Below are 57671 nucleotides of genomic sequence, written 5' to 3' on the forward strand. Positions count from 1 at the left end.
GTAAATCCCATCTTGTATGAACTATTACCGGTGGGAATAAACGAAACATCTTCAGCTAGTCTATTGTCCCATAAAAAATCAACAAAATAAGTGTTTTCTCCGTTTGATGCGTTAGGAACAAATAATGAATTAAATGTGGTCATTTGTATTGCTGATCCTTGTATTACTTCATCTGTAGTCCAAACTCCATTCATATCAACAATATTGTCAGTGCTTTGGCCTTGACAATCTAATCCATTGTACTCCCCATCGCCATTAATATCTTCTTCAGGATCAGCAGCGCCGTTACCATTCAAATCCCAACAGCTAACACCGTCTTGTCCATCATAGATTTTCAAGACCTCAATAACTTCATCGGGAACATCCAATACCCCATTTCTGTTGTAATCTATTCCAATTAGAATTACAGTTTCATTTTCATAGCCTACAATAGTATTCCTGTAAGAATCAAATACAATACTGTAACCATCTTGACCATTTGACACTTCAAATGATTCAACTACTTCTCCTTCATCAAGTTCACCATTTCCATTAGTATCATGTCCAATGAAGATAATAGTACCCGTTGCGGTTACCTCGGTAGTAAATAGAACATTCAAGCCATCCTGACCGTCTTCGCCATCTACACCGTTACAAGTAACGATTTCTTCAAATTGAATACCATCTGCAAACAATGTAACGATAGAACCACCGTTAGGGCATTCTTCACTACCTACTTCTAGGTTAATAACCGTAGCTGTTATGCTTGCACCATCCTTACCATCTATGCCATCTTTACCATCAGCACCTGCTGTGCCTTCGATAATAGTTTCTTTTGTACAGGCTATAAAAATTAAAAATGTCAGGATATAAAGAGAAAAGCGCTTCATTTTAGATAAGTAGGTAAGGTTATAACTAGTCTAACGAGCAGAGTTGTTAAATATTGCTGGGGTTCCCTATTGATAGGTGAAACAGGTAAGCTATTCCCTTCTTCCTAATAAGACTCAAATTCATTTTTCAGTCCTTAAATAAGTATGCTTGAAATGGGGATAAATGTTAGGTACTTTTATTAAGTAATATCTTACTTTCGTTCCTTAACTATCTAACAACTGATAAATATGAAAGCAACAGTAATATTATCCATTCTGATTCTCCTTATTAGTTGTGGAGAAGTAGTTAAGAAGTCACCAGAAATGTCTCAAGCCAGAATAGACAGCTTAGAGACTATGATAACTGACCTAGATAGGGAGATAGGGATAATAAGTGATAATGCTGCTGACAGCCATCATCCTATCATCATCAAACTGACTGCTCTTAGGGATAGCCTTGAGGCACTCCTTCCATAATATTCTATTTGACATAGATATAAATATTATTAAATCAAACTTAATGCATTATAGGATCGGAAAAGGTCTATCCGCCATGTTTAATAATTCCTTACCTTAGGAAGAACAACCAATTGCTTCTTTTCTATGATTAAGTTCTTTAGAAAAATACGATACAACCTTATGGAAACAGGCAAAACAGCTAAATACCTTAAATACGCTATTGGCGAGATTGTATTAGTAGTCATTGGTATTTTAATAGCGCTGAGCGTAAATAATTGGGACCTAAATAGAATTGAACAGGTTAAAATTCGGGTGTATGCCAGGTTACTGATCCATGATTTGGAAGAAGATATAGCGATGTCAAAATTCTCCATGTATCAGGCAAATGAAGTATTAAATAGAATAGACAGTCTCGCCAGATATGTCCAAAATAAAAACATAGAAAACATCTCTAATCTAGATGTTCTGTGTTTATCATCCAATTTAAGTTACCGCCCTTTTTCATGGAATAGGGCTACCCTGGAAGAATTAAAAAGTTCCGGAAGTTTACAATCTATAAAAAATGATTCGCTAAAAATGAAGATTGCACAATATGATGCCTTTACCCATCATCTTGATCGGGATTATATCAACGACCTGGAGGCAAGAAATAATTGTGATCTATTAATTTCACAAGTAATTGATAAAAATTATTACAATATTAAAGAGCTATATAAAATGATGGCTCTTTTTGAAACGAAACCTCCTGATTTTGATTCGAAATATTACGAGCATAGTAAGTTATCGGGGTTCGATTTATTTGCAACCCCACAGTATGATAAGGCAAAAGCGGAGGGATTGCGCTTAATCACAAATGATATAAATAAAGTTCATATCGCTATAAACAGTATAATTTCATTACAAAGAGATTTTGAAATTAGAACCGTATATGAATTGCCAAAATTACATCATGATGCAGAAGAGCTAATTACTTTATTAAAAGAAGCATATTTGAATTAAAAATTGATTGCTGCATCACCTTCTAAGGCTCTCCTAAATATCCAAATCTTAATTGGAAATAATAATAATTCTTTATATCAAAGCAGAACAACTAAAGTCTTTTTTAAAATAGCATAGAATAGGCGCTTTAAAGGTTAATGACCTAATGGTTGAACCAATGAAAAGGTCGAAGCGACAACAGTATTTATAATATCAAAGAAGAAACTTGTCTGACCGTGAGTTGCAATTAAATTTACTTTATTCTCAAAAACTTCTAATTGAAACTATGGATAAAGTCAGAGGCAATACCAATACGTTAATTTGGTGGCTTATAGCAATTCCTATTATAATTGGTGCTATCATTTTTATGACAACCACAAACATTTAAATGATACTATACCAATACAAAATGCTTTCCGAAGATGAGCAGTACGACACTGCATTCTCTAAAGACAGGTTCTTGGAAATAGTAATCGGTTTGAAACTTTAATATATTATTTACTACCTTGGATAGGTAACCACCGACCACTACTACACATGATCAACTTCTTCCGTAAAATCCGTAAAAAAATGCTCACTGAAAACAAATTTAGTAAATATCTGCTTTATGCTATTGGAGAGATTATTTTGGTGGTTATTGGAATTTTAATAGCTCTATCTATTAATAATTGGAATGAGAATAAGAAAACTCAAAATCAGTTATCATTAATATTATATAACTTAATTGAGGATTTAAATGATGATTTGGAGTATTTGTATGATGAAGTTGAGCTTCATGAATTTAGGATTAGCTGTTTTCAATATCTTCTTGAAAAGTCAGACATTAAAAAATTTGAGTTTAATCGTTTACCCAAACAGAGCGATACCTGGTGGCAAGGCGCATATCCAGATACAATTAATCTTAAATATGCCGAGAAATGTGTTATGGCTTCCGTATATGATTATAACGTTAATATTCAGACTAGTTCCATCGATGAAATGAAAAATCTGGGGATTTTCTCAAACATAAAAAACAATGCGCTCAAAAAAGCCATTAATAAATATTATGGTTTTATGCCCCAAATTAGGCAGGATTGGAATCGAGATTTAATTACTGATTGGAGAAAATTCTTGCTGGAAAATTATGACATTATCCCATCGGAAGAGATTCTTTCTATGGTAAATCCTATTGAATTTGTTAAAGATAACAAGTCAGTATCAACAAGAATCAGAGCATTAGAAGGTCCTGCTCAATATAGATTTTATAATGTAAATATTGCGATCAATTTAGCGGAAGAAGTCATCCAGCTCATTAAGGAAGAAGTAAGTGCATCTGATACAGAATAATAAATAAAACGAAAGGCTGACAACATATATAAGCAATTAAAATGGCTCAGTTGGCCATTCGCTATATCGGATCGTTAGCGATAATCTGAAACCTATTCTATAAAGAAATGAAATGTTTTCCGAAAGCACACCTGTGGCTGATCCTACCCTTTGTAATTGCCGTTGGAGGTTTTTCATTTTCATATTGGTTTAAATTTTTAGATGTTCCCTTCAGGTATCATGTACACGGACTAACTGCAACTCTTTGGTATATAGTATTAATAATTCAACCTTATATCTATAACAAAAAGAACATCCAATTGCATAAAACCATTGGCAAGTTTAGTTTGATTATAGCAGGGGCAGTATTTGCATCATCGTTACTAATGTTACCCCATTTATTCTCATTGGGCCTCCCGCTTAGCCGTGTACGAACTATAATATTTCAAGACAGTTGGACAATTATTGGGTTTATAGTTTCTGTCTCTTTTGCAGTTAAACATTCCAAAAATAAAGCAGTTCATGGCCGATGGATGATTGTATCTGCATTTTGGCCACTCGGGCAAGCTCTTTTCAGACTCTTATATAACATTTTATCTAAATGGGAAATTGATATAAATTATCCTCTATTGAGTCAAGCCATGATTGTAGTAGCAGTGATTGTTCTGATGATTGATGACTATAAAAAAGAGAGTAAAATCTATTCTAGTTACAGTTTTGCCTTAATTTCTTTCATTTTGATATTTTCGCTATCTGGATATATGGCAGAAGCAGCTTGGTGGAGATATATTATTGAAGCTCTCTTCAAAAATGAAATTACCTAACAATCACTAACAAGCGTTAGTCTTCATAATGACTCTCTACGAATACAAAATGCTTTCCGAAGATGAGCAGTACGATACTGTATTCTCTAAAGGCAAGTTCCTTGATATTGTTATAGAAGGCAATACTAAGTATGTCCTTTATGCTATAGATAATAATTCCTTACCTTAGGAAGAACAACCAACTACTTCCTTCCTATGATAAAATTCTTTCGGAAAATTAGACAAAATTTGATTTCGGAAGGAAAGAATGGAAAGTACTTTAAATACGCCATTGGAGAAATTGTCCTCGTCGTTATTGGGATTCTAATCGCATTAAGCATAAACAATTGGAATGAGGAACGTAAAGCAACAAAAAGAGAAAAGTTATTCCTAAAAGAATTCAAAACATCAATAAATAGAGATCTTTTTAATTTCGATAAACAATATGGCCCTCGTCTTGAAAGGAAAAAAAAGGGACTGGACAGTCTTTTTCATTATATACAATACGGCAATGATATTCATAATTCTCTTTTTATAAAATTTTATAATAATATGCGTCAAAGCATCAGGTTAGGACATGATAGTGGACCTTATGAAGCACTAAAATCTTCGGGATTGGATTATATAAGAAACGATTCATTAAGAACAGCCATCAATAGAACTTATACCTTGCTACCCTTCTTTCAATATTTTTCACATCAAATAGATGCTGAAAATAATCCTAGGATATCTGAATTAGAGTATAAAATCTTAAATCTCAAGACCTTTGAACCACAAGATGATAGAAAGTATCTTGAACTTGTTGTCAAAGTAGATAAAATTATCGCCAATCAAGATTTTCTTTGGATTTATAATTTGGAACAACAAAAATATAACAGTTATATATTTCGCTTGGGGACGATGAAAGCTGCCTTGAATGAGTTAAAAACTCAGATTGAAAAAGAGTTAAAAAAATAACGAAAGCACAACAATGGCTATAAGTAATTGCTTGGTAAAGTGCTATCCCTTACAACTAATCATAACCGATACCATTAACTAAGTTTCCTAGAAATCCTCTCCATCACCTCACTAATCCGCTTCTGAACTACCTTCCCATAATATTCTTGGGTTATCTTCATACTAGAATGCCCTAATAATTCACTTACTATTTCCATACTGCACTAGCTCATTCATTTCACCCAATATCTTTACGGTTCATAGAGTCTTTTAAAAAAGTAAAAATCGATGAGAAGTACATATTTACGGTATCTGTTCGATGAAGTTCACCTTGTCGAAAGATTATTAAAGTTGATCTGATATCTTTTGAGAAAACGTCAAACAGTTGGAATTTAGTCCTAGTATAACCCACAAATCTAATGTTATGAAAACAATTTTACTTATTAAAAATATTTACAGGGAAGCCTTTATAAATTTGGGGCATTTCCTCACGAAGAACTTCTTCGAGGCATTTGCATGGTTCACTTTTGGTATGTTCGCTGTGGTAGTCTATGCCTTTGTGTTCAGGCTCATCACAGGTTTTCCGTTTGATTAAATCATACTAAATAAAAGTTATCAAGAACTTAAAGTTTGTTGATCTTCTAAAAACGATTGGAGGCGTAATGATATTCTATATAGTTTTATTGTTTTCAGTTTTGATTTTTGGGATTTAAACGGAGCTATTTGTTTGCCATAATTTTCATTCCGTTCCGTAAGGATGCTCGCAGGTTCATCCGATATTTTTATCCTCTTATTTTAAGCCAATAAGACCCCTTATCTGATTATAAGGATAGGGGCTTTTATTTATCATTTCACCTTTTTTGATATCCTTTCCATCTCCTCACTCACCCTTTTCTGGATTTCTTTACCCTAATACTCCTGGGTTATCTTCATGCTGAAATGCCCTAACAACTTACTCACTATTTCCATTGGAACGTCATTGTAAAGCAGTAGGGTGGATGCAAAGATCTTTCTAGCCATGTGTAATTATTCATTACCTTAGGAAGAACAACCAACTACTTACTTTCCCATGATTAATTTCTTTAGAAAAATTAGACTAAACTTACTCGTGGAAAACAATACTGGAAAATATTTCAAATATGCTATTGGAGAAATAGCCTTGGTTGTAATCGGGATTTTAATTGCTTTAGGTATTAATAATTGGAACTCAAATCGGATACAAAGACAAAGAGAGAGTCTTCTTTTAAGTGAACTTAACAAAGAGTTTAAATCTAATAAAATTCAATTAGATTCTGTATTGACAAAACATAAATATTCGATGAAATCTGTAGAGTATCTAATGTCAAGGCTTCCTATAAAAAATTTAAAAATAGAAAATTTAGATTCACTCTCTTATCACATTTATCATTTGGGTACATTCTATACGTTTAACCCTTCAGGAGGTGTAATTAATTCCTTAATGAACAGTTCCACAATCAACATAATTACTAATAATGAATTACGGAAATTTATTATAGGTTGGAACGATGTGCTTTTAGATTATCAAGAAGAAGAAATATTGGCTCGTGACAATTATATTAATCATCTAAAACATTTTGAAAAAAAACATTTTAATTACAATAGTAATTATTATAAATACTTAAATGACCCTAGAATAGATTTAAGTATTCTGCAAACTTTGGAATTTGACAATTATGTACAAGACAGGCGATTTGATTTGGATAATATTTTAAATAATTCTTACGGTGAATTAGATGCTATAATAAATACCATAGATAAGATCATTGAACTATCAGAAGCTAAAAAATAATGATTAAGTTCATTAGAAGTAATAACCAGAGCACAACACCAGCTATAAGTAATTGCTTGTTCTTGCATACTTTGCAAATTCCTGCGGAATTTCCAACTTTGTGTGTACTTGCAAGGTTAAGTGATATCCCGATAGCTATCGGGACACGCAACTACTCATAGCCGAGAACGTTGGTATCCATTGTCGCATATTTAATAAAACTTAATTCATGCATAAAATTATATTTATAATCATTCTACTTTTTTGTTGGTCAACATCTTATTCCCAAAGTACTACAAAACCTCAAGTGCTTATTATCACTACTGGGGGCACAATAGCTAGCAAAACTAATGCTCCATCAATTGAAGGTCATGATCTTATACAAGCAGTACCTGAACTAAGCAATTATGCAACTATTGAAGTTGATGAGTTTGTAAATATTGGATCTTCAAAGATGACCCCGTTACTTTGGCTACAACTCGTTAAGCATATTAGGGATGCCCTAAATTCTAACCCAGAAATTAAGTCCATAGTTATTACCCATGGTACTGACACAATGGAGGAAACAGCATTCTTTCTGAATTTAACCCATCAAAGCAAAGTGCCAATTGTTTTAGTCGGCTCAATGAGATCATCTAATGAAGTCTCTGCTGATGGACCCGCTAATTTAATCAATGCGGTCAGAGTGGGCATATCTCCCGAAGCAATTGGTAAAGGAGTTATGGTAGTAATGAATGACAACATCAGCGCGGGGAGAGATTTGTTGAAGATGAATAATAGAAGAGTAGATGCATTTCCTTCTACTGACCTAGGATTTATTGGGTTTTGTGATCCAGAAAAAGTGACTTTTTATCGTTCCCCTATTAAACCTCACACTTCTGAAAGTGAATTTAATATTTATAACTTAGATAGTTTGCCTAAAGTGGACATAGTTCAGGATTTTGCTGGATTTGATTCAAAGATTCTAACTTATTTCACCAATCGATATAATCAAGGATTGGTAATAAGCTCGTTTGCTGGAGGTCGACTTAGCAATGGGTTTAGTGAGATATACAATTTGCCTGCAACTCATAAACCAATTGTAATTTCTTCTAGCATCAAAGGGGGCAGAATAATGGGGTCTAATCCTGAAGGTACACCAATTATTATCGCGAATGATTTACCGTCAAATAAGGCAAGGATACTACTGATGTTATCTCTCACCATTACGAGTAAGATTAATGAAATTCAGGACTACTTTAATAAATATTAAATTATTGCGAATAAACGAGAGTAAAAAAGACCACCAACAATGGCTATAATTCATAGCTGCCCTCCCCTAAATTGAAAATACTTACTTTTATAAGGCTTGATTTCTAGATCGAAAAATCCTAACGGATTTCCCGCTACGAAATCATAGCCGAACCGTTGGCGGTAATCCGAATAAAATCAAATTATGAATAAGACTTCCCTGTTAATCATTATAATATCTCTGGGTGCCGGAGTAATTATTGAAAATCAGTTTGATATATTTCCTAATTTCCTCAGCGAAGAAGACCAAAATGTTGAAATCAGAGAAGCTCCAAAATGGAGCGATGAATTTAAAATTGTGGAAATTAAATCCCCCATAGATGAAACGCTGCAATCCGCCTATTTTTACAAAACTAAATCGCCTGACCCACAACCCCTAGTAGTCAGTCTCCACACATGGAGCAATGATTACACTCAGTACGATTCAATTAATGAATTCTCACTTGAAAAAGATTATAACTATATCCACCCAAATTTTAGAGGTGTAAACAATACTAAAGATGCCTGTTGCAGTGAACTGGTAATATCAGACATTGATGCTTCAATAGATTTTGCTCTTGAAAATGCAAACGTAGATACAACAAGAATATATGTAATTGGGATGAGCGGAGGCGGGTATGCAACTTTAGCAATGTTTATGAAATCGAAACATAAAATTAAAAAATTCTCGTCCTGGGTTCCTCTGGTGGATTTGATTCAGTGGTATGATGAAACCAAAATCCTCAAGCTTAAATATGCTCCTGAAATTCTTGTTTGTACCCAATCTAAAGACGACGTATTAAATGAGGAAATTGCAAGGCAGAAATCACCAATATTCTGGAAAACACCTGTTGATAAGTTGACTTATTCAACATTAGAAATATCAACAGGTATCTATGATGGCATGATTGGGAATGGTGTTATTCCAATTACACATTCTATTAACTTCTATAATAAATTACTTACAGATCTCGGCCTGACTGATAGTACTAAGTATGTTTCAGATACCGAAAAATTAGCACTTCTTGAATTCAGAAAACCATTGGGTGATTTTGGACAGATTTCAGGAAGAGAAGTAATGCTTCTTAAGGAAACGAATAATATAAAACTAACATTATTTGAAGGAGGCCATGAAATACTCACAAAATACGCTTTTGAAGAATTAATAAAATAGCTACTGCCAACAAAAGATAAAATGCATTAAAACCCACTACTAATAAATGATAAAATTCTTTAGAAAAATTAGACAAAATATGATTAAAGAAAATAAAGCCAGCAAGTATATGCTTTATGCCATTGGTGAGATTGTACTAGTAGTTATTGGGATATTAATAGCATTGAGTATTAATAATTGGAATGAATCAAGAATAGATAGAAAACTGGAAACCGCAATTTTGAAGCAACTCCGCTCTGAATTTAAAAGCAATCTTAAGCAATTGGATGAAAAAATTGGCATCAGAGATTATATGATGAACTCGGCCATTCAATTATTAGCAAATATTGATAATCCCTATATCAGAAATGTAGATAGTATAGAAATGCATTTGGCAAAAACAGTCCCATATACAACTTTTGATCCTATAATTAACGACTTAGCTACCTCAGGAAATTTAAGGTTGATTAGAAATGATAGCTTGAAACGGCTGCTCTCTAGATGGACCAGTGAAATTGTACAGGTTACTGAAGGTGAACAAACTTGGGCTAAATACAGAAATGAAATCTATATTCCATTTTTGATTAAGAATTATCAGGTAAGAACACTACGCAACAAGGCAATGAAAACAGGTATTCTATATACATTTTTGATTGACCAAGAAAATAGGGTTTCAGAAATAAAAGATATAGGAAACTCAAAACACTTTTCTGATTTTAATATACTTTTAGATAATCCTGATTACGAAGATCATTTAGTAAGATGTATTGCAACTAATAGAAATACACAACAACAGTCTTTTATATTAAGAGACCGCATTGTTGGAATATTGGAATTATTAAATAATGAAATAAACTAGAAGGAAGTACAAACAATAAATATGTTATTTATAAAAATGCCAAAATAACCAAAGGCTAACAACTTGTATAATTCATTGCTTAGTCATTTAAGAGTCTCTCGAGGATTTTTGCCGAAATCTCAAACACTCCCCCCTTTTGTTAACTTAGTACGCAATCACAACGAAATCATACACGAACAAGTTATCTAAGTTTTCTAGAAATCCTTTCCATCTCCACACTAACCCTTTTCTGCACAACTCTACCATAATACTCTTGAGTAATCTGAATACTAGAATGCCCTTATAATTCCTTACCTTGGGAGGAACAACCAACCACCAACTAAATGATAAAATTCTTCAGAAAAATTCGCTACGACCTTATGGAGAAAAACAAAACTGGAAAGTATTTGAAATATGCCATTGGGGAGATAATTTTGGTAGTGATCGGAATTCTTATTGCCCTTCAAATTAATAACTGGAATCAGCAACGTATTCAGAATAAAAATGAGCAACTGGCTTTAAAAAATTTGAAGCAAGATTTTGAGTATAATTATAGGACTTTGGATAGTATTTTAACCGAAACCAAAAATAATATAGAAACGCAATTTCTTATTCTAAATCATACAGGTAATAAGCCAAATACCATGACAAGGGCTGACTTTAATGCCTCACTCAATGATTTAAATGATATAAATGAATTTTATCAAAGAAATGGTTACTTGGATGATCTAGTTAACTCTGGAAACTTGGGAATTATTCAAAATCAAAATTTAAGAAATAAGTTGTCTTCTTGGAATCCGGTATTTGATTTCATCAAATCTCGCGAAAAAGAACTCGAGACTGCAAGAGATAGATTAACTCTTATGATAATAGAAAAAGGCAGTTGGTTAAATGCCGATGCTGTTTCGACAGCTCAAACTGTTAAAGATAATACATTCCCAAATTCTGGTTTTGATATTGATAATAGAAATCTATTAGATGAACTTGCCTTTGAAAACAATACAGAGAACATTATTTATCAAAATGACAAGCTAACACGAAGCCATGAAAAGGGTTTATCATTAATTGCTCAAATTCTAGAATTATTCGATAAGGAAATTATAAAGGAATAACGAAAGCACAACAATGGCTATAAGTAATTGCTTGGTAAAGTGCTATCCCTTACTACTAATCATAACCGACCATTAACTAAGTTTCCTAGAAATCCTCTCCATCACCTCACTAACCCTCTTGTGAACTACCTTGCCATAATACTCCTGGGTAATCTAGATGCCAGAACACTCTAACATTTACCTTCAAATCAATTATTTTAATAAATTAGTAGAAACAACCACTACCGCACATGATCAACTTCTTTAGACGGATACGCAAAAAACTCGCAGACGACAACAAGCCTTTAAAATACATGAGGTATGCTATTGGGGAGATTGTATTGGTGGTAATTGGGATACTGATTGCCTTGCAGATAAATAATTGGAATGAAAACCGCCAGATTCAAAATCAGGTTAATCTGCAATTAAAAAATTTGAAAACTGCAATTCAATCTGATATTGAATCACATGACAGGGTTCTTGGGATGGAAGGGTTTAGATTTCATGCCATTAAGTATATATTAGAAATGGCTGGTGAAACAGTTAGATTATATGATTACCACTATGATGAATTTCCTAACCAACCGCGGATTTTGTGGAAAAAACCTATTCCTAAGGGTTGGGATAAAGCATATTTTGATGCATGTTTTTCAGCGATCGATTTGGGCACAGTAGGGTCGTTTATAAATGATAAAGCCATTATAGAATTTGGTAATTCGGGTCTGTATTCTGCTTTGAATAACCCACAATTAAAATCGATAATTAACGAATACTATCTTAATGCAGAAATGTGGTTTTCTGGCATATTGTGGGATAATAATCTAGAAATAACAATGAAAACTAAAGATTTATTAGAGAATCAGTATCTGATTGATCTTAGAAGGATGAGTGATATAGAAGATCCTATTAGACTTATTAGAGAAAACAAACTTATTATAATCAGGTTAAATACCTTATTAGATAAGGTTTCTTTGACTTGTGAAACACTTGTTAATAGCCGGAAAAGGGCTGAACAGGTCATGTTGGCAATAGATCAGGAATTAAAAGAATAACGATTGTGCAACAATGGCTATAATTCATTGTGGCATTATTCAAAAAACAAAAATAGAAACCACCAAACGGCCTGATTTCATAAGTGGAAAAGTCTACTACGTTTCCCACAACGAAATCATAGCCTGGGCGTTATGCACAATTAGATGTAACAAATCAACCTACAAACAGTCATACTATAAAGTGATGTTATGAAAAGAATATTATCTACTTTATTATTGTTGCCAATTTTCGTTGCCAATTATACTACGGCACAAAATACAAACACATCAAACGGTTCTGACCCTTATAAAATATATTATGACCCTAACGATTCCATAGACGCCAAAAGAATAAACCGGTGGTTGGAAGAAGGACGACAAGAGGTAATTAGTTTTTTTGGTAAAGATTATCCAAGATATTTTGAGGTACACCTTTTTAGCGACAGAGACAGTCTTGACAAGCAATGGCAAAAAGATTGGAATATGCCTGAATTTAAATCCCAGTGCTGGATGGTCGCTAGTGGCATAGGTCATAGGTTGGATATTTTATCCCCCAGAACATGGGGACATCAAGCATGTGAACATGATATTTTGGATACTTTAGCTACCAAGAAAATAATAATTCATGAAATGATTCATGTTTTTCATGGGCAACAGAATCCATCACCAACTTTTGAAAATATTGATAATATAGACTGGTTTGTGGAAGGTATTGCCGTTTATGCTTCAGGACAACTTGATGAAAAAAGATACAAAGACGCTCGAGATTTTATCATTAAAAATGGAGGTCCCGATATGCTCTCCGATATTTGGAAAGGAGAAAATAGGTATGGTCTTGCTGGATCCATCGCCCAATATATAGATGATAATTATGGAAGATTTATTTTGGTTTATTTGCTTGGATTAACAACAGCTGATGAAATACTAAATTACCTTAAAATATCTGAAGAACAGCTTATTCTAGATTGGAAAAATAGTGTTATACTAAACGAATCCGTGCAAAACAAAAAATAAACGGCATTAAAACGACCGTTTATTCAAAACGTTAGTTGGAAATCTTCTTCATCTCCTCACTTATCCTCTTCTGAACTATCTTCCCATAATACTCCTGAGTAATTATTATGCTTGAATGCCATAACATTTCCCATCAAATCAATTATTTAAGTAAATTAGTAGGAACAACCACTAACTTATGTTCCGCTTCTTCCGACAAATACGTCAAAGACTCCTGACTGAAAAACCGCCTGCCGGACGGGCAGGTAAATTCAGCAAGTACCTGCTGTATGCGGTTGGGGAGATTTTGCTGGTGGTCATTGGGATTTTAATTGCCCTGCAGGTAAATAATTGGAATGAGTCAAGAAGAAAAGATTATTTATTCAGGGATTCAATGGAGCAAATTCTTCTTGGCCTTAAATCTGATGTTAATGAACTTGTGAGCATATCCAAAGGACTCACTAATCAAATAAAACTAATAGATATTGTCCTGATTCAACCAGATACATTTAGCCTAATCCAACGTCCCTTTGCCTTGCATTATATCATGTGGGATTATCATGGAGTTAAGTTAAATACGGAAACCGAATATTTTATACAAAACCTGACTTATAACCCTGAAAATAAACAGCAAAAAACTTTGGCAAAGGGTTTAACAGATTACGTAATACGCATTAAAGGGTTCGAATCGGATATCGATATTGATTTCAATGATATTTTGTATCAGCATGGTCTTCCTAGGGCACTAATAACCCCTTATAATGGTCAGGAGCTGGTAGTTACCGATTCTACGTTTTACACGAAAGATCATATGAAAACAGCAACAGAGCTGATTCATTCAATTGAAATCAAAAACACCCTGAAAACTATAAAAACAAAGTCTCAATACGACTTGGCAACTATAGTTGGCCTGATCCAGAACTCTGAATCCTTAATAGCTGGAATAAAAGCTTTATATCCCGAAATAGGGGCAATGTATAACTAACATGAATACACGATAAAAAGAATTAAAGTGCTTCTGGTAGCGATTGAGAGGTCATAGACAAATTTTTATTCCCGCTCACTTATCCTCTAATCCCGTTGTGGAACTTTAGTTTCTAAGAAATCCTTTCCCTCTCCTCACCCACTCTTTTCTGAACAACCTTACCATAATATTCCTGGGTGATTTTAATACTTGAATGTCCTAAAAACTGAACTAAATCTCCTTTGGCACATTGCTATACTTATCCAGGCAATGTCCTTCTTTAAACTGTCCTTAGCCTATGATCTCATCCTGTTCTATATCCCAAATAACCTCAACAAAAAACTTATCCAAGGCATATAGGACAAACTTAGATTTACCTTCTATAACAATATCAAGGAACCTACCTTTGGCAAATACAGTGTCATACTGCTCATCCTCTGTTAGTATTTTGTATTCATAGAGAGTCATCGTCCTAAATTAGAAATGTAGAGTGCAACTATAATGCAAAATAGGAATGATTTAAAACAAATTAATTATTAATTTCATATCCCAAAGAATATTACTAAAAAAGATGTACGGATTTACTGTTTTATGTAAAATCGGGGGTCTAAAGATGTGTGTTACATCTATATAAATAAGTTGTAAGTCAATAAAAGAGCAGTATAATGAATTATGAAATAATTATTAATTCTATAGCAAGTATAGGAGTTATCTTATCTGTCATCTTTCTTGCATATCAAATAAAGAAAAACACACAAGCTTCGAGGGCTAATTATTATGATTCTCTGAATAAAACCAATATGGAGTTTCTTAGACAGCTAGTAGAAAATAGAGAACTTGGAGAATTGCTTGAAAAAGCGACATCCAATTGGGATAATTTAAATGAAGACGATAAGCGAACTTCTAATTATTTATTTATTCAGCTTTTTAGACATTGGGAAAATATGTTCTATCAACATAAACTGTCTGTATTGGATAAACAACTTTGGACAAACCACTTGAATACTATGATTGGATATTTTCATCACGACGGAACGCAAGAATGGTGGCTTAAGCGTAAAATGGCATTTGCAAAAGATTTTAGAGATTTTCTTGAAAAAACTGAAAAGCCAAAGCAAATTTATCCTACAATTAAGGATTTAACAATCAAAAACAAATAACGACTTACAACAAAGTATATAAAAAATTGCTGCTTTTAACTTAACCAAAGTTTGTTGCTTTGTTTACTAGCTTCTGATTTTCCTTCGGAAAATCCTCGCACACAAACACGCAACTTTCCATATACATAAACGTTGTATGCAATTTCTTAAAAATCTATTTGTTCTAGAATTTCAAAATAGATTAGAATTATATCAAGGGTATGCTACAATCCTTTAGGCTCGACTAATTATTTTTTGTTAAATTAGAGTCATTATAAGGGATTAAAAATATGTTTGATTCGTACAAACACTTTTTGGAAACTCCTGATTATAACAAAATAATTGGAGAGGATTATTTAATAGTAGAGTTTAAATGTCCTATTAAGGAAGAACTTTTTACTGCATGGTCGGAATGTCATAGTGTTGTATATGTATTAAGTGGTCAAAAAAAATGGATAACCCCAGAAGCTGAATATCTGGTAAAAGAAAATCAATCAATTTTTGTAAGAAAAGGCGCTTTTAAAAACCAACAGTATTTTGAAGATGGTTTTTGTGTGCTGATGTTTTTTATGAAAGACGACTTTATTAAAAGGTGTATTAAAGAAGATATTAATAGGGAAACTACAGGTTTAAAAAAAATAAATCATCCAGATTTTGTTTATAGAATTAATGTTTCTGAAAGTTTAAATACTTTATACCTCTCTTTTTTTTCATATTTAAAGAAAGGTGAAAAAATTCCTGAGAAAATCATGGAATTAAAGTTCAGAGAAATGCTTTTAAACATCTGTACTAACCATAACAATTCAGATATTAAAAACGTACTTTATACACTGTCTCAAAATGTAAATGGTGGGATTGAACAAATAATGGAAGAGCAATATATATATAATTTAAAAGTTGATGAATTTGCAAGATTATGTGGCAAAAGTATATCTTCATTTAAAAGAGAATTTAAAAAGATATACCTAACAACTCCTGGGAAATGGTTACTCACTAAGCGCTTACATTTAGCTCGTAACCTCATCTTAAATACAGACTTTACAATTCAACAAATATGTTATGATTGTGGGTTCGAAAGTGATTCTCACTTTATTAGATCTTTTAAAAATCAATTTGGCATGACTCCCAACCAATGGAGAAGTTCAAAAAAATCTTCAATTCTGTTAAATTAAAGAGGGTTGTAAATTAACCCTCTTTAATAATTCCTTTTTTAACTTTTCGTTGCCTGTCCTTTTTTTGAGATATATCCCAATTTTCTCCTTTTAAGTATACAAATATAGTATGGATAATCATTGTAGTTCCACTAAATAAAGATCCAGAAAATAAATAGGTAAAAAATACATTCAAAAAAGAAGGAAACATTTCATTTTCAACATTTACTGGACCTCCAATAATAAATGAAACTAACACTCCTACCCAAAAAGGAAGACATTGCATGCAACTTGTTAAGTATTTCCAAAAATTTGGACTTATTTTCTCAGCTATATCTCTTAATGGTTCAAATATTTTGCTTATAGTAACTATAGCTGATATTCCATAAACTATTAATATAATAATTAAAAATTCCATGATTTTGTCTTTATATTTAGTCTTAAAAATTATAAGCTGTTAGACATCTAGCTAAGTCATTTGCAACTTCATCCAAGCTGAATGACCTCCTTCTAAATTGCACACATTTTTGACACCTTTTTCTTGGGCTTTAATAGCTGCCATATATGACATTACTCCTCCAGTACAACAAAATAAAAATGGTCCATCACAGTTAAAAATATCATTATCTTCTTCAATACTTTTGTCAATTGAATCAAAAGGAATATTAATTGCTCCAGGAATACTACCTTGTGTTTCAATGCCTTTTGAATTCCTTACATCAATAATTGTATAACTATTTTCAGCAATAATAGTATCTAAGCCATCAACAGTTATTTGCTCAATGATTTCTTTATACGTTTTATCTTTTTGAATGATCATAATTGAATATTTAAATTAAAGTGATATTACCTCTGCTCCTTCTAATATCAATTGATGTAAGGCCCCAGAGCCAATCATTTCCACTTCATCAATTAAGTTGTCAACGGAATAGCCTCTAACTGCTGCACAAGGAGGACAAACCATTATTCTACATTTGTTATTTACAACTGCATCAATCATCTCTTTCATTGTTGGGTCTTTCGGGTTTAAATGGACATTATCTGCCGCTCCTTTTCTAACCCAATCAACTCCTGAACTAACTAAAAAAATACTTACATCTAATCCAGAATTAATGCCTCCATTTGCGATGCTCCAAGCTACAGATGCTCTTTCATCATCTAAACCGTAACTTATTAATACTACTACTTTCTTTTTTGTACTCATGATTAATTTATTTAAATGATTAATAATTATTTTGATATGGCAAATGTATGAGCGATTCTAAGGACCAAATTGATTCAAAAGTTCAAAAAATAGACCTCAAGGTTCAAATGGAGAGAAAGACTAAAAAAACATTATAATATTAGAATTAGAAGCAAAATTATTCGAAGAATAAAGACGGCTTCTTTCAGTCAATGATGAAATATTAAAATGACTTTAAACAGCATACAACAACTTGTATAATTAATTGCGTCTGAAATTCCGAAAGTAATTTCCTCGCTGCTGAATAATGGGTTTTTGTTTATTTGCTATCTTAGACTAATTGCAACGAAACCATACAAGAACACGTTAGCCTTCATTACTACTTCGCTAAAAAAGCTATGTAGCAGAAACTATGACCAACCAATAACCAATGATCAAATTCTTTAGAAAAATTCGCTACGACCTTATGGAAAAAAACAAAACTGGAAAGTATTTTAAATATGCGATTGGTGAAATTGTACTTGTTGTTATTGGAATATTAATCGCACTGAGTATAAATAATTGGAATGAAGAGAGAAAGAATATCCTAAATGAGTCTCAATTAGTAAAAAATATTGTTGAAGATCTAAGGTTAGATTCAGAGCATATCAATCAGTCTTTAAACGAATTAACAAATCAATTATATATTATAGACCATTTGATTGCCAAGGTTCTTAACAGTGAAAATGAATTAAATTATGACTCAACAGAACTTGTCCGATATTCATCGGATTTCAGGCCAATAACTCAACAAAACCATGCTGAATCTGTAAGCAACTTGAAAAATGAATCCAATAGGGAGCTACTTCAAAACTATTTTTTAATGGAAGATCGGGTAAGTGACATTTTCTTGGAATACGAAGACATTATTCATAACCAAATTAGACCATATTTACGTGATGTTGGTATGCACAATCTTAAATCATTATATGAAGCCCAACCTGGTAAATTACCGCTGAATTTTCTTAAACCTCAGATACTTGATCAACATTTGGGAAATATTAAATTTCAACAGCTTCTCTTCGAACGGCGGCTTAAAACAGAAAGCTTTAAAACATCCTTGACTGAACTAAATATAGAAAATATGGAGCTTATTAATATTCTTAATAAAAACAGCAAATAACGAAAGCACAACAATGGCTATAAGTAATTGCTACCTATTTCCTACTCCATCTTTATTAAGAAAGACCAAGCACTGCCACATCTGTGATTCTCCTTAATGTGTACATATAATGATGTGCCATATAGCTTCCAAGCCCCAACCAACTTTGGGCTTAATCTAAATAAATTATCTTAGTTTGCAAAAGTGTGATACAGTGCATAATGTGCTATATTCAATTGTTAGAAATAATCTTATGAACCGTTTTAAAATTATTGCCCTTATAAGCTATTGTCTTACAATAGGAAGCCATGTCATTTTAGCTCAAACCTATGCAAGAAATGGCATGGTTGTATCAAGTAGCAAAATCGCATCCGAAGTAGGAATCGAAATTCTAAAAAAAGGAGGGAACGCTATTGACGCTTCTGTGGCAACGGCCTTCGCATTGGCTGTCACGCATCCAACTGCTGGGAATATTGGAGGCGGGGGATTTTTGGTCTTCATGGATTCTTCTGGAACTACTACTACAATTGATTTTCGGGAAAAAGCTCCGATGAATGCATCTTCGGATATGTTTCTTGATGAAGCCGGGAACCTTCCCAAAGGAATAAACCTTTACGGAAGGGAATCAACAAGTAATCACATCGGTCTGAACTCAGTAGGTGTACCTGGGACGGTAGCGGGCCTTTATCTGGCTCATGAAAAATACGGGCATTTACCCTGGGCGGATTTGGTTCAACCGGCAATTGACCTGGCAAATAATGGTTTTGAACTCACATGGAGCCTTGCACGTGCTGCAATCTATCTCGATACCAACTCCAAAATTCAATTTATAAAAGATTATTTCAGAAAGGACAATGGTAAGCTTATATCTTTTGGGGAAGTTTGGAAGCAACCCGAACTGGCCAATACATTATCAGAAATCCGGGACAAGGGTCATGACGGTTTCTATAAGGGAGGAGTAGCAAAGGAAATTGCCCGTTATATGAAGGAAAATGGAGGGATAATAACGAAAAAAGACCTTCAGAAATACTCAGCTGTGGAAAGAAAACCTATAAAAGGGACCTACAAAGGCTATGACATATACTCCATGCCACCTCCCAGTTCTGGAGGGGTAGCACTTGTTGAAATGATGAATCTTATGGAATTAGCAGACCTGGATTCCATTGAATTCAATTCTACCGAATATGTCCATTTACTTACGGAGGTAATGAGAAGAGCTTATGCGGACAGGGCAGAACATTTAGGAGATCCTGATTTTAATCTGAATACTCCTATAAATAAATTGACTTCAAAAAAATTTGCCAAAAAGCGTTTTGAAAATATTGATTGGTCAAAAGCATCGCCAAGTGACTCGACAAAATTCGGACAAATTTATGATGGCAGCAGCACCACTCACTTTTCTGTGGTTGATAAAAACAGTAACGCCGTTTCTTTGACTTACACTTTAGAACGTAGCTATGGCTCTGGAATGGGGTCTCCCAAACTTGGCTTTATATTCAATAATGAAATGGGGGATTTCAACCCAATACCCAATGAAACTACAAGTTCCGGACTGATAGGAACAAATCCAAATATCATTCAACCGGAAAAAAGAATGCTATCAAGTATGACCCCTACGATCGTCGCTAAAGACGGAAAACCGTACCTTGTTATAGGGAGTCCGGGTGGAAAAACCATTATTAATACCGTTTTTCAAACGGTATTGAATGTCCTGGAGTATGATATGCAAATAGATAAGGCTATAGAAGCAATGAAAATTAATCATGAGTGGTTACCCAATATAATTGAATACGAAGAACACCTGCTATCTCCTGACACAAAGAGAAATCTTGAACTCATGGGCCATCAGTTGATCCCTGTATCGTCTTTAGGTGCCTTAATGGGGATTGTAATTGATCCGAAGAATACTATTCTGATTGGAGCATCCGATTCATCCAGACCTGAGGGAGCTGCAATTGGTTATTAACTATTTCTAACATTGTATAACCTGCATTAAAAACCAGGTTATACTAAACATTAACTAAATTTTTTTTGAAATCCTTTCCATCTCCTCGCTAACCCTCTTCTGAACAATCTTCCCTTGGTGCTTTTGGGTAATTTAATACTTAAAAGTCCTGACAATTCACTTACTATCTCCATTGTAACGCCCATATAAAGCAACATAATGGACGAAATGGTATATCTGCCATATTTAATAATTCCTTATCTTAGGAAGAACAACTAACCGCTTCCTTATAATGATCAATTTCTATCGTAAAATCCGTAAGACACGTGCAGACGAGAACAAAGCTTTAAAATACATAAGACACCTAATTACAAATAGGCTTCTATTAAACCTAGTTTGGGGCTTCCTCTTTGTGATACTCTCGGGCTGTAATCAAAGTTATGACAAAGGATCCGTTGAACATATAAAAGCGGTTACCCATGCAGTAGACTATGACCGGTTACTAAATGCAGACAAAACCCCGGAGGATTGGCTCTCTTATGGCAGAAACTACAGTGAAGACCGCTTTAGTCCATTAACTCAGATTACGAAATTAAACATAGACAGTCTGGGCTTGGCCTGGACTTTAAATCTTGGCACTACCAAAGGGTTTGAAGCAACACCTTTGGTGGTAGATGGCATAATGTATGTAAGTGGCCCGTGGAGCATTGTATATGCTGTTGATGTCAGAAAAGGAGAACTTATCTGGACTTATGATCCCAAAGTGCCCGGCAAATATGGGGAAATAGCCTGTTGTGATGTAGTTAATCGCGGGGTGGCACTGTATAAAGGCCTTGTTTATGTAGGAACATTAGATGGCAGGTTAGTTGCCATTAATGCCGTAACCGGTGAAAAGACCTGGGAGGTTTTAACTGTAGATCAAAGTGAAAGTTATACCATTACCGGTGCACCAAGGGTGTTTGATGGAAAAGTAATCATTGGCAATAGTGGTGCTGAATATGGTGTCAGGGGTTATGTCACAGCCTATGATGCCTTAACAGGCCAACAAAGCTGGAGGTTTTACACCGTACCCGGAAATCCTGCAAATGGCTTTGAAAATGAAGCAATGCGCAAAGCCGCAGAAACATGGAGCGGTAAGTGGTGGGAATCCGGTGGTGGTGGAACTGCCTGGGATGCCTATGCCTATGATCCGGAACTCAAGTTAATTTATGTGGGAGTTGGGAATGGCACTTTATGGAATCAGTCATTAAGAAGTCCTCAGGGAGGTGATAACCTTTATCTTTCTTCCGTTGTTGCTCTTAATTCTGACGATGGAAGTCTGGAGTGGTATTATCAGACTACTCCCGGGGATAACTGGGACTATACAGCCACACAACACATGATCCTTGCGGAAATTGAGTTCAACAATCAACCCAGGAAGGTTTTGATGCAAGCGCCCAAAAATGGTTTCTTCTATGTACTGGATCGCACCGATGGAACCTTAATTTCTGCAGACCCCTATGTTTATACCAATTGGGCAAGCCATGTTGATATGGAAACTGGACGCCCTGTAGAAACCGATTACGGGAGATACAAAGAAGTTAATGCCCAGATATTTCCCGGCCCGGCCGGCGGGCATAACTGGCAGCCTATGGCGTACAATCCGGTTACGAATTTGGTTTACATTCCGGCTAGGGATCTGTCCATGATTTATGGTCAACCATTAAATTGGGAATACAAGGAAGATATCCGAACCTTCAATATTGCCCTTGGCGGAAATAAAAATGCCATTACCCGTATGGATTCCCTGGCTCCGGATGAAAAAGGGATGTTGATTGCATGGGATCCGATTAAGAAAAAAGAAGTATGGAAGGTACCACATAAATCTACCTGGAATGCCGGAGTCCTGAGCCTGGAAGATCTTGTATTTCAGGGAAATGCGGAAGGTTTCCTGGTTGCCTATGACGCAACAGACGGAACAGAGGAATGGCGTTTCAATGTGGGTTCAGGGGTTGTCGCTTCACCCATCTCTTATATGGTAGACGGCATACAATATATTACCATAATATCTGGCTGGGGTGGCGTTCTTGGCAGGTATGTACGATTTACTGATCAGCTATATCCCGGCACTATATATACCTTTGCATTAGGCAAAAATGAAGCTGCTCCTGTATACCCAACCATTAAAAAGGAATTAATTGATCTGGAGGTTACAGCTTCTATGGACAATATAGAACATGGGAAGCTGGTTTTTAACCAATATTGCAACCGGTGTCATGGCCCGCCTGGAAGTGGTGGGGGTGCTTATCCGGATATTGCGTATTCAGAAAGAGCAATATTTGGGATGTTTTCCCAAATTGTGGGAGAAGGAGCATTTCTTACCAAGGGCATGCCTAATTTTGGGGATCGGTTAGATGAAAGTCAGATAACTAATGTTAGGAACTATATCATCCATGCCGCCAAGGTTTTAAGAAATGGTAAAAAGGAGGAGGATGAAACGGTGCGCAACAATCACTAACTGCACGAACAATCATTACTTTTCATACTATTGTGATCTAATAGGCAATTATGGTATGGCCTATTTAAGCAGCTTGAATAACTTCTGTTCTATCTGACATTACCATAAAAACTAAGACAGGCATTTAAAGAATACCTGTCTTAGTTATTTAAAAGTCAGAACCGTATATTATGCCATTTTAAATGGCTTTATCCTTTACCAGGCGCCCAGGAGTAACCGCAGGCCTGATCCTTTCAATTCTGCGCCTCCGTTACTTGCTCTTAATTCTTCCCGGGCTTTCTCCCGTGCTTTGAGGGCGTCCCCGTCTAGCAATTTATTTACTCCCCCAATGGCCGTCTTCATGTCTTTAAACCCAACCATTACCCAGCGGTTGTAGTTGCCCGTTCCCATTCCTACGCTGGGAGCACCCATGTTTACGAGAACGCCTGCCGGGTTATGTGCAGAATGGAATTTTTTATGTGCTGCATCAAAGGCTTCTGTATCTTTAACATCAAGGAAATACATCCTTTGGGCACGATAACGCACATTGGTTTCCCCAACTAAGGAAATATTCCTACCCATAGCAGAGCCGGACCCGTCCTTAATATGCTGGTTCAGGCGCGTTAAAAAAAGAGAGAAAGAGTCGTTAGGCCCCCCTCCGTACATATTTCCCAGGGCCTCCTGGGAGCCAGAAAAAACAATGGAATGGGTGGCATCGCCACCTGCAAAGTGGATTTCAAAAAGGCGCACAAAAACCCCCTCAGGCTTGTTCTTGGAATAATAGTCTTCCACCAAATTGTAAACGGTGGCCTGGTTCTGTGGTTCTACAACAAATGTATAAACCGTGTAATAGCTGTCCTGGGCGCTTACCGAAAAAGCGATAAACATTGCAAATACAAAAATAATTTTTTTCATAATTGGTTGATTTTTAGGATTAAGTCAATAAGGTAGTGAAAAATTGAACATTCTGAGGAAATTTCCGAACCTATTAGCCTAAGCCCGGTGTCTGATTTCAGAATCTTATAACCGGCCTGACTGTCAATTAAATGCATTGTAATATCAGAAAAGGTCTGTCTCCCTTTATTCAATTATTCCTTACCTTAGGAAGGACAACCAACAACTTCCTTTCTATGATTAAGTTCTTTAGAAAAATACGCTATGACCTTATGGAGAAAAATAAAACTGGAAAGTATTTGAAATATGCAATTGGTGAAATTATACTTGTTGTTATTGGAATATTAATCGCACTGAGTATAAATAATTGGAATGAAGAGAGAAAGAATATCCTAAATGAGTCTCAATTAGTAAAAAATATTGTTGAAGATCTAATTGAAAAGTATAACAAAGCTGTTGATTCAGGAATTGTTGGGGTCCACGCTCAGGCGCTGCATCTCCTGGCTTTACGGAAGGTTTTTATAGAAAGATTGGGTAAGAGTCCTATAGTTATTGAAGATGAGTTTATTATCAGTCTTTCAGGTAAAATAAATTCTGGATATTTTATTCTTTGAAAGCTTGCCAAAGTAATGGGCTTCCGAATTGTATGCCTTATTTTTTTAAATTTCTAATGTTTCCAATGTCTACCTTTACTAATTTCCAATGTTTAAGCTTTTGCTGATCTGGAAAATAATGTTTAAAATCATAAATTAATTCAATGCAAAGAGTGAAATAAAAATTTAGCTAACAAAAAAGTAGCTATGGTGTTGCAGATCAGACATCTTGAGAGATACCGGTGCTGTCCTCATAATAATTCTTAATACCTGTGCATTTGATACTTAAACATAAATTAAGATGAATTCAACTATAAAGTTCTGTTTTCGATACATTTTACTTCATATTACTTTATGTTCATTGTTATTTATGTCCTGTGAACAAAAATCTACTGAAACCGCTGAGATCAGGGGTGTTTATGGAGACCCCAAACCTTTCTGGGATAAAGAATTAAATCTCAATAATCTTGGGGTTAATGCTATTTTTGTCCACAGCGGATCGATCAATCATGAAATGGTTAACAGGGCCAGATCTGAGGGGTTACTGTTATTTGCTGAATTTGCCACCTTGAATGGTAAAAATTATGTAGAAACGCACCCTGAAGCCTGGGCAATAAATGAAAAAGGTGAAAAAGTGCAAGCTGCATCCTGGTTTATGGGAGTTTGTCCTACCGAACCCGGTTTCCGTCAGTATCGTTTTGGCCAGCTGCGGGATCTACTTTTGGAGTATGACCTGGATGGTGTTTGGATGGACTATGTGCATTGGCATGCACAGTTTGAAGAACCTGAGCCCATCTTGCCCGAAACGTGTTTTTGTAATCATTGTCTTGATGATTTCTCAAAAGATTCAGGAATTGAAATACCGGACGGAATTACCTCAAAGAAGGCACTATGGATACTGAACAACCATGATGAATCATGGCGTAATTGGCGATGCAAGGTGATTTATGATTGGACCTATGAAATAAAAAGCATTATCAAGGAAATCAAACCAGAGGCGCTCCTTGGACTTTATCATTGTCCATGGGACGATCAGGAATTTAATAGTGCAAGGCGTCGCATACTGGGACTCGATTATAATCTATTAAAAGAAACTGTCGATGTATTTTCTCCTATGGTATACCATAAGAGAATGGGAAGAGAGCCCGCATGGGTAAAAGAGAATATACGCTGGTTTAGCAATCGACTAAATATCAGAAAGGATTCTTATCCAAAAGTATGGCCTATCGTTCAAGCATATAATAACCCGGGTATCATTTCCAATAAGGAATTTGAAACTGTTCTGAAGGGTGGACTGGCAGGCAAATCTAGCGGAGTGATGATGTTTACAACTTCTGCCGTAGCTGAAGATGAAGGTAAAACAGAAGTGATGAAAAATGTGTATACACAGAACTAAGCATCCGTGGAGTCTTACTAAATCTTCAAAAACTCTATGACCATTGGATTAAAAAGAAAAAGTCCAACTTAGTAAATAAGCTGGACTTGTAATCTTGTGGTCCCACCCCACCTCCACTACGTTTCGGCCGGCAGGCTGGGTTAGATCGCTTTGCTCTTGGACCAGGTTCGTTGTTGCGAACAAAAAAACAAATTCCAAATGACAAATTCCAGGTTCCAAGTTCCAGGCTCCAATTTACAAAGGGGGATGATTGTACTTTGAGATTTGAGATTTGGTGCTTGTAATTTGCCCTTTGTGTAAATAAAGTTAGTCCCCGTCACACCTATTCTAATCTTACTATTTGGCAACTTGCCAACTTAATAGGTATCCGAATTGTATGCCTTATTCTTTTATTCTTGATGACAAATACAATTTACAAATTTATCCAGTAGTATATTAATTATCATAGTAGCCTAATGATTCAAATCATTTACTTCCCAGACTGTGTCACCTACCTTTATGCTTGATAGATTGTCTATTGACATACTGAATAAAATCTACATTTATGAAAGCGCTCAAGAAATGGTTCAAAATTATTGCACTGTTCTTTACGGCATTGATCCTTTTTCAAAGTTGTGCTACGTATAAAACTCCCACGACTCTGGCGCAAGCCGCTGAACAACAAAAAGAGGTAAAAATTATTACCTCAACTGATGATGCCATTAAATATAAATACATTGTACATGAAGATGGGCAGTTTTATGGTGTAAAGGTTGACTATGATACAAGAGAGAATGTAAAATTTCCAATTAATACTGATGAAGTGTATGAAGTGCTTCTAAAAACAGGAGGATTACCTACATGGGCATGGATTGTTATAGGGGGAGTTGTTGTAATAGGTATTGTAGCGTTGATCACTGTAAATACTATGTCTCTTAGCATTTAGTAAAGTTATTTAAAATCCTTAAATTTGAAGTGGTATCAGGAACGCAAATAAGCGTACCAACCGAGCACAAAAGCCACGGTGGTTCAGAATACGGACAGTTCAGTCAAAATAAATGATTATTCACCGTTTATTATTCCCTTCCTGATGCATTAACTTTTAAAATAATGTATTATGAAACATGTATTTATTTCTCGTGAAGGTGACAAAGCACAATTTGTAAAGAATTTTGAAAGCCTTCAAAAATTATCTAATGAAGATCTAATAGAAAAGTATAACAAAGCTGTTGATTCAGGTATTGTTGGAGTCCATAGAGCTTTTAACAAGAGAAGAAACAGCTGAATATCTTAAAATATCCCTTTCAACTCTATGGCATTGGTCTAAGAAAGGGATATTACCTTCTTATGGAATTGGGAATAGGGTGTATTACAAGAGAATCGAAATTGAAGAAGCTTTAATTAAACTTACACCTCGTTGCTGAATAGCTAGTTTGTCGGACTAATAATATGGGATATAGGATGAAGACTTTTGCGAATCCGATTCCACCCTGGGATTGGAGGAGAGGTGTGAGAGTATAAAAATGTGAATGTTTTACTCTATTTTTTTCGCCATTGCCCTGTTTCCATTTATCTCTCTCATATCCAAAATCGTGATCAGACCCAAAACCTTCCCATTCTCGCCACTTACAACCCTACATATACCCACATTATCCGTTCCTGGTCTATCCTTACTATAGAATAACACATGGGTATTGTCGTATGGATGAATATCCCATTCTTCCACAAGTGAATCTTTCACGAATAATTTAAATTTCAATTCATTTTCACCTTGAATAGCCCACTTATTTTCCTCATTGTCATATTTATATACACCTTTAATATTGTCATATTTTGTAATGTCTTTAAGTAAGAAGGTGTCTTTTTTTATGGTCAGCATCTCTGCAATCCTATTATAGAGATTCAATGCTTTTGTTCTAAACCAAATTATTCCGTTTAAATGCCCTCCCTCTCTACTCCTAACCTCAGCAAGTTTATTTAAATAGATTGGATCCGTTAAAGCATACTCGATTATTTTATCCTTATTTTCATCGGTATATCCCCAGCTTTTTACATAGTTGGACCACCAGGGTTGCTCATTTGCGATTCTATCTCTCCAATCAAGATGGGCGTCATTGATCATTCGATCATCTTGGTCCGTATTATACTTTCTTGTGCCATATAAGTCTTTTAGTTCTGAAAACAGCGAATCCTGTAATTCGGTGAGATTATTTTTTTCTGCAATCAGGGCATCAAAGTCTTCATCCATAAGCCCCGTTCTATACCATTCAAAGGCAAAAAGAAATAACTTCGGATTCGTTTCATAGTCCTCGGGTCCAACCTTTCTGTTAAGTACTTTGAAATAAAGAGAATCTTTTGCAAGATTGAGGTCTATCAATCTATCTATATTTTTGATATTCTGCACTAGCTCGTCACTAACCTCCTTGAAAAGTTGCTTAGTGTTATCAGCCGCGATTCGTTCATCATTCCAATTATCCACCTGGATGGCTATCAATATCCCGATCACTAAAAGGATAATCTCCCCTACAGCATAGAGCAGATACTTGGTAAACCGATTCTCAGTTAAAAGTCGCTGACGGATTTTACGGAAGAAATGAAGCATAACAGTTGGCTTGACCTTCAAAGGTAGGGGCAGACCAAATCATATCCTATGATAAATGTCAATGGGGAGAGGGGAGGTTGATGGTCTTCCTCGTTCGTTTGACTTTAGCACTTGCCCTTAAGAAGAGCCAAGTTTTCCTGAAATCCGCTCCATCTCTTCACTAACTTTCTTCTGAACTACTTTGCCATAGTACTTCTGGGGAATCTTTATACTCGAGTGCCCAAGCAGTTCGCCAATAAGTTCCTTTTGGGGCACAACTGTTGTATTGCCATACAAAATACCTGGTTTCACAACAATTTATTCATGTTTCAATAATCTCGTCATAGTTTTAAAAAAAATATCCAACCTATTATGAAACATTCCGTAATTAAAATATTGATTCTTGTCTTAGTATTGAGTAGTTGTTCAGATGACGACGCAATACAACGTTATAATCTTAACACAACTATTTCCCCTATCGAAGGAGGCTCTGTTTCTCCTTCCTCAGGAACTTTTGATTCTGGTGAGACTTTTACCCTAATCGCCACCCCATCTGAAAACTATGATTTCATAAATTGGAGCGGTGATGCAACTGGCACAACAAACACAGTGTCTGTTACTATAGATTCCGATAAAAATATCACTGCCACGTTTGTTAAGAGAGATACCGATGGTGACGGGGTCGCTGATGACATAGATATCTGCAGCGATACCCCAAGTGGTGAAACTGTGGATGCCAATGGGTGTTCTTCAACTCAATCTGATACGGATGGTGACGGAGTGACAGATGATATAGATACCTGTAGTAATACCCCTAGTGGTGAAGCGGTAGATACAAACGGTTGTTCAACTTCGCAGAAAGACACCGATGAAGACGGAGTGACAGATGACTTAGATACTTGTACCGATACCCCTTCTGGTGAATCTGTTGATTCCAATGGTTGTTCTGATTCCCAAAAAGACACAGATGGGGATGGAGTAACTGATGATTTGGATATTTGTCCGAGTACCCCTAGTGGTGAAACAGTTGGTACAGATGGATGCTCGGATAATGAAAGAGATACAGATGGAGATGGGGTGCCTGACATATTAGATAAATGCCCAGACACTGCAAGTGGTGCAAATGTGGATAGTAATGGATGTGCGTCAAATCAAATTCCAAATTATATTCCCACAAATGGCCTGGCAGCCTGGTATCCCTTTAGCGGAAATTCCAATGACCAAAGCGGAAACGCAAATGATGGTACCATCAACGGGCCAGTATTAACCAATGATAGGTTCGATAACACAAACGCTGCTTTCGGTTTTGATGGAGTAGATGATTATATTGAAGTGCCTGATGATGTATCCCTTCGTCCAGATTATATCTCCGTCTCTGTTTGGTTTAAAACTAGTGAAGTATCTATACAATCATTACTTTATAAAACAGACTTGAATACTGCATTTAATGAGCAATATTCCCTTGCCTTAAACTACAATAGTGTAAATCAAATCGACTGTAGTGTTAAAAACGGTAACAATTGTAATAATCCAGGACTGGGTTGGCAACGGAATCAAGTAACAGAAGTTGTCAATGATGATATTTGGCATCATCTTGTTTATGTATATGACGGTAATCAGTCTATTATCTATATTGATGGAGCAAATATTTCAACTCAAACATTTGCCTCTGGTGTAATTGACAATTGTACGGGAAGTCCATTACTAATCGGTCGCGGCTGGGATGCTTATGAGTTTAATGGTTCCATCGACGACATAGCAATTTGGAATCGTCCATTGACTCCAGCAGAGGTTACCAACATTTACCAATCAAGTAATAATTAGATAGCTTTTTGAACTTTTTGATTAAAGCCTAATGTGGGTTAGACATTAGGCTTTATTATTTTAACTCTGTCTCTGAATTTTTATTTCATTCTTTATTGAATCTGTATTAATACATTTCTTCGCTATCCTCCCCATCTCCTCACTAAGCCTCTTCTGCACAACTTTACCATAATACTCTTGGGTAATTTTAATGCTTGAATGACCTAATAGATCACTGACTATCTCCATTGGAACATCATTATAAAGCATTACAGTAGATGCATATGTCTTTCTAGCCATATTTTATAATTCATTACCTTGGGAGGAACAACCAACCGCTAACCAATGATAAAATTCTTTAGAAAAATCAGACAAAAAATGCTGACTGAAAACAAGTTCAGTAAATACCTACTTTATGCCATCGGAGAAATTGTACTTGTCGTTATTGGAATTTTGATTGCCCTTCAAATAAATAATTGGAATGAGAAGAGGAAGATTCAAAGTTTGGAATTTCAATTTTTAAACAGACTAAAATCAGACCTGGTTATTGATACCACATATTTTAACAGACGCATTCACGACTCTGAGGAACTTGTGCAATCCCATACTAAATTTATTATCGAAATGCATAAAGAACAGGAAAATTTGAAGGAAGTGCAAGACCTGTTTAAATTGTTTAGAATGAATTCTGAGCTACTAACGACCCAAAACTCCGCTTTTATTGAATTGATTAGTTCAGGCAAACTGGATGTAATTAGTAATGTAGTTTTAAAAAATGATTTGATCATGTATTATGGCGAAATTGAAAGGGCTGTAAAACATATTCAGGAATTCAACGAGTTTTCTGTTGAAGTACTTCTTAATATGTATCGAAATACTCCCTATACTGTTAGAGTATTTCCCGAGAACGACTTTTACGTAAGACATGATTTCAATTCGCATGGAGAATGGGATTTTATTAATGATCCGTATTCACCCAAATTTCAATCCCTTGAATTAGATGTATCAACTTACATGGCGAAGCATCAGGTTTTCCTGGGGTATTTTAATGACTTAAAAAACAGATCATCCGACTTGATTGAGGTCATTGAGGAAGAGATAGAGAATTAATTAAAATGGAATTCTATACATAGTAAATATGCCTGTCAATAAATAATATTAGCCATCTAATAAATATAAATGATCAACTTCTTTAGAAAAATCCGTAGGAAACTTGCCGACGATAACAAACCTTTAAAATACATGAGGTATGCTATTGGGGAAATTGTGTTGGTGGTCATTGGAATATTGATTGCTTTACAAATCAATAATTGGAATGAGGAGCAGAAACGGGAATTAGTGACAATGGGGTTAATGACTCAGGCACGTAAAGAATTGCTACAAAATATTAAGCGTACGGACATAGTTCTGGATTATTATTTCGAAAGAGATTCCCTCATTTACAAAGTCATAAAGAAGAAAGTCACTTCTGAGGATTATGAAAATAATCAGTTATACAAGGGATTGCCTTGGGATTACACATTTGCGGATATAGTGGCTGATGACTTTTTAAATCTACTTGAGAATGGCAAAATTATTTCATCTGATCAGGATTCTTTACTAATAAGGTTGAAGGAGCTCTATTCCATAGACAAATTGTCAATTGATAAATTTGAATCCTACACAGCAGATATTGCCAATGCTTTCAAAGATAAAATAAAAGAAGAGCAAAGTTGGTTCTCTGACTATAGAGCTGAGTTAATAACAGAGGAAATGATAGAATTTTTCCTCAATGAACCTTATTATTTAAATGCAGTTTATGATGTATCAAAAATAAGTTACGAATTACATTTATACAGAATCTCATCATTTAGATACAAAGCAGGTGAAATCTATCAGGCTATATCAGATTTTTTGGGATTGGAAGAAAATCCAATTGTAAAGAGAGATCTTAATGATTTCAATCATTATTTAGGGCATTATCAATATCAACATTCAGAGTTGGGAAATATTACTATGGATATTGTTAGGGGTAGTGAAAATAATTTGATTCAACATGTTTATCAAAATGACTCTCTCATTCGTACTTCAACCATTTACCCGTATTCAAAAACGCATTTTATTCGTTCAGGATATGTTCCACCATGGCAGTTAGTTATTGGCAAGACCAATGAAATAGAGGGAGTAATAATGGTTGGTATTTATGGTAATGGAGCTCAAGAAAGACCCTATTTTAATAAAATAGATTAAAGTCATGCTCCGCTTCTTTCTCCAAATTACTGCCTCTGACTACCAGTACAAAATAAGGATATCCTAAGGTTATTTGAGCTTCTTTGAAATACGTTTCATCTCTTCACTGACCCTTTTCTGTACAATCTTTCCATAATATTCCTGAGTGATCTTAATGCCAGAACACGCTAACATTTCTTTCCAAACCAATTATTTAAGTAAATTAGTAGGAACAACCACTGCCGCACATGATCAACTTCTTTAGAAAAATTAGACAACAATTACTTACTGAAAATAAATTCAGTAAATACATGCTTTATGCCATGGGTGAGATCGTGTTGGTGGTCATTGGGATATTGATCGCTCTGCAGGTCAATAACTGGAATGAAGGAAGGCAGGAGCGTGTCGACGAATTGAAATATTTGTCAAGACTACGTGAAGACCTAAAAGTTGATAATGCCTATTTCAAAATGCGCATAGATGAAGCCAATCGATATACTGATGCTTGTATAGAATTCCGAGATAAGCTTTTTGTAAAGCAACAATCCCTGGAGGAGGCAATAGCTCTCTGGGATATATTTCGGGTTTTTAACGAATCAGAAATGTTGACCATACAAAATTCAACATACTCCGAAATGCTCAACGCGGGTAAAATGGATTTAATTACAGATCCCGAATTGAAATCATTAATTATAAAGTATTACAGAGAGTGCGAAGAGGCTTCCAACCATATTACCGAATTTAATGCCTACACAGTAGACGTGTTAAATGTTATGCATCATAATGCCCCCAATGCTTATGAAATGGAGATATTATCGGAGAAGACCGACGTAGGGTTTGAAGAACTGTTTGGATACCTAAACGACCCTACTTCGGATGCTTTTGGAATAATTTTATATGCCTCGGGCATCTATTTGACAAAACATGCAGTATTCCGTGATAGGTATTTCGAGGAATTGGAAAAGCTTTCTACAGACTTAATAATCCGCCTTGAAAAGATGGAGTAATTCGTAATGTAAGTTCAACCAATGATCTGCTTCTTCCGCTAAATCCCTTAAATAGTTTTCTCACTTTTGAATCTTGCTAGCTATCCTCCTCATCTCCTCACTAATCCTCTTTTGAACAATCTTTCCGTAATACTGCTGGGTAATCTTAATGCTAGAATGCCCTAACAACTCACTCACTATTTCCATAGGAACATCATTATAAAGGAGCACAGTTGAGGCAAATGTCTTTCTTGCCATGTGGTGGCTAATGGCTTTATTAATGCCTACAATTTCTGCTATTTCCTTTAGATAGGAATTGATCTTTTGATTGCTGAATTTAGGAAGTGCCAAGTTGCCAACTTCTTTGTAATAATCTACTATGGCCTTTGCCTTGGGCAATAAGGGTACAGATATCATCTTGCCTGTTTTCTGCCTTTTCATTTGGATCCATTCATTCCCATCAAAACCTTTAATGATATGCTCCTTTTTTAGATTTGCCATTTCGTTGTATGCCAAGCCCGTATAACAACAAAATATAAATAGGTCTTTGACCAGCTGTAGCCTTGGTTGCGAAAAATGATGCTTTTCAAGCTTTTCTAGCTCGTCCTTGGTAAGGAAAACAACGGTTTTTCTGACCCTTCCTGGTTTGTGTAATACAAATGGGTCCTTTTCCAGGTATCCCTCGCCTAGAGCCTCCTTAATGGGTTTCCTGAAGCGCTGGATGCACTTATTTATGGTTACCTGGCTTTGGTTCCTTTCTATTTTTAAATAATATTCAAAATCATGTAGGAACTGGAGCTTTAGTTTACTCAAAGGAAAGTCATGTTTGCAATATTTCCATTTAATGAAATCTTGTACTTGAGAGTAGGCATAGTTAAACTTCTTCCATGTGGCTAGCTGAATATCTATCCCAATTAGTTTTTTCTTCTTGTCCAAAAATTCCTTGAAATATTCAATTGTTCCAACATCCTTAGCAGTTGGTTTTCCAATGTAGTTGTTAAAAATATCCTCAACTGAAAATTCATCGCCCGCTAATTGTAACTGTAAATATGTTCTGCTTATCTCGGCAGTTATAATTTCTAACTGCCGGTTAATCTGACTTCCTCTATTCGATATAGAGATAGCCTTTTGTTGTTTGGAGTTCCATTCCTTTGGATTAATAAATAAACCTGTTGCAAAAGGTTTTCTTATACCATTTAGGGTTAATCTACATGAAATAGGGCATAAGCCCCTTTTATTCGTTTTTGCAATACTGATTACATAACGAATGGATAATTTTTGCTTACTCATAACCAATTGATTTTAATGTTAAACAATTGGCATACAATTCTGGAAATGGGAACCTTTTTTTAAAAGTGGGAACCGAATAGGTACCCTTTTTTTACCTAAAAACTTGACAAGTTGACTTTTAGATGGAAAGTGCAGTCAGTGCTTATAATGCGGTTATGCGCTGTAAATCAACACTTTAAACCAAAAAATCCAATCTAAATAAATAGACTGGATTTCTTTATAAGTGGTCCCACCTGGGCTCGAACCAGGGACCCCCTGATTATGAGTCAGGTGCTCTAACCAGCTGAGCTATAGGACCAATTTCGCAAATGCGCATTTCAAAAAACATTAACCACCTGAGCTACGAGACCTGAAGTATCTGAGGTTACTTCGGGATAGGACCGGTCAATACCAAATTTTGGACTGCAATATTACTATTTATTTTACTATGCTGCAACTTCTTTGTAGGTAGAAAACCTGCTGAGTCACACATACACCTTCCCTTCATGAAGGCGACTCTAATTTCGATAAACCGTAATTAAATTCCAAATCTCAAAATCAATGTTACAATTATGAGTCAGGTGCTCCCTGTCTGCCTTGCCTTCAGGCAGGTAGATAACCAGCTGAGCTACCCGCCTGCCGTACCAACAGGTGGGCAGGCCCGCCTGCCTTAATTAGGTAGGTAGCACCTTTAATTTTTCTGTTTTTTATGAACGTCTGAATATTTCAATTTAAGCCACTGCTTTCCGTAGCCACTTTTTAGATACTTCTCTCTTTTTCTGGCACTGTCCCTATCTGGATATTCTTCAAGATGTAACAAAACCCATGGGCGATACCCCTTTGTGCTTTTTGTTCTTCCGGAATTAAGAGCAATAAGCCTTTTTTCAATATCTGAACTCATTCCAACATAATACCTGCCATCCTTTTCGCTTCGAAGAACATATACTTTCATATGTCAAAATTGGTGGATAAGCCTGCAAGAACAAAACACTACTTCTGCTACTTCACCTCCTGGCAAAGTTCCACCAAAACGCCATTACTGCTCTTTGGGTGTAAAAAAGCCACCAGCTTATTATCTGCCCCTTTTTTAGGGGTTTCATTCAACACTATAAAGCCTTCGCCCTTAAGGCGCTCAATTTCTTTTGCAATATCCTCTACCTCAAAAGCAATATGGTGTATCCCCTCTCCTTTCCTTTCAATATACTTGGCAATGGGACTGTCTTCCCTCGTGGCTTCCAACAACTCAATCTTATTGGGGCCCACCTTAAAAAACGAGGTCTTAACCCCTTCTGAGGCCACTTCCTCTAATTTGTAGTGGGGAGCGCCAAATAGTTTTTTAAACACAAGATTTGATGCCTCAAGGTCCTTTACGGCAATGCCTATATGTTCTATTTTATTCATGGATTACCAACTTGTTCGGGATTGTTTTTTAGTAACCTCTAAAGTACGTATTTTTGCCCTATGGAAACACAGCGACAGAAAAAAATTGCCGGGGTCATTCAAAAAGATCTTGCCGAAATCTTACAGCGCGCAGCAACCGATGGCGGCCTGCATGGCACCCTCATTTCTGTCTCTAAAGTTTATGTAACTACAGACCTCTCTATTGCCAAGGTGTATGTGAGCATCTTCCCTACAAAAAAAGCGGATGAGCTTCTGGAAGGGATCAGATCTAACCAACCCCTTATAAAACACCAGCTGGCGCAGCTTACCAAACACCAATTAAGGCGCATGCCCGAATTGTCTTTCTTCCTGGATGATTCTCTGGACTATATAGAGAACATTGATAAATCTCTGAAAGGCGATGAAAACCCCATTACCAATCCTGATCTGCTGCCAAGAAGAAAAAAATCCTAGTGATTGTTTGGAGTTTTGTCGTTGGAGTTTTTATAGATTACTTTTGATGGAATACTAGGCAAAATTTTTAAGGATAGCAGGGCTATGGTTTAAAATTTTAACAACGTAGTACGCAAAAGGAATCACAAAAAAGCAATGAATTAAATTTCAAATAATCACTTAACTTGAATTTTCCCTTCTATATAGCAAAAAGATACGTTCGCTCTAAGAGCAGCCAGAATGCGGTGAACATTATTAATTTTATAACCTTCCTGGTGATCGTCATAGGGTCTGCAGCCCTTTTTATGGTACTATCAGGCTTTTCCGGACTTAAAACGTTTAGCCTTTCCTTTAGCAACATCTTTGACCCCGACCTAAAAGCGACTGCACAAAACGGGAAGTTTTTTACCCTTGGCCCGGAAGAAGAACAAAAGCTTTTAGAGATAGCCGGGGTGGTTTCCTATTCCAAAGAATTGGAAGAGCAGGTATATCTTACGCACAGGCAAAAAAGCTGTGTGGCCTATATAAAAGGCGTGGATACCGCCTATAGAGTTGCTACTAAGGTAGATAGTGCTATTTATTGGGGTAATTGGGCCCTAAAAAACCAACAAACCGTTGTGGGCCTTGGTATTGCGAGTTTGCTTGGCCTAACCATAAACGATTATCAGAACCCTTTACAGATACTGGCACCAAAACCTGGAAAAGGATCGCTTAATCAACAGAACTTTGGTGAAAAACCCTATAACGAAATGCCCGTAGTGGTAAGCGGGGTTTATGCTCTTGAAGAAAACCTGGATAATAAATACGTCTTTACAGAACTCGCCCTGGCGCAGGTAATCCTGGAAAAAGACAATACCCAAATCTCCGGAATTAATTTCGGCCTGGATCCTCTGGCAGATGTTGCCGATGTCCGAAACCAAATCACTGCTGTACTTGGCGATAAAATAGTCCTAAAAAACAGGCGTCAGCTCAACAATGCGCTATATCGGATGCTGAATACCGAAAACCTGGCTACCTATTTGATTTTTACGCTGGTTTTAATCATTGCCCTGTTTAATGTCGTGGGGGCAATTATCATGATGATCCTGGACAAGCAGCAGAATTCCAAAACGCTCTACAACCTTGGTGCGACTATACGGGAATTGCGTCGTATCTATTTTGTTCAGGGAATACTGGTAACCAGCTTTGGTGGAATTATTGGTTTGCTTCTTGCCTCTCTGCTTATTTGGTCGCAGTTGGCTTTTGGGTGGTTAAAAATAACCCCCTCTTTGGCCTATCCTGTAGAATACAAACTAATGAATGTGTTAATTGTACTGGCAACTATTGTGGTGTTAGGGATTATTGCTTCGAAAATTGCCAGCAGCAGGGTTACCAAAAAACTATTGGCCTGATTATACAAACTGATAGTTTCCAAATTTCTCCAGCACTTCATCAAAGGCCGCAAAAACATCCGGGGCCGCATCACTGGTCACCATTTTCATCCGGTATTCTTTAAAGTCCGGGATGCCCTTAAAATAATTGGTGTAATGCCTTCGGGTTTCAAAAACCCCCAGCTTCTCCCCTTTCCAGTCAATGGCCATCTGCAAATGCCTTCGGGCAGCCTGTACGCGTTCTTCCATCGTGGGAGGCAAAAGCTGTGACCCTGTTTTCAGGTAGTGTTTTACTTCCTTAAAGAACCAGGGGTAGCCTATGCTTGCACGGCCAATCATAGCCCCATCCAGTCCGTATTCATCACGCATGATCCTGGCCGCTTCCGGCGTATTCACATCCCCGTTACCAAAGACAGGAATATACATTCTTGCGTTGTTTTTTACCTCAGCAATAGGTTTCCAGTCTGCACTGCCTTTATACATCTGTGCCCGGGTTCTCCCGTGAATAGATATGGCTTTACAGCCCACATCCTGCAGCCGTTCCGCAACCTCAACAATTTTTATGGAATCGTGATCCCATCCCAGCCTGGTCTTAACGGTAACAGGTAAGTGGGTATGCTTAACCATGGCCGCCGTAAGGGAGACCATTAAATCTATATCCTTTAAAATACCCGCCCCCGCGCCTTTACTAACTACTTTTTTCACAGGACAGCCAAAGTTTATGTCAATGATATCGGGTTTAGATTTCTCCACAATCTCCACCGAACGCAACATGGAATCCAGGTTTGCTCCAAAAATTTGAATCCCTACAGGCCGCTCTTTTTCATAAATATCCAACTTCATTACGCTTTTGGCCGCATCGCGTATAAGGCCTTCCGAAGATATAAACTCGGTATACACCAAATCTGCCCCCTGCTCCTTGCAAAGTGCCCGAAAAGGAGGGTCACTCACATCCTCCATGGGAGCGAGTAATAAGGGAAATTCCGGCAGAACTATGTCACCAATTTTTGGCATCTGTTATCTTTTAACGCGACAAAATTAAAAATAAAGAAGAAACTATTGGAAATTTATTCGTTTTCCAGTCGTTGTAGCTCACTTTTCTTTATGTTCTGATCGGTTTTGTTAAGTCGGTAATTCCCCAGGTTATAGGTAAAGCCAAGGCGTACAAATTGTTTTTCCGGGGCCTCGTATAAGGAATTATCCTGATTGGCATAGCGGGTTGTAAAAGTGTAATTAGCCCGGCGTAAAAGGTCTTCCGCAATAAGGGAAATCACCGCCCTGTTATCCCATAGAGTTTTGCGCAATCCAATATTCAATGAAATGGTTTCGTCTACTTTATATGCACCATACAGAAACGGGCTTACATAAGTTAAAGAAAGGTCCCCTGTAAAACTCCCGTCTTTAGATAAAGTAAATGAATTATTCAGATACCCGTAATAACCGGTCACCTGGTTGGTATAGGTTTCAATAGTACTTTCCTCAGCCAAAAAGGTCTCGTCTTCATAAAAAAGGGAGTTATAAAAATACATGGACCAAAACGGGGTAATAGAAGTAGAAATAGTAAAATCCAGTCCATAAGAGGTGCTTTCCTGCACATTCTGCCTGGTCTCTCTTAAGATCTGATTTTGATTGTCCTGGAAAGTCAAACTACTTATATATCGTCCATTATCTCTGTAATATAGGCCTATAAAATAAGTGTCTTTGATCGTATAATTTAAGTTAAAATTATGGCTGAAATTGGGAACCAGGTTTGGGTTCCCTTCAATATAATTATTCTCGTTAAGAAAATACCGGAATGGGTTCAGGTCGGCGTAGTTAGGCCGGGTAAGTTTTCTGCTATAATCAAAGCTAAGGCTGTTGGCTTTCCCTAATTTCCTGGAAAGGTAGAAAGACGGAAATAATTCAAAGTAGTTCTGCGTATTGATCTGCAAGGTTGTTTCCGAATTCGATTCTATGTCGGTTTGTTCCGCCCTCAGGCCAAGTTTAAGAGACCATTTGTTCCAGTCCTGGGAAAGACTGGCATAGCCGGCAAACACCCCTTCTCTGTAATTAAAATTATCGGACAAGGCGATGTCAAAGGGGGGTTGCGTATCATTTACATCAAAATAATCAATCCCGCTTTTAGATTCAATCCATGAGCCTTTTAGTCCGCTCTCAAAAATGCCCGATTTTATGGGCGTAATAAAATCTAATTGCCCTGTAAAAATATTGATGTCCTGAAGGGCATCCGTAGCAAAAGTAAAATTCCGCATAAAGGCTCCGGCAGCATCAAAATAATCACTGGATCCCTCTTGCTGGCGAGATAGTTCATAATACGTATAGTGCGCATTAGCCTTTAATGTGGCACCCTCTTTTTTCAGCTTGCGTTCATAATTGAGATCAAAGGCAAGGTTCACAAGGTCATCTTTAATTGTACTATTATTTTGTAGGGTGGAATCGAGCACTCCGGAGCTGTTACGCATTTCGGTAGCCAGTTCATTTTCAAATCTTTTATTTGGGGAAAAGGTTAAGTTGGAAGTGAAATTTAGCAGATCGCGCTGACTAGGCCTATAATCAAAGATCAAATTGGCTTGCTGACCCTGTGAACGGGTAATTTGTTCTAATTCGGTATTCCAGCGTGCAAAAACATCCTCCTGATCATTAATAAAGTTAATTCGGTTGTTTGACCTTTTAAATTCTTTTCTCGGATTGAACACATAATTGGCAAAAATACTGATTTTGTCATTTTTGTAATAATGACTGGTTCCCAGGTTGTATTTAGCAAAAACAGCCTGTGTATACAGACCCCTTATGTTGCCTTTATAACCAGGCACTATATTCTCCTTGGTACGGATATTGAGAATGGAACCATCTTCCGCTTCAAAACTGGCCGGGGGATTTGGAATGACCTCTACAGAGGAAATCATATCACCGGAAAGTCCCTTTAAAAAATCCTGGATTTCGGTTGGGGATAATTGTATTTTACGATCATTAAGATAAACTGTCGCTGGTGTTCCCCGTATTTCCAGATTGTCCTGTGTGAGTATGACCCCCGGGGCATTGCGGAGGATGTCCCAGGAGCTTCCTTCAGCCATTACTGTATTTTCAACATTGAAAATAATCCGGTCTGCCTTTCGCTCTATCGTAGGCTTCTGACCTGTAACTACTACCTCATTCAGCCATTCGCTGTCGGGCTCCAGGATAAGAGCGCCAATTTGTATATTTCTTTTTATTTCCAATGCCACCAGGGTAGACTTATACCCGAAGTATTTTGCCTGCAAATAGTATACGTCTTCTGGGATGTCCTCCAGAATAAAGTGTCCCGATTCATCCGCTAAAGTTCCATTTACCTGGGTATTATCCAATGCCTTCAGAAGTATCACGTTTGCATATGGAAGTGGTTTCCCGTCTGTATCTTTTACAGATCCAACCACATCATAGGTCTGGCTGGCCATGGCTAAGGGTAATATTCCTAAGACAAATAGTATGGGGAATCTCACAATATTGGTAGGTTAGTCCGTAAAGCTATAAAATAATTTACGTTATACATGTAAAAGGGAGGTGATTGTTTCTAATTATCTCATTGGTTCGCCCTGCACCATTCCACAGAATTCTTTACGCCATTTACGAGATATGGGCTAGTTGCCCAACCAGCGGGCCCTTTTAATTAGTGTACTTCTGCGGAAATCAGAATGTGATTGGCGCTTCAAGGGTTTGGTCATTGCGCAATACCTGCACTGTGGTGGTGTCACCCGGCTCAAAAGCAGACAGGGCGCGCATATAACTCATCATGTCCACCACGGTACTGTCTCCAAGTTGAACCACAATATCCCCTTTTTGTAAACCTGCTTTTTGTGCCGGTTTATATTCACTTATCCCATCAATACGCATCCCTTTCCCTTCAAACATATAATCCGGGATTACCCCTAGCGCTACTTTGAACCTCGGAACTTCTTCACTCTCATTTTTGGTTTTCCTGAATGTTAGTTTTTCATCGTCATCCAATTCCTGAACAAGGCTTAACAAGTAGGAGCTTATCAGTCGCATCCCCTCATAATTCAATTTCTCTGCATCATCTGAGGGCTTGTGGTAGTCTTCATGTTGTCCTGTAAAAAAATGTAAGACCGGGATGTCCTGCAGATAGAATGAGGTGTGGTCAGAAGGGCCTACGCCCGATTCTTTTAACACCAGTTTAAACCCCGGGTTTGAGGCATTCAATACCTGGGGCCAGATGGGAGAAGTTCCGGTACCACTAACTGAAAGGGTTTTGTCTTCCCTTAGCCTTCCCACCATATCCAGGTTAAGCATATAGGAAACCCCTCCCAGATCAAGAGTAGGGTTTTTTGTAAAAAAATTGGACCCTAATAATCCCATTTCCTCGCCGGAAAAAGCGATAAACAGATAGTTTTTAGAAAGTTTTGTGCCCCTGATTTTATTTGCCAGATCCAGGAGTACCGCCACACCACTGGCATTATCATCTGCGCCATTATGAACCGCCGGTTCGCCCCTGTATAACGAGCCTTCACCTCCATATCCCAAATGGTCATAGTGGGCGCCAATGACTACGGTAGTTGAAGAATTATTATCGATAAAACCAATAACATTAGTCCCGGTTATTGTGCTGTCGCCGGTCTCTTGAAAACCTACTTGCTGATGCGGATCGGTCTTTGGTTTAAAAGTAAAGGTCTGGTAATAGGTTCCTGCATGTCCTTTAGGCTCCAGTCTCATTTCAGTCATCAGTCCCATGATATATTCCGCAGCCTTGATTTCTTCTTCAGTTCCGGTTTCCCTTCCTTTAAATTCATCACTAGCGAGGACCTTAACCTCTTCTTCCATAGAGGCTATTTTGGGTTGCTCTGTTTTACATCCGAAGGCAAGTATAAAAAATACGCCGAGAATTATTTTTTTCATCAATTTTGCGTCTAATTTTGTTCAAAATTAAACATCCTATGAAAACTTTAGTGGCATTCTTTCTTTTATTAGTGTTTTTTGGTTGCAAAACCGATTCAAAAAAACCGCTTCCGGAAAAGGAAAATTCCAGCTCCGTAATGGCCGGAGCAGATACGCTGATCTATGAAGAGGAAAGGCATTTTAAAGCTATTCGCCAGGTCACTTTTGGCGGGGACAATGCGGAGGCCTATTGGAGTTTTGACGATAGCAAACTTCTTTTTCAGTCGAACAATCCCGGATGGGGCATGCAGTGCGATCAGATGTTTCTTATGAATTTTGAAGAGACTTTCAAGGATAGCAAACCCCCTATGATAAGTACAGGAATGGGGCGAACTACCTGTGGCTATTTTCTCCCCGATAACGAGCAGTTTATATATGCTTCCACACATTTAGTAAACAAAGAATGCCCTGAAGTGCCTTTGCGCAAAAACGGGAAATACGTTTGGCCTGTATATGATTCCTTCGACATATTTGTGGCGGATCTCAAGGGCAATATAGTTAAACAACTTACCAACGAGCCGGGTTATGATGCTGAAGCTACTGTTTCTCCTCAGGGAAATAAAATAGTGTTTACATCTACCAGAAATGGTGATCTGGAATTGTATACCATGAATTTAGATGGTACAGAAGTTTTACAAATAACAGATGAGTTGGGTTATGACGGGGGAGCTTTTTTCTCTCCTGACGGCACAAAAATCATTTTCAGGGCTTCAAGGCCAAAAACGGAGGAAGCCATAAGAGAATATAAAGAATTACTGGCCCAGGGACTGGTACAACCTACGGAGATGGAACTTTTTATCTGCAATGCGGATGGCAGTGATTTAAAGCAACTGACTTTTCTTGGAAATGCCAACTGGAGTCCCTTCTTCCACCCTTCCGGGGAAAAGATTCTATTTTCAAGTAACTTTGAAGCCGAAAAAGGTTTCCCTTTTAATCTCTATCTTATTGATACGGACGGGAAGAATTTGGAACGGGTTACCCATGGAAAAACTTTTGATGCCTTCCCCGTATTTTCGAATAATGGGAAATTCCTGGCTTTTTCAAGTAACCGCAACAATGGCGGAACACGCGACACCAATTTGTTTATTGCCGAGTGGCAGGATTAAGAAGTAGAAAAATGTATCTTTGCAGCCAATTTGAAATAGCCAGAGTAAGAAAATGAAACACATTCGTAATTTCTGTATTATCGCTCACATAGACCATGGCAAGAGTACTTTGGCAGACAGGCTGTTAGATTTTACAGGTTCTGTAACGGAACGCGAAAAAAAAGAACAGCTTTTAGATAATATGGATCTGGAGCGCGAGCGTGGAATTACCATTAAGAGTCATGCTATTCAGATGGAATACGAACATGAAGGCGAGGCGTATATTCTCAATTTAATAGACACGCCCGGCCACGTGGATTTCTCCTATGAAGTGTCTCGCTCAATAGCGGCATGTGAGGGGGCCCTTTTAGTGGTAGATGCAGCCCAGAGCATACAGGCACAAACCATTTCGAATTTATACCTGGCTCTGGAAAATGATCTTGAAATTATTCCGGTTTTAAATAAGGTCGATTTGCCTAGTGCCAGTCCCGAAGAAGTAACAGATGATATTGTAGAATTATTAGGGTGCAAACCTGAAGATGTAATCCCGGCCAGTGCTAAAACAGGGTTTGGGATTCATGAAATTTTAACGGCTATTATAGATCGTATTCCTCCTCCGAAAGGGAATACTGATGAGCCGTTGCAAGCCCTTGTTTTTGATTCTGTATATAATTCATTCAGGGGGGTGGAAACTTATTTTAAAGTCATAAACGGTGTTATCAAAAAAGGTCAGAAAATTAAATTTGTGGCTACAGGCAAGACGTATTTTGCTGATGAAGTGGGTACCCTGAAACTTACCCAGGAACCTAAGCCAGAAATTAAAGCGGGAGATGTAGGCTACGTCATTACCGGAATAAAGGATGCCAGGGAAGTAAAAGTTGGAGATACCATTACTGATGCAGTCAACCCTACGAAAAACGCTATTGCTGGTTTTGAAGATGTAAAACCTATGGTTTTTGCCGGTATTTACCCTGTAGATACGGAAGATTACGAAGAATTGCGTTCTTCCATGGAAAAGTTGCAGCTCAATGATGCCTCTTTAGTGTTTACTCCGGAAAGCAGTGCGGCCCTCGGTTTTGGTTTTCGATGTGGTTTTCTTGGAATGCTTCACATGGAGATAATACAGGAGCGTTTAGAGCGTGAATTTGATATGACGGTGATCACTACGGTGCCAAACGTTAGTTATCATGCCTTTACTACAAAAAACCCGGATGTTCCATTGATTGTTAATAACCCGAGCGACCTTCCGGATCCTTCTACCCTGGCAAGGGTTGAAGAACCTTATATAAAAGCCACAATAATTACCAAATCAGATTTTGTAGGAAATGTAATGTCCCTTTGTATAGATAAGCGGGGGCAGATTACCAATCAAACCTATCTTACTCCGGAGCGGGTTGAACTAAATTTTGACATGCCCCTAGCAGAGATTGTGTTTGATTTTTATGACAGGCTTAAAACTGTTTCTAAAGGCTACGCCTCCTTTGATTATTCCCCTATAGGTATGCGGGTTTCCAAACTGGTTCGGGTGGATATTTTGCTGAATGCGCAACCGGTTGATGCTTTGTCTGCTCTTATACATTTTGATAATGCCCACTACATAGGCAAAAGAATGTGTGAGAAATTAAAGGAATTAATTCCAAGGCAACAGTTTGATATTCCAATACAGGCGGCCATAGGTGCTAAAATTATTTCCCGGGAAACCATAAAAGCATTGCGAAAAGATGTAACCGCCAAATGTTATGGTGGAGACATTTCAAGGAAAAGAAAGTTATTGGAAAAACAAAAGAAAGGTAAAAAACGCATGCGCCAGGTGGGTAATGTTGAAATTCCACAACAGGCATTTATGGCGGTACTTAAATTGAACGACTAATTTTCCTCTTTTAACTTACAATATTTATAAGTAAATACAATGTTTTTGACTTGACTTAGTTAATAGTTAAAGTTTAAAATTCCCCGTCAATGACTACTTATATTGCCGAATTTCGTGCTGTGCATAAGCTGATACAGATAATACAACATTCTGTTTTTACCTGGAAACAGGAAGGTGGCGAAATTGATTCGGACCTGCTGCAGGGTAAGATAAAAAGAGAATCAGCGGTTCATTTTTATAAATTAATGGCCGGAGAACAATTTGAAGTTTCTTTGGATGACATTTCCGTGGAAATTACCAAAACTGCCCCATTTAATGGTTAGTCCATACCATGACTCAAGTATTTATTTATCCATAGTTTAAGGTTCATATAGGCATTCTCGACAAATATTTCTAAATTGAGTGTGTTTTAGATTGTACTTTAAAAATGAGAATGCTCCGGCAGTGTATACTTTTTTTCTTCTTATCAACAGTGCTGTTAGCTCAGGAAAGTATGCTTTCCACAGAGCAATGGACTACGCTTGAAATTACGCTTACCAGCAAAACAGACTACGAAAATCCTTATAAAGACGTTGCGGTTTGGGCAGATTTTACAAACCAAAAAGACGATACTATAAAAAGGCCTGCTTTTTGGGACGGGGATAATATTTGGAAAATAAGATTTACCTCTCCGGATACAATTAGTACCTGGAAATGGCTGTCATATGCATCCAATGAACAAGACCTGGGGCTTCATGGGGCAACAGGTGCTGTCAGTGCCAAACCATACAGTGGCGACAACCAATTACTGGCTAATGGGTTGCTAAAAATGGCAAAAGGTAACCGAAATGTAATACAGCACTCCGGTAAATCATTTTTAGTTGTAGGAGATACCCCCTGGGCAATTCCTTTCAGGGCAACGGTAGACCAGGTTGCTACATATGCCCGCGACAGGCAGAAAAAGGGGTTTAATTCTGCATTGCTTATGAGCTTACAGCCAGACATGAATGCCGTGGGGCCCGATGAAAGGAATACTTCGCAAGGTTTCAAAAGAGCTTTTGAGGATTTGTCTGATGGACATATCAATATATTGAATCCTTCATATTTTCAAACGTTAGATCAGATAATAGGCGTACTCATTAAGCATGAGATTGTTCCTGTTTATCAGCCGGTATTTCACGGTTTTGGATGGAAGGGTCTGAAAGTGCTGGGCAATACGATAAACCCTGAAGAATATGTGCGCTATTGCAAATATCTCCTTGCGCGCTACGGCAGCAAACCTGCCATTTGGCTTATTGCAGGAGACCATGACGGTAATGATCCAGGTGTAAAAGAAAGTGGAGAAATGTTTCAGGAATGGGACAGTTATGGCCAGCCTACCGGACTGCATTATAATCCATGTGATGATTATATGGCTGAGTGGGCGGTAAATGACCCCAGTAAACATTGTATGCACTTTAATAAGACACATCAGGATAAAGAGTGGCTGGATTTTCAATGGGCACAAACAGGGCATGATGGAGCACACCAATATCACAAAGTAGAGAAAATGTACGATAATCTTCCCACTAAAGGCGTGGCCAATGGTGAACCTACCTATGAAGGAATGAACGATGGTAAAAATGGGCTGGGCTGGTGGCAGGGCGAGGAGGCCTGGATGCAATTAATGCATGGGGGAACTATGGGAATTGTATATGGTGCGGCCAGTCTTTGGCAATGGAAGATAACAGCAGATGAAGAGGGCTGGACTGCCTGGTCTTCTCAACCTAAATCCTGGGAGGAAGCTTTATACATGGAAGGCTCCGTTTATGCAGGAATGGTGGGTAAAATTTTAGCTTCTTTAGATATGACTAATATAGAAAAACGTTGGGATTTGGCGGGTGGAAAACCATTACTGGCTAAACCCGGATCTTTATATATTTCATTTTTAAAAGAAGGTGGCGAAATTGAAATTAAATCCTTGCCTAAAGGAAAGGGCCTGCAATTTAATTGGACAAACCCTAAAAATGGCGAGGTCGTTGATTCCGGAAGTGTTGACTCAGGCAAATTTAACGCTCCGGATAATAACCCCTGGGTTTTGATTATTAATTAGGTTGTTAAGATTACCAACCACATGATTTAGGGTATTTTATCCATATCAAACATTTTGCCTAAATAGACCAGTTTGTAGCCATCAGAAATTGTGTTGAAGTTTTCACTGAATGAAGTAATGATGTGTATCTCCCCGTCAGGAGCTTTTATGAAAATTGGAATTATCTCATCATCTTCATTCGTTATGTCTATTAACTGTTGGTAATGTTTGCCATTTTTAAGTTCAATTTCATGAACCGCCGGGTAACTCCTTATGGCTTCCATCAATTTTATGAAATCATCGGTATGGGAGAAGAGGCCTTCCTCAGGATTATTCTGAGGATCGTTCATCTCTTCTGCGCTTACCAACCTGAAGGATCCATTTTCTCCAAATTGATGTTTAAACCTTTCTATGACATATTCATTGATTTCCGCACTACCTGTTAGTGCCATCAAATACCCCATATCATTAAGTTCAATATTATCTCCTAAGGTATCTGAGTAAACATCTGCTACCATAGCCTCTAATCCAAGTTTTTTAGCCTGGTTAATATTTGCCTGGTTATTATCTATCAAAACCACATGTCTGTTGTTTTGTTTGAGGTAACTGGCTATAAGTCTTGACATTTTTGAAGCACCTATTATAAGAATTCCTTCTGAGTGTTTTAAAAATACCCCTAACAATCTGGCTACATAGCGAGCGGTGGTAGCATTTAATAGTACGGTCCCTAATACAATCATAAAGACCAGCGGCGTAATATACTCAGCTCCGGGTTCGCCCTTTTGAAGTAATTTGGAACCAAAAAGTGAGGCAATACCGGCAGCTACAATACCCCTGGGGCCCACCCAGCTAATAAAGAGTTTTTCCTTAAATTTTAAGGAAGAGCCTTTTGTGCTTAAGAATACCCCTATAGGGCGTATAATAAAAACAATGGCAACAAATAAAATGGCGGTGTTCCAATTATATATCAACTCCATATCACTGATGTTAATATTAGCCGCAAGCAAAATAAAGAGGATAGAAATAAGCAACACGCTTAAGGATTCCTTGAAATAAAGCAGCTCTTTAAGGTTTGGCAGGTCCAGATTACCCATAACCATTCCCATAACCACCACCGCAAGAAGTCCGGATTCGTGCGCCAAAATATCAGATTCCACATATACCAGCAGTACGACAGACAAGGAAACCACATTTAATAAATAGTGAGGCACATAATTCTTTTTAATAACAAACGCCAAAGCATGGGCAAACGTGAATCCAAAAGTGAATCCAAAAAGTAAAATCTTGCCAAAATCTATCAAGGCCGTTTTCGTATATTCCTGCCCTTCACCTACACTTATAAATTCAAAAACAAGTACTGCCACCAAAGCACCGATAGGGTCTATTAAAATTCCTTCCCATTTTAAAACCGCGGAAATATCCTTTTTCAAAGGAATATTTCTCAGGATAGGCGTAATAACCGTTGGGCCGGTAACAATAATTAAGGATGAAAACAAAAATGATAACTGCCAGCTAAGGTCAAAAAGAAAATGTGCTGCAAACCCGGCGCAAAAAAAAGTAACCAAGGTACCAACCGTTATTAATTTAGAGATTACCGGCCCCACATTTCTAACTTCTGAACGTTTTAGCGTTAAGCCCCCTTCAAATAATATAATGCTAATTGCAAGTGAAAGAAAATAGTATAGGCCCTCTCCGGGGAAAAGTCCTTTTTCCCCATTCCAAACTGGTTCAATCAGTTTAGAACCATCCGCGGTATACAAAGTGGATATGGGCCCTACAAGAAGGCCAATTAGAATTAGAGGCAGGATGGCCGGCAGTTTTAAACGCCATGCAAACCACTGTGCAATGATTCCTAAAATTATTATCCCGGCCAGCTCTAACATGCAAATGCTTTTTGTTAAATTTAGTGATTATTATAATGAAAAAATGAGGGTAATTTTACAAAAATATTAATCTTTCATTGTAAGCCGTAAAACGGAGCATGCAGACTTTTCTGCATATTTATCCTTGCCTGTTCCGAAAAGAACACTTATCCAATTATCTTTTTGCGGCGTTCCTATAATAAGTAAATCATAGCTTGCAGAAGCCTTGGAAATAGCAGCGATGGTATCGTCGCTAACAATTATTTCCACCTCACTAGCAACATCTACTTTTAGAAGGAGTTTCTTTGAATTTTGCTCCATTTGTTCCACAGCTGTTTTGTCCATATCCTGAGGAACAACATGCAATAATGTTAGCGAAGCATTGTAATAGTTACATATCCTATCGGCAACTGCAATAAAATTTTTATCCTTTCTTCCCGGCCTCAAAGCAAGAAGTACTTTACTTATATAGCGCACTCCGTTATCTTTGAACAGCGCAAAATCAGAATTTATATGAGTCAGGAGCCAACCTATTGGATTGCTAACCAAAATACCTGTATGTGCCCGTCCGCTCCATCCCATAACCAACCAATCGCAATTGGTTTGATTACTCAACTCATGAATAGTATCTGAAATTTCGTGTGTTACCGCAGATTCGAAGTCGATTGAAATATTCCTGGATTCTGCCAATCCCTTTAACCTGCGATGCAGAGAAAGAGTTATAGGGTTTTCTTCAACAAAAGCATCAAGGAAGGTTTGATTGGGAACTTCCGTTATATTTACGGCTTGCAATATCTTTCTCTTGTTAATTGCGGCACCCATTTCCACAAGCATTTCCGGTGAATTTTCATTGCCTAAAAGCGGAACCACCACCCCTGCGTCTGAGGCCAGTTTGCCGTCTAACATTTGATCCGGTAACTCCTGATTGTTTCTATAGGTGATCTCGTTGTTATTCTTTCTCTTGTAGAGTAAATAAAGAGCGGGGCGATGTCCGTATTTCCTAAGAATCCCGGTGCGTGTAACATTTTTCCCGAAGTAAGAATAGATGAGCAATCCTATTACAAATATGCTTACGACAGCAATAAACGGTACCAGGCCTAAAAATATTAAAAGTATTACACCGCTGATGATCCCGAAAAGTTGAATAAAAGGATATAAAGGTGACCGATAAGGAGGATTATACCATTGTGCTGCTGTTTCCCGAAGTACAATTACACATAAGTTCACCAAAATAAACATCGTCACCATAAACGCGCTTGCCAGCTTTGCAATTTTTTCAACGTCAAGAAAAAGAATAACAAGTGCCATCACCACACAGGTCATGATAATCGTAACCACAGGAGTCAGGTATTTGGAATGTATTTTTCCCATAAAAGGAGGGAGTAACTCGTCTATGGCCATGGCGAAGGGAAATCTGGAAGCAGCCAATACCCCGGAGTTTGCCATAGAAATTAAGGTAATAATCCCAATTCCGGCGGCTATGTACCCTAAATAAGTACCTCCCAAAAGATCTGCTATGGTGTAAATTGGTCTGATGTCTGTTTTTAATTCCTCCAACGGTAGGTTACCTACCAGAACAAAGGCCACAAAAACATATATTGAAGCCATAATAAATAAGGACAGCAACATGGCCCTTGGTAAGTTTTTACTTGGGTTTTTAATTTCCCCTGCTATAGCAGCCACCTTGGTAACCCCTGCATATGAAATATAAACAAAGGCCACTGTAGATATCAATCCAAAATTTCCATTGGACAAAAAAGGATCCAGTAATTCAGGGGAGACTCTGGGCAGGCCAAAAACCAAAATCAGTCCAAGAGTAATTAAGCTAAAAGTAACAATCACAATTTGAACTTTTCCCACCTTTTTCACCCCAAAAATATTTAGCAATAAAATTAGAGTGAGAAAAATCAGTGCGATATATTTTGTAAACCCCGGGTCTATATTAACCACAACAGAAAGATAAGCCCCAAAGCCTACCAGGGCAAAGGCGCTTTTAAGAAGTAAGGATAACCATAAACCTATTCCGGATATCGTGCCCAGCTTTGGGCCAAATGCCCTTTCTATATACACATAGGTCCCTCCCGAAGAAGGCATGGCAGTGGCGAGTTCTGATTTTGACAATGCCGCTGGTAAAATACATACGGCAGCCAATAAATATGCGAGCCAAAGGGATGATCCGGTTTTTGCTGCAGCTAATCCCGGAAGAACAAAAATTCCGCTGCCCAGCATACCTCCTATACTAATGGCAATTACAGAAGTTAAAGATAAACTGCGTTCTAATTTCTTCAAATCGTATTTGTCTAAGCTCTAAAAATAGGCTTTTTTAAATTATATCTTAAAATGATAATATATTCTTAATCTGGAAGTGATTTCGCATTGTTTTATTAATTTGCGGATCGTTTATTTAGAGTGAATGACTTTATTTCCTATTGAAACCGGAAATTTTAAATTGGATGGAGGTGCAATGTTTGGCGTAGTGCCCAAATCCCTTTGGAATAAATCGAATCCGGCAGATAACAATAATATGATAGATATTGCAGCCAGAAGCCTTCTTATACAAGATGGAAGCCGGCTCATTCTTATTGATACCGGCTTAGGGAATAAACAATCCGATAAATTTTTTAGTTATTATTACAGATGGGGAAATCATTCTTTGGATGCTTCTCTGAAGAGGGCGGGATTCATCCGTGATGATATTACTGATGTGTTTATGACGCACCTTCATTTTGATCATTGTGGCGGGAGCGTTCAATGGAATAAGGATCACACAGGATATGAACCGGCATTTAAAAATGCCCGTTACTGGACCAACAAAGATCACTGGAATTGGGCCACCCATCCCAATCTTCGGGAAAAAGCTTCTTTTCTTAAAGAAAATCTGTTCCCAATGGAAGAAAGCGGCCAGCTAAATTTTATAGATCGTACAGCGGATGCATTTGTTAAAAACTCGGAGATGGGGTTTGGAATTTTATTCGCAGACGGGCATACAGATAAACAAATGCTGCCTCATATCTACTATAAAGGCAAGACACTTGTTTTTATGGCAGATTTATTACCTACGGCAGGTCATATTCCCGTGCCATATATTATGGGCTATGATACCAGACCCCTATTAACTCTTACGGAAAAGGCAGCTTTTTTAAAAACAGCAGCAGACAACAATTTTTATTTGTTCATGGAGCACGATGCGCATAATGAAATATGCACCGTAACGCATACCGAAAAGGGTGTCAGACTTAATAAAAGCTATACATTTAATGAGATTTTTGATTAATATACTAATTGGTTTGTTTTTTGTTTTTACAATTTCCTGCTGTAAAAATCAATCGCTGCAAAGCGAAGATTTTACAGCAGAATTTGCTTTCACAGCGGGTATTGAGGGACCGGCCGTAAACGGAAATGGAGAACTTTTTGCCGTAAATTTTGCCAAAGAGGGCACAATTGGTAAAGTAAATAACACCGGGGAGGGTGAGATTTTTATCAGCTTACCGGATGGGAGTATAGGCAATGGCATACGTTTTGATCTTGATGGCAATATGTTTATAGCGGATTATCTGGGTCATAAAGTTTACAGAATTAAAAAAGACACAAAAACACCTGAGGTTTGGGCACAGGATTCAACTATGAATCAACCCAATGACCTCGCCATCGGTCGGGGCGGTGTTATATACCTCAGTGATCCCAATTGGGCTGAAAGCACCGGTAAGCTTTGGATGGTTACCCCTGAAAGAGAAATTTTGTTATTGGAAGAAGGAATGGGAACGACCAATGGCATAGAAGTCAGTCCTGATAATAAAACCCTTTATGTGAATGAATCTGTACAAAGAATGGTATGGAAATATGATATTCAGGAGGATGGAATGCTAAGCAACAAAAGGGAATTTATAAAGTTTACAGATTTTGGACTGGATGGAATGCGTTGTGATATGCAAGGAAATCTTTATCTCACTCGTTATGACAAAGGCACTATAGCTATTGTTTCTCCGGAAGGTAAGGTTTTAAAAGAGGTGATTTTAAAAGGCAAGAAGCCTTCTAATATTGCCTTTGGGGGGGAAAATGGGCTTAATTGCTATGTTACAATGGCAGACAGAGGTTGTCTAGAAACATTTGTAGCTTTGTCGCCCGGAAGTTATTATTCTAAAATACATCACTAAATATAAATCTAATATGACTATTAAACATTTAAAATCGGCTTTTTATATAAGTCTTGTTATGGTTTTTCTTGCCGGATGCGGCAGTACGGCTTTGGTATTAACCCCGCTTGAAAATATTGATACCATGCCGCTTAAAATATCTGAACTCACAGATGAAGAGAATAAAACCTGGGGGCACGCAGATTTAATTTCGGATACCATCCCAGGGATCAGCCTAAACAAAGCTTATGATGATATTATTAAAAATAAAAAAGGTAAAAAAGTTATCGTAGCCGTACTCGATTCAGGAATTGACCTGGATCATGAAGATCTCGATGATGTTATCTGGACCAATAAGGATGAACGTCCCGGTAACGGTGTGGACGATGACAATAATGGCTACATTGATGACATACACGGATATAATTTTTTAGGTGAAGCTTATAATGAGCAATTAGAATATGTGAGAATCATCAAGTTTAAGATGGGCGATAATGCTATTCAGGAAAAAGCGAAAGCAGAACTACAAGAGGAGTTATCAAAAATAAAGCAAAACAAAGAGCGCTATGAGCAGATTCTCAGTTCTGTAAAAGATGCTGATGCGGCTATAAAAAATCATTTAGGGAAATCTGAATATTCCAAAAAAGATGTTATTGCCATTAAAACAGAAGACCAGGCCTTGCTTCAGTCGGCCTCGGCAATTAAGCAGATGTATAATTTTGCTGATAGTATTCCTGATGTTTTTAAACAACTAAACGAAGGTATCACCTATTTTACAGAACGTTTGAATTACCATTTGAATGTGGATTTTGATGGCAGGAAAATAGTAGGTGACAATCCTTATGACCTTATGGATTTGGGTTATGGTGACGGAAATCCTAAAAACAGGGTAATAAGTGAAAGTCATGGAACACATGTTGCCGGGATTATTGCTGCCGAACGCGATAACGGGCTCGGGGTAAACGGAGTTGCGAACAATGTGGAAATAATGAGTATTCGGGCTGTGCCCAACGGTGATGAATATGATAAAGATATCGCCCTGGGAATCCGATATGCCGTTGATAATGGTGCGCAAATTATTAATGCAAGTTTTGGTAAATCCTATTCCCTGAATTCAGATTGGGTTTATGATGCAATTAAATACGCAGCAGCTAATGATGTGCTAATAGTGCATGCAGCCGGAAACGATGGCTTGGATTTGGATGACCCTAAGAATACTAATTTTCCAAATGATCAGGCCGATAACAAAGGCACTGAAATTGCAGACAACCTTATCACAATTGGTGCCCTGAATGGTAAATACGGTTCAGAAATGGTTGCTTCATTTTCTAACTACGGAAAAATGAATGTTGATGTCTTCGCGCCCGGCGGAAATATCTATTCAACAATGCCGGAAAACAATTATGAGTTTCAGGGCGGGACATCAATGGCTGCGCCAATGGTTTCAGGAATCGCAGCACTAATTCGCTCTTATTATCCAAAACTTACGGCTTCCGAAGTAAAGCGTGTCTTAATTGAATCCGGGTTAAGTACCAGCGCTTCAGTTATTTTGGCCGGGGATACTGAAAAAACCAAACCTTTTGATCAGGCTTCTAAATCAGGGAAAATGGTCAACGCTTATAATGCCTTAATAATGGCGAGTAATATGTCTAAAAGCCTATAATTTATATATTAAATGGTTATAAAGAATAAATTTCCAAAATTCATTTTTGTCTTATTGGTTTGTGTAATGAGCCTTCAGGCGCAGACAAATCATTCCTACTGGCAACAGCATGTCGATTATAAAATGGAGGTTCTTTTCAATGTTGAAAACTACCAATATACGGGTACTCAAAGTCTGGTTTATACAAACAATTCCCCGGATGATTTAAATCGTGTGTATTTTCATATGTACTACAACGCATTTCAGCCAGGGAGCGAGATGGATATTAGATTGCAAAATATTCAGGATCCGGATGGGAGAATGTATGTAAACAGCCAAAGCCGGATTGCCAATCTCAATCCTGATGAGATTGGTTATCTAAGGGCTTCCTCACTTACTCAGGATGGTGAAAGTGTTTCTTTTAGTCTTGAGGGTACAGTGCTTGAAGTGCAATTAGCAAAACCAATCCCTTCAGGAGGTAAAAGCACATTTGATATGAAATTTGAGGGGCAGGTTCCCTTGCAAATAAGACGTTCTGGCAGAAATAATTCTGAAGGTGTCGCGCTTTCTATGAGCCAATGGTATCCTAAATTGGCTGAGTATGATTTTGAAGGGTGGCATGCAGACCCTTATATAGGCAGGGAATTTCACGGAGTCTGGGGTGATTTTGATGTTAAACTTACGCTGGATAAAAATTACGTTGTAGGAGGAAGTGGCTATTTACAAAACCCTCAGGAAATTGGTCATGGCTACGAAACGCCTGGAAGTAAAGTCAAAAAATCCAGGGGTAAAACACTTACCTGGCACTTTAAAGCGCCTATGGTACATGATTTTATGTGGGCTGCCGACCCTGAATATATCCATGATTCACTAAAGATGGAAAATGGGCCTACCTTACATTTCTTTTATAAGAACAAACCGGAGCTTCTTGAAAACTGGAAAAATTTACAGCCAAAGACTGCCGAAGCCATGGCCTTTTTTAATGAAAATATTGGCCCCTATCCCTATGATCAATATTCAGTGATTCAGGGTGGAGATGGCGGTATGGAATATGCTATGAGCACGCTTATTACCGGAGAGCGAAAATTTGAAAGCCTGGTAGGTGTTATGATTCATGAATTAGCACACTCCTGGTTTCAACATGTATTGGCTACCAATGAATTAAAACATGCATGGATGGACGAAGGTTTTACTCAGTTTATTTCGAGTTTATGCATGAATGAAGTGATGAATCAGGAGAAAGACAATCCGTTTGAAAATACGTATAGCAGCTACTTTTCCCTGGTACAATCAGGGAAAGAGCAACCCCAGACAACTCATTCCGACAGATATAAGCTTAATACAGCCTATGGTATTTCTGCTTATAATAAAGGATCCATATTTTTATCGCAATTAGGCTATGTCATAGGCCAGGATAAGTTAATGGAATCACTCAGGTCTTATTATGATAATTTCAAGTTTAAACATCCTATCCCAAACGATATCAAAAGAACGGCTGAGAAGGTATCCGGGATAGAGTTAGACTGGTATCTTTTGGATTGGACAGAAACCACAAATACTATTGATTATGGTATTAAAGAAGTTCAAGCTGAAGGCAATAAAACCAAGATTATTCTGGAAAGAATAGGTCTTATGCCAATGCCCATTGATATTCTACTGGTTTATGAAGACGGAACGAGAGAAACTTTTTATACTC

55 protein-coding genes, 1 tRNA gene, 1 pseudogene and 1 riboswitch (2 of these 58 running past the window's edge) are annotated in these 57671 nt (G+C 37.2%); of the genes and pseudogenes, 39 read left to right on the forward strand and 18 right to left on the reverse strand.

What is annotated here, in order from left to right:
• Window positions 1-869: the 5' portion of a hypothetical protein gene (locus Q0874_RS03340; protein ID WP_299159358.1), read on the reverse strand. Its footprint begins 160 nt before the window's first position; 869 of the gene's 1029 nt are visible here — the first part of the coding sequence; the start codon lies at window positions 867-869; its stop codon lies beyond the left edge, outside the window.
• 228 nt (window positions 870-1097) lie between these two features.
• Between Q0874_RS03340 and Q0874_RS03345 the strand changes: the two genes are divergently transcribed.
• The 15 genes from Q0874_RS03345 to Q0874_RS03415 all read left to right on the forward strand — a co-directional run bounded on the left by Q0874_RS03345 (window position 1098) and on the right by Q0874_RS03415 (window position 14478).
• Window positions 1098-1325 (forward strand): hypothetical protein, encoded by a 228-nt coding sequence (locus Q0874_RS03345; protein ID WP_299159360.1) that lies wholly within the window; start codon window positions 1098-1100, stop codon window positions 1323-1325.
• 162 nt (window positions 1326-1487) lie between these two features.
• Complete coding sequence (locus tag Q0874_RS03350; protein WP_299159362.1) at window positions 1488-2306, forward strand: DUF6090 family protein; 819 nt, start codon at window positions 1488-1490, stop codon at window positions 2304-2306.
• 516 nt (window positions 2307-2822) lie between these two features.
• A complete protein-coding gene (locus Q0874_RS03355; protein WP_299159364.1) occupies window positions 2823-3611 on the forward strand; it encodes a DUF6090 family protein in 789 nt (262 codons plus the stop codon).
• Window positions 3612-3718: 107 nt separating this feature from the next.
• A complete protein-coding gene (locus Q0874_RS03360) occupies window positions 3719-4414 on the forward strand; it encodes a hypothetical protein (RefSeq protein ID WP_299159367.1) in 696 nt (231 codons plus the stop codon).
• Between the two features lie 28 nt (window positions 4415-4442).
• Window positions 4443-4583: a hypothetical protein gene (locus tag Q0874_RS03365; protein ID WP_299159370.1), complete on the forward strand. Its 141-nt coding sequence runs from the start codon at window positions 4443-4445 to the stop codon at window positions 4581-4583.
• Window positions 4584-4609: 26 nt separating this feature from the next.
• Window positions 4610-5350, forward strand: a complete 741-nt coding sequence (locus tag Q0874_RS03370) for a DUF6090 family protein (protein WP_299159371.1) — start codon at window positions 4610-4612, stop codon at window positions 5348-5350.
• 403 nt (window positions 5351-5753) lie between these two features.
• Window positions 5754-5924: a DUF6747 family protein gene (locus tag Q0874_RS03375; RefSeq protein WP_299159373.1), complete on the forward strand. Its 171-nt coding sequence runs from the start codon at window positions 5754-5756 to the stop codon at window positions 5922-5924.
• A 513-nt stretch (window positions 5925-6437) separates the two neighbouring features.
• Window positions 6438-7139, forward strand: coding sequence for a DUF6090 family protein (locus Q0874_RS03380; RefSeq protein ID WP_299159376.1), 702 nt, complete (start codon window positions 6438-6440; stop codon window positions 7137-7139).
• Window positions 7140-7347: 208 nt separating this feature from the next.
• A complete protein-coding gene (locus tag Q0874_RS03385; RefSeq protein ID WP_299159378.1) occupies window positions 7348-8370 on the forward strand; it encodes an asparaginase in 1023 nt (340 codons plus the stop codon).
• Window positions 8371-8553: 183 nt separating this feature from the next.
• On the forward strand, window positions 8554-9561 hold the full coding sequence (locus tag Q0874_RS03390) for a prolyl oligopeptidase family serine peptidase (protein ID WP_299159381.1): 1008 nt from the start codon (window positions 8554-8556) through the stop codon (window positions 9559-9561).
• 79 nt (window positions 9562-9640) lie between these two features.
• Entirely contained in the window at window positions 9641-10399 is a 759-nt protein-coding gene (locus Q0874_RS03395) for a DUF6090 family protein (protein WP_299159383.1), read from the forward strand.
• A gap of 359 nt (window positions 10400-10758) precedes the next feature.
• Window positions 10759-11490 (forward strand): DUF6090 family protein, encoded by a 732-nt coding sequence (locus tag Q0874_RS03400; RefSeq protein WP_299159386.1) that lies wholly within the window; start codon window positions 10759-10761, stop codon window positions 11488-11490.
• Window positions 11491-11720: 230 nt separating this feature from the next.
• Window positions 11721-12521, forward strand: coding sequence for a DUF6090 family protein (locus Q0874_RS03405; protein WP_299159388.1), 801 nt, complete (start codon window positions 11721-11723; stop codon window positions 12519-12521).
• A 189-nt stretch (window positions 12522-12710) separates the two neighbouring features.
• The gene (locus Q0874_RS03410) at window positions 12711-13514 is read left to right on the forward strand and encodes a hypothetical protein (protein WP_299159390.1); all 804 of its coding nucleotides are present in this window, start codon (window positions 12711-12713) and stop codon (window positions 13512-13514) included.
• 178 nt (window positions 13515-13692) lie between these two features.
• Entirely contained in the window at window positions 13693-14478 is a 786-nt protein-coding gene (locus Q0874_RS03415; RefSeq protein ID WP_299159392.1) for a DUF6090 family protein, read from the forward strand.
• Between the two features lie 270 nt (window positions 14479-14748).
• On the opposite strand, the gene Q0874_RS03420 is transcribed toward Q0874_RS03415, so the two are convergent.
• Entirely contained in the window at window positions 14749-14925 is a 177-nt protein-coding gene (locus tag Q0874_RS03420) for a hypothetical protein (protein WP_299159395.1), read from the reverse strand.
• Window positions 14926-15122: 197 nt separating this feature from the next.
• Between Q0874_RS03420 and Q0874_RS03425 the strand changes: the two genes are divergently transcribed.
• A complete protein-coding gene (locus tag Q0874_RS03425) occupies window positions 15123-15617 on the forward strand; it encodes a hypothetical protein (protein WP_299159397.1) in 495 nt (164 codons plus the stop codon).
• Between the two features lie 293 nt (window positions 15618-15910).
• Window positions 15911-16768: a helix-turn-helix domain-containing protein gene (locus tag Q0874_RS03430; protein ID WP_299159400.1), complete on the forward strand. Its 858-nt coding sequence runs from the start codon at window positions 15911-15913 to the stop codon at window positions 16766-16768.
• A 13-nt stretch (window positions 16769-16781) separates the two neighbouring features.
• On the opposite strand, the gene Q0874_RS03435 is transcribed toward Q0874_RS03430, so the two are convergent.
• The 3 genes from Q0874_RS03435 to Q0874_RS03445 are packed head-to-tail and all read right to left on the reverse strand — an operon-like array spanning window position 16782 to window position 17951.
• Window positions 16782-17165: a hypothetical protein gene (locus Q0874_RS03435; RefSeq protein WP_299159403.1), complete on the reverse strand. Its 384-nt coding sequence runs from the start codon at window positions 17163-17165 to the stop codon at window positions 16782-16784.
• A gap of 51 nt (window positions 17166-17216) precedes the next feature.
• Window positions 17217-17567 carry a rhodanese-like domain-containing protein gene (locus Q0874_RS03440; protein ID WP_299159405.1) on the reverse strand — a complete coding sequence of 117 codons (351 nt, stop codon included), beginning with the start codon at window positions 17565-17567 and terminating at the stop codon, window positions 17217-17219.
• Window positions 17568-17582: 15 nt separating this feature from the next.
• Complete coding sequence (locus Q0874_RS03445) at window positions 17583-17951, reverse strand: DsrE family protein (RefSeq protein WP_299159408.1); 369 nt, start codon at window positions 17949-17951, stop codon at window positions 17583-17585.
• A 409-nt stretch (window positions 17952-18360) separates the two neighbouring features.
• Between Q0874_RS03445 and Q0874_RS03450 the strand changes: the two genes are divergently transcribed.
• The 3 genes from Q0874_RS03450 (at window position 18361) to Q0874_RS03460 (ending at window position 23513) form a co-directional block, all read left to right on the forward strand.
• Entirely contained in the window at window positions 18361-19092 is a 732-nt protein-coding gene (locus Q0874_RS03450; protein ID WP_299159410.1) for a DUF6090 family protein, read from the forward strand.
• A gap of 232 nt (window positions 19093-19324) precedes the next feature.
• On the forward strand, window positions 19325-21037 hold the full coding sequence (ggt, locus tag Q0874_RS03455; RefSeq protein WP_299159413.1) for a gamma-glutamyltransferase: 1713 nt from the start codon (window positions 19325-19327) through the stop codon (window positions 21035-21037).
• A gap of 271 nt (window positions 21038-21308) precedes the next feature.
• Complete coding sequence (locus Q0874_RS03460; protein ID WP_299159415.1) at window positions 21309-23513, forward strand: PQQ-dependent dehydrogenase, methanol/ethanol family; 2205 nt, start codon at window positions 21309-21311, stop codon at window positions 23511-23513.
• Between the two features lie 195 nt (window positions 23514-23708).
• On the opposite strand, the gene Q0874_RS03465 is transcribed toward Q0874_RS03460, so the two are convergent.
• Complete coding sequence (locus tag Q0874_RS03465; protein WP_299159418.1) at window positions 23709-24407, reverse strand: hypothetical protein; 699 nt, start codon at window positions 24405-24407, stop codon at window positions 23709-23711.
• Between the two features lie 251 nt (window positions 24408-24658).
• On the opposite strand from Q0874_RS03465, the pseudogene Q0874_RS03470 reads away from it, so the two are divergent.
• The 5 genes and pseudogenes from Q0874_RS03470 to Q0874_RS03490 form a co-directional block, all read left to right on the forward strand.
• A pseudogene (locus Q0874_RS03470) lies at window positions 24659-24817 on the forward strand (DUF6090 family protein); the annotation flags it as partial.
• A gap of 463 nt (window positions 24818-25280) precedes the next feature.
• The gene (locus Q0874_RS03475; RefSeq protein ID WP_299159420.1) at window positions 25281-26375 is read left to right on the forward strand and encodes a hypothetical protein; all 1095 of its coding nucleotides are present in this window, start codon (window positions 25281-25283) and stop codon (window positions 26373-26375) included.
• A 544-nt stretch (window positions 26376-26919) separates the two neighbouring features.
• Complete coding sequence (locus Q0874_RS03480; protein ID WP_299159422.1) at window positions 26920-27300, forward strand: hypothetical protein; 381 nt, start codon at window positions 26920-26922, stop codon at window positions 27298-27300.
• A gap of 27 nt (window positions 27301-27327) precedes the next feature.
• A riboswitch (SAM-I-IV-variant riboswitch) is annotated at window positions 27328-27421 on the forward strand.
• Window positions 27422-27471: 50 nt separating this feature from the next.
• Window positions 27472-27639: a hypothetical protein gene (locus Q0874_RS03485; RefSeq protein WP_299160110.1), complete on the forward strand. Its 168-nt coding sequence runs from the start codon at window positions 27472-27474 to the stop codon at window positions 27637-27639.
• Entirely contained in the window at window positions 27599-27778 is a 180-nt protein-coding gene (locus Q0874_RS03490) for a helix-turn-helix domain-containing protein (protein WP_299160099.1), read from the forward strand. Before Q0874_RS03485 ends, Q0874_RS03490 begins: the two co-directional genes overlap by 41 nt.
• Before the next feature lie 110 nt (window positions 27779-27888).
• On the opposite strand, the gene Q0874_RS03495 is transcribed toward Q0874_RS03490, so the two are convergent.
• Both Q0874_RS03495 and Q0874_RS03500 read right to left on the reverse strand, forming a co-directional pair.
• Window positions 27889-28956: a hypothetical protein gene (locus tag Q0874_RS03495; protein WP_299159424.1), complete on the reverse strand. Its 1068-nt coding sequence runs from the start codon at window positions 28954-28956 to the stop codon at window positions 27889-27891.
• Window positions 28957-29073: 117 nt separating this feature from the next.
• Entirely contained in the window at window positions 29074-29247 is a 174-nt protein-coding gene (locus Q0874_RS03500; RefSeq protein WP_299159426.1) for a hypothetical protein, read from the reverse strand.
• A 60-nt stretch (window positions 29248-29307) separates the two neighbouring features.
• On the opposite strand from Q0874_RS03500, the gene Q0874_RS03505 reads away from it, so the two are divergent.
• Window positions 29308-30759, forward strand: a complete 1452-nt coding sequence (locus tag Q0874_RS03505) for a LamG-like jellyroll fold domain-containing protein (RefSeq protein ID WP_299159428.1) — start codon at window positions 29308-29310, stop codon at window positions 30757-30759.
• Window positions 30760-30819: 60 nt separating this feature from the next.
• Here Q0874_RS03505 and Q0874_RS03510 read toward each other — a convergent pair whose 3' ends face one another.
• A complete protein-coding gene (locus Q0874_RS03510; RefSeq protein ID WP_367275394.1) occupies window positions 30820-31038 on the reverse strand; it encodes a hypothetical protein in 219 nt (72 codons plus the stop codon).
• 45 nt (window positions 31039-31083) lie between these two features.
• On the opposite strand from Q0874_RS03510, the gene Q0874_RS03515 reads away from it, so the two are divergent.
• From Q0874_RS03515 to Q0874_RS03525, 3 genes are all read left to right on the forward strand, one after another.
• Window positions 31084-31848 (forward strand): DUF6090 family protein, encoded by a 765-nt coding sequence (locus Q0874_RS03515; RefSeq protein ID WP_299159430.1) that lies wholly within the window; start codon window positions 31084-31086, stop codon window positions 31846-31848.
• 69 nt (window positions 31849-31917) lie between these two features.
• Window positions 31918-32967, forward strand: a complete 1050-nt coding sequence (locus Q0874_RS03520) for a DUF6090 family protein (protein WP_299159433.1) — start codon at window positions 31918-31920, stop codon at window positions 32965-32967.
• 227 nt (window positions 32968-33194) lie between these two features.
• Window positions 33195-33953 (forward strand): DUF6090 family protein, encoded by a 759-nt coding sequence (locus tag Q0874_RS03525; RefSeq protein ID WP_299159435.1) that lies wholly within the window; start codon window positions 33195-33197, stop codon window positions 33951-33953.
• Between the two features lie 60 nt (window positions 33954-34013).
• Here Q0874_RS03525 and Q0874_RS03530 read toward each other — a convergent pair whose 3' ends face one another.
• The 4 genes from Q0874_RS03530 to mce form a co-directional block, all read right to left on the reverse strand.
• Window positions 34014-35222, reverse strand: coding sequence for a site-specific integrase (locus Q0874_RS03530; protein ID WP_299159437.1), 1209 nt, complete (start codon window positions 35220-35222; stop codon window positions 34014-34016).
• A 224-nt stretch (window positions 35223-35446) separates the two neighbouring features.
• A tRNA-Ile gene (locus Q0874_RS03535) sits at window positions 35447-35520 on the reverse strand.
• A gap of 372 nt (window positions 35521-35892) precedes the next feature.
• Window positions 35893-36153, reverse strand: a complete 261-nt coding sequence (locus Q0874_RS03540) for a GIY-YIG nuclease family protein (protein WP_299159440.1) — start codon at window positions 36151-36153, stop codon at window positions 35893-35895.
• Between the two features lie 47 nt (window positions 36154-36200).
• Window positions 36201-36602, reverse strand: coding sequence for a methylmalonyl-CoA epimerase (gene mce, locus Q0874_RS03545; RefSeq protein ID WP_299159441.1), 402 nt, complete (start codon window positions 36600-36602; stop codon window positions 36201-36203).
• Window positions 36603-36662: 60 nt separating this feature from the next.
• On the opposite strand from mce, the gene rbfA reads away from it, so the two are divergent.
• Window positions 36663-37055: a 30S ribosome-binding factor RbfA gene (gene rbfA, locus Q0874_RS03550; RefSeq protein WP_299159443.1), complete on the forward strand. Its 393-nt coding sequence runs from the start codon at window positions 36663-36665 to the stop codon at window positions 37053-37055.
• Window positions 37056-37219: 164 nt separating this feature from the next.
• Entirely contained in the window at window positions 37220-38425 is a 1206-nt protein-coding gene (locus Q0874_RS03555; protein ID WP_299159445.1) for an FtsX-like permease family protein, read from the forward strand.
• On the opposite strand, the gene dusB is transcribed toward Q0874_RS03555, so the two are convergent.
• The 3 genes from dusB to Q0874_RS03570 all read right to left on the reverse strand — a co-directional run bounded on the left by dusB (window position 38426) and on the right by Q0874_RS03570 (window position 43294).
• Window positions 38426-39418: a tRNA dihydrouridine synthase DusB gene (dusB, locus tag Q0874_RS03560; protein WP_299159448.1), complete on the reverse strand. Its 993-nt coding sequence runs from the start codon at window positions 39416-39418 to the stop codon at window positions 38426-38428. It lies immediately after the preceding gene.
• A gap of 53 nt (window positions 39419-39471) precedes the next feature.
• Window positions 39472-41883 (reverse strand): outer membrane beta-barrel family protein, encoded by a 2412-nt coding sequence (locus Q0874_RS03565; RefSeq protein WP_299159450.1) that lies wholly within the window; start codon window positions 41881-41883, stop codon window positions 39472-39474.
• Window positions 41884-42070: 187 nt separating this feature from the next.
• The gene (locus Q0874_RS03570) at window positions 42071-43294 is read right to left on the reverse strand and encodes a M28 family peptidase (RefSeq protein ID WP_299159453.1); all 1224 of its coding nucleotides are present in this window, start codon (window positions 43292-43294) and stop codon (window positions 42071-42073) included.
• 38 nt (window positions 43295-43332) lie between these two features.
• On the opposite strand from Q0874_RS03570, the gene Q0874_RS03575 reads away from it, so the two are divergent.
• The 4 genes from Q0874_RS03575 (at window position 43333) to Q0874_RS03590 (ending at window position 48359) form a co-directional block, all read left to right on the forward strand.
• Window positions 43333-44439, forward strand: coding sequence for a hypothetical protein (locus tag Q0874_RS03575; protein WP_299159456.1), 1107 nt, complete (start codon window positions 43333-43335; stop codon window positions 44437-44439).
• A gap of 52 nt (window positions 44440-44491) precedes the next feature.
• The gene (gene lepA / locus Q0874_RS03580) at window positions 44492-46288 is read left to right on the forward strand and encodes a translation elongation factor 4 (protein ID WP_299159458.1); all 1797 of its coding nucleotides are present in this window, start codon (window positions 44492-44494) and stop codon (window positions 46286-46288) included.
• Window positions 46289-46377: 89 nt separating this feature from the next.
• Window positions 46378-46611 carry a GTP-binding protein LepA gene (locus tag Q0874_RS03585; RefSeq protein ID WP_299159461.1) on the forward strand — a complete coding sequence of 78 codons (234 nt, stop codon included), beginning with the start codon at window positions 46378-46380 and terminating at the stop codon, window positions 46609-46611.
• A 170-nt stretch (window positions 46612-46781) separates the two neighbouring features.
• Window positions 46782-48359, forward strand: a complete 1578-nt coding sequence (locus Q0874_RS03590; RefSeq protein WP_299159463.1) for a DUF4038 domain-containing protein — start codon at window positions 46782-46784, stop codon at window positions 48357-48359.
• A gap of 26 nt (window positions 48360-48385) precedes the next feature.
• On the opposite strand, the gene Q0874_RS03595 is transcribed toward Q0874_RS03590, so the two are convergent.
• Window positions 48386-50221: a sodium:proton antiporter gene (locus Q0874_RS03595; protein WP_299159465.1), complete on the reverse strand. Its 1836-nt coding sequence runs from the start codon at window positions 50219-50221 to the stop codon at window positions 48386-48388.
• 66 nt (window positions 50222-50287) lie between these two features.
• A complete protein-coding gene (locus tag Q0874_RS03600) occupies window positions 50288-52489 on the reverse strand; it encodes an amino acid permease (protein WP_299159467.1) in 2202 nt (733 codons plus the stop codon).
• Between the two features lie 124 nt (window positions 52490-52613).
• On the opposite strand from Q0874_RS03600, the gene Q0874_RS03605 reads away from it, so the two are divergent.
• The 4 genes in view from Q0874_RS03605 to Q0874_RS03620 are tightly spaced (at most 13 nt apart) and all read left to right on the forward strand, a layout consistent with a single transcriptional unit that may run on beyond the window.
• Window positions 52614-53474, forward strand: a complete 861-nt coding sequence (locus Q0874_RS03605) for an MBL fold metallo-hydrolase (protein ID WP_299159469.1) — start codon at window positions 52614-52616, stop codon at window positions 53472-53474.
• Window positions 53458-54354, forward strand: a complete 897-nt coding sequence (locus Q0874_RS03610) for an SMP-30/gluconolactonase/LRE family protein (protein WP_299159471.1) — start codon at window positions 53458-53460, stop codon at window positions 54352-54354. The genes Q0874_RS03605 and Q0874_RS03610 overlap by 17 nt, the downstream gene beginning before the upstream one ends.
• A 13-nt stretch (window positions 54355-54367) precedes the next feature.
• Window positions 54368-55996: a S8 family peptidase gene (locus Q0874_RS03615; protein ID WP_299159473.1), complete on the forward strand. Its 1629-nt coding sequence runs from the start codon at window positions 54368-54370 to the stop codon at window positions 55994-55996.
• A 12-nt stretch (window positions 55997-56008) separates the two neighbouring features.
• Window positions 56009-57671, forward strand: partial view of a M1 family metallopeptidase gene (locus Q0874_RS03620; RefSeq protein ID WP_299159475.1) — the 5' portion only. Its footprint extends 203 nt past the window's final position; 1663 of the gene's 1866 nt are visible here — the first part of the coding sequence; it begins with the start codon at window positions 56009-56011; the stop codon falls past the right edge of the window.

It is taken from the genome of uncultured Eudoraea sp., from assembly GCF_947490415.1.
Taxonomy (GTDB): domain Bacteria; phylum Bacteroidota; class Bacteroidia; order Flavobacteriales; family Flavobacteriaceae; genus Eudoraea.

Excerpts from the sequence above, each read along its gene's own strand:
- Q0874_RS03345 (WP_299159360.1), top strand. The coding sequence starts at position 1,098 with ATGAAAGCAACAGTAATATTATCCATTCTGATTCTCCTTATTAGTTGT.
- Q0874_RS03350 (WP_299159362.1), top strand. The coding sequence starts at position 1,488 with ATGGAAACAGGCAAAACAGCTAAATACCTTAAATACGCTATTGGCGAG.
- Q0874_RS03355 (WP_299159364.1), top strand. The coding sequence starts at position 2,823 with ATGATCAACTTCTTCCGTAAAATCCGTAAAAAAATGCTCACTGAAAAC.
- Q0874_RS03360 (WP_299159367.1), top strand. The coding sequence starts at position 3,719 with ATGAAATGTTTTCCGAAAGCACACCTGTGGCTGATCCTACCCTTTGTA.
- Q0874_RS03365 (WP_299159370.1), top strand. The coding sequence starts at position 4,443 with ATGACTCTCTACGAATACAAAATGCTTTCCGAAGATGAGCAGTACGAT.
- Q0874_RS03370 (WP_299159371.1), top strand. The coding sequence starts at position 4,610 with ATGATAAAATTCTTTCGGAAAATTAGACAAAATTTGATTTCGGAAGGA.
- Q0874_RS03375 (WP_299159373.1), top strand. The coding sequence starts at position 5,754 with ATGAAAACAATTTTACTTATTAAAAATATTTACAGGGAAGCCTTTATA.
- Q0874_RS03385 (WP_299159378.1), top strand. The coding sequence starts at position 7,348 with ATGCATAAAATTATATTTATAATCATTCTACTTTTTTGTTGGTCAACA.
- Q0874_RS03390 (WP_299159381.1), top strand. The coding sequence starts at position 8,554 with ATGAATAAGACTTCCCTGTTAATCATTATAATATCTCTGGGTGCCGGA.
- Q0874_RS03395 (WP_299159383.1), top strand. The coding sequence starts at position 9,641 with ATGATTAAAGAAAATAAAGCCAGCAAGTATATGCTTTATGCCATTGGT.
- Q0874_RS03400 (WP_299159386.1), top strand. The coding sequence starts at position 10,759 with ATGGAGAAAAACAAAACTGGAAAGTATTTGAAATATGCCATTGGGGAG.
- Q0874_RS03405 (WP_299159388.1), top strand. The coding sequence starts at position 11,721 with ATGATCAACTTCTTTAGACGGATACGCAAAAAACTCGCAGACGACAAC.
- Q0874_RS03410 (WP_299159390.1), top strand. The coding sequence starts at position 12,711 with ATGAAAAGAATATTATCTACTTTATTATTGTTGCCAATTTTCGTTGCC.
- Q0874_RS03415 (WP_299159392.1), top strand. The coding sequence starts at position 13,693 with ATGTTCCGCTTCTTCCGACAAATACGTCAAAGACTCCTGACTGAAAAA.
- Q0874_RS03420 (WP_299159395.1), bottom strand. The coding sequence starts at position 14,925 with ATGACTCTCTATGAATACAAAATACTAACAGAGGATGAGCAGTATGAC.
- Q0874_RS03425 (WP_299159397.1), top strand. The coding sequence starts at position 15,123 with ATGAATTATGAAATAATTATTAATTCTATAGCAAGTATAGGAGTTATC.
- Q0874_RS03435 (WP_299159403.1), bottom strand. The coding sequence starts at position 17,165 with ATGGAATTTTTAATTATTATATTAATAGTTTATGGAATATCAGCTATA.
- Q0874_RS03440 (WP_299159405.1), bottom strand. The coding sequence starts at position 17,567 with ATGATCATTCAAAAAGATAAAACGTATAAAGAAATCATTGAGCAAATA.
- Q0874_RS03445 (WP_299159408.1), bottom strand. The coding sequence starts at position 17,951 with ATGAGTACAAAAAAGAAAGTAGTAGTATTAATAAGTTACGGTTTAGAT.
- Q0874_RS03450 (WP_299159410.1), top strand. The coding sequence starts at position 18,361 with ATGATCAAATTCTTTAGAAAAATTCGCTACGACCTTATGGAAAAAAAC.
- ggt (WP_299159413.1), top strand. The coding sequence starts at position 19,325 with ATGAACCGTTTTAAAATTATTGCCCTTATAAGCTATTGTCTTACAATA.
- Q0874_RS03460 (WP_299159415.1), top strand. The coding sequence starts at position 21,309 with ATGATCAATTTCTATCGTAAAATCCGTAAGACACGTGCAGACGAGAAC.
- Q0874_RS03465 (WP_299159418.1), bottom strand. The coding sequence starts at position 24,407 with ATGAAAAAAATTATTTTTGTATTTGCAATGTTTATCGCTTTTTCGGTA.
- Q0874_RS03475 (WP_299159420.1), top strand. The coding sequence starts at position 25,281 with ATGAATTCAACTATAAAGTTCTGTTTTCGATACATTTTACTTCATATT.
- Q0874_RS03480 (WP_299159422.1), top strand. The coding sequence starts at position 26,920 with ATGAAAGCGCTCAAGAAATGGTTCAAAATTATTGCACTGTTCTTTACG.
- Q0874_RS03485 (WP_299160110.1), top strand. The coding sequence starts at position 27,472 with ATGAAACATGTATTTATTTCTCGTGAAGGTGACAAAGCACAATTTGTA.
- Q0874_RS03495 (WP_299159424.1), bottom strand. The coding sequence starts at position 28,956 with ATGCTTCATTTCTTCCGTAAAATCCGTCAGCGACTTTTAACTGAGAAT.
- Q0874_RS03505 (WP_299159428.1), top strand. The coding sequence starts at position 29,308 with ATGAAACATTCCGTAATTAAAATATTGATTCTTGTCTTAGTATTGAGT.
- Q0874_RS03510 (WP_367275394.1), bottom strand. The coding sequence starts at position 31,038 with ATGGCTAGAAAGACATATGCATCTACTGTAATGCTTTATAATGATGTT.
- Q0874_RS03515 (WP_299159430.1), top strand. The coding sequence starts at position 31,084 with ATGATAAAATTCTTTAGAAAAATCAGACAAAAAATGCTGACTGAAAAC.
- Q0874_RS03520 (WP_299159433.1), top strand. The coding sequence starts at position 31,918 with ATGATCAACTTCTTTAGAAAAATCCGTAGGAAACTTGCCGACGATAAC.
- Q0874_RS03525 (WP_299159435.1), top strand. The coding sequence starts at position 33,195 with ATGATCAACTTCTTTAGAAAAATTAGACAACAATTACTTACTGAAAAT.
- Q0874_RS03530 (WP_299159437.1), bottom strand. The coding sequence starts at position 35,222 with ATGAGTAAGCAAAAATTATCCATTCGTTATGTAATCAGTATTGCAAAA.
- Q0874_RS03540 (WP_299159440.1), bottom strand. The coding sequence starts at position 36,153 with ATGAAAGTATATGTTCTTCGAAGCGAAAAGGATGGCAGGTATTATGTT.
- mce (WP_299159441.1), bottom strand. The coding sequence starts at position 36,602 with ATGAATAAAATAGAACATATAGGCATTGCCGTAAAGGACCTTGAGGCA.
- rbfA (WP_299159443.1), top strand. The coding sequence starts at position 36,663 with ATGGAAACACAGCGACAGAAAAAAATTGCCGGGGTCATTCAAAAAGAT.
- dusB (WP_299159448.1), bottom strand. The coding sequence starts at position 39,418 with ATGCCAAAAATTGGTGACATAGTTCTGCCGGAATTTCCCTTATTACTC.
- Q0874_RS03570 (WP_299159453.1), bottom strand. The coding sequence starts at position 43,294 with ATGAAAAAAATAATTCTCGGCGTATTTTTTATACTTGCCTTCGGATGT.
- Q0874_RS03575 (WP_299159456.1), top strand. The coding sequence starts at position 43,333 with ATGAAAACTTTAGTGGCATTCTTTCTTTTATTAGTGTTTTTTGGTTGC.
- lepA (WP_299159458.1), top strand. The coding sequence starts at position 44,492 with ATGAAACACATTCGTAATTTCTGTATTATCGCTCACATAGACCATGGC.
- Q0874_RS03585 (WP_299159461.1), top strand. The coding sequence starts at position 46,378 with ATGACTACTTATATTGCCGAATTTCGTGCTGTGCATAAGCTGATACAG.
- Q0874_RS03590 (WP_299159463.1), top strand. The coding sequence starts at position 46,782 with ATGCTTTCCACAGAGCAATGGACTACGCTTGAAATTACGCTTACCAGC.
- Q0874_RS03595 (WP_299159465.1), bottom strand. The coding sequence starts at position 50,221 with ATGTTAGAGCTGGCCGGGATAATAATTTTAGGAATCATTGCACAGTGG.
- Q0874_RS03605 (WP_299159469.1), top strand. The coding sequence starts at position 52,614 with ATGACTTTATTTCCTATTGAAACCGGAAATTTTAAATTGGATGGAGGT.
- Q0874_RS03610 (WP_299159471.1), top strand. The coding sequence starts at position 53,458 with ATGAGATTTTTGATTAATATACTAATTGGTTTGTTTTTTGTTTTTACA.
- Q0874_RS03615 (WP_299159473.1), top strand. The coding sequence starts at position 54,368 with ATGACTATTAAACATTTAAAATCGGCTTTTTATATAAGTCTTGTTATG.